This window comes from Micromonospora sp. CNZ309 (genome assembly GCF_002846525.1).
In genome coordinates this window covers 2,654,018-2,711,688 of the sequence record NZ_PJNG01000001.1, presented here as the reverse complement: position 1 = coordinate 2,711,688, position 57,671 = coordinate 2,654,018, and the positions used below count along the sequence as shown (strand labels likewise).

Sequence of the window (57,671 nt, the reverse complement as noted above, 5' to 3'; positions counted from 1 at the left end):
CGTTCACACACCACACCAAGCCCCAGCTCAGCCAAGGTCAACATCCCCGGCTGGAGTACTAAGCTCCTCACGTGTATTTCGTGGAGCGGTCGCGCGTGGATTCTCCGTTCAGCAAGTTGGTCTTCCACGTGCCGGAAACGACGGTGCTCGGCTGGTTCCAGCGCTCCTGGCACCACGAGGACCCGGAAGCGCTTCTCGACGCCGAGATCGGCGGCGGTGCCTACGGTTTCAACTCGATCTTCGAGGCGATCGAGGAGCACCGCCTGCCCTGCCCACAGACCCTCGTCGAGCTGCGCGAACTCCTGGACGAGCACCTATCGGTCGAATCTGACGACCTGATACGCCTCGACGAGCGGGGGCTGCGGGTGCGTACCAACGACGACGAGGTGGACCTGGCCTACTTCTTCCTTGAGGACGAGGCGATCGCCGCCCACCCCGACCGGCTCGCGTACCTCGTAAACGACACTTGGCCGCTGCCGTCCGGCGCCGCCGCGCCCGGCGCGACCTTCACCCCTGACGTGGCGCTCCGCCTCGTCGGCCCACCTGGGCCCGGTCCGGATTCCGTCTATGCGGTCCGCGTCACCTGGCAGCACACCGACCACAACGGCACGAACCTGGACCAGCGGGAAGCGACCGTTTTCCCCGGCGTCAACCTGCCCGGACTTGCCGACCACCTACGCGGCATCGCCGATCCCGTGTCCCGGGAACGCTTCGACGCCGACCTGCTGCGCTGCCTCGTCGGACCCGGCGACGATGGCATCGGCCCCGCCATGGACCGTTACGTCCGCCTCGAACCATACGACTTGTCGATCCCCGGAACATGGACCGCACCCAGCCACGAGCAGACCATGCAATGGAAGCTGCCGGAGCCGCCACCGAAGGCCCGCGTCGCGGTGGATGAGCACCTCGCCCAGGCCGCCCGCTACATCGACGACTTCTTCGGCCACGAGCAACTGTTCCTCTTCGACACGCAATGGGCCGCCGCCCACCCCGACCTGGCGCTGTCCCTGCTCCGCTATGCCACCCACTGGGACCCGTTTGCGCCGTGACGGGTTCCCCAACACTCAGTTACGTCACGGGCTCCTGGCCGCCCGAATAGGTTCACCCCGGAGGCGGGACTGAACTTGCCCCATCCGCTCCTCGGCATCACGGCGCTCCGTGGCAGATCCGCTTGACGCGACTAATCCATGAAGAGCGCGGCGAGCCTCGGCAGACACCGACGGACCTCGCCGTCGTCCTCGAAGTCCCAGCCCTGGCCGAGCTCCGGGTATCTGCCAGTGACCGCACTGGGCAGCTCCATGCTCCCTGATACGACCGCGTATGCGTCCCATACGACGCCATACATGGATTCGCATTCAAGATCGAACCCGCCGTCGACGGCAACGCGTTGGACCACCGGCAGGTCGGCGAGCGTATCCGGGTCTGCCACAGCGCGTTCGAACGTCTCACGCCCCTGTGTGAGCAGCCAGCCCCGGAAGTACTCGAAGCCGTCATCGGAGCAACCGCCGTTGATCAGATAGGCCGCCTGCCGCAGGTCCCACCCGTACGACTGCGCACGCAGATCCCACAGCGGCTGCGCCAGTTCCGCGATCTTGTCGGCCGGCAGGGCAGCCAGCAGCCGCAGTGTCTGCTTGGCGACGTCCTCGGCGTCCGAGGGGTCGGCCGCAGACTCCCGTGCCTTCGCCACCACGTTCCAGAACTCGTCAACACTCATGACGCGGGAGTATGGCAGCGGTCTCCGACTTCGCCGCCCACCATTCGCCGTCGTGCCCGTGCCTGACCGCCCGTCTAGCGCACGGAGCCCTGGAAGATGAGCTGATCGCGGCAAAGTAGTGCGTGTGCATTCGTCTCGCCGAGCCTGCCGCCGGTCAGGGAAGCCCTTACGCGATCGGCTCAGGCTGGGTGGTCGGGTGGCCGGTCCAAGGTTCTCCGCGGCGGGCGCGTTGTGCGCTACTTCCCGGCGGCAGGTCGAGAACGTCGATCAAGGTCGGATCTTCGTCCACGACGTGGTGGAGGTGGCCGATCCTGCCGGTGCTGCTGTCCGCGTCCGTGGCGCCGATAAGTTGCCAGAGCCCGTCGTCAACCTCGTTGCTCACCAGCAGAACAGGTTCGCGACGTTCGAAGACCTCGATGGTCTGGATGCACGTGGTGCCCACCAGCCAGTGCCGCATCCACCACGCGCGTCGATCATGCTGCATGACGTGGTCCGCAACCCACCACACGAACGGCAGATCCTCATGGGATCGAGCCTGATCTGCGGTCAAATCCGGGCCGCCCTGTGGTACCCGCTCGAACGGCTCGTCGATGAGTGAGAACGCATGACCGTCCTGGTGCTGGAACACGACGGCGTGGAACGTGCCGCCACCTGGATTGCCGGCACCGATCCCGATCGACAGTCGGGCGACGTGGGGCTGCGACCGCGTGGTCCAGCCGAACGCGTACGAGGCCAACTCGCCGCGAGGCCCGACGAACTCGCCGAATGCGCGGCGGTCCATTCCCGCGCCCTCGCCCTCGGCAGTCGGCACCTCGACGAACGAACCTTCCAGCACCTGGACATTCACGTGGCCAACCTAGCCGAACTGCTAACCGGCTGCAGATGCGACAAGATGTCCAACGCGCCCTGTGCCTGGAACAGACTGCGGCACCGTCAGCGGCATGAGCGTGCGTCTACCGCTGGAGGTGCGTACGAGGGCCACGATCGTCACGAGGCGGCGCCGTAGCCCGCATCATCCGTCGTTGGTGCCATGGTCTCTCATGTTCGTGGATCAGCGGCAGTTTCCCTTCCTGGCCGATCTTCGGGCACGGTGGGAGGCCATCCGGGATGAGTGCCTTGCTCTGCCGCGGGGGACCTATCAGCCGTGGGTGCAACGCGAGATGTACGGCCAGGGCTGGAGCGTGTACGGGCTTGTCGCCTTCGGGGAACGGGTTGAGGAGGCGCTCGAAGCGTGCCCGAACACTGCCTCTGCGTTGACGAAGGTTCCTCACCTGACGACGCTGGGTTTTCTCGGATGGCTCCTGGCACCCAGATCAAGCCACATCAGGGGTGGGTGACGACCGTATACCGCGCGCATCTCGGGCTGGTCGTGCCTGCGGACTGCGCACTGCGAGTGGGCGACGAGACCCGGCAGTGGCGCGAAGGCAAGACCTTCGTCTTCGACGACACCGTCACGCATGAGGCGTGGAACTACGGCTCCAGCGACCGCGTCGTGTTCTTGTTTGACTTCGCCCGTCCTGGCTACGAGGACATGCCGCAGGACGAACTGCCGGCCTCGGTGGCAGGCTTTGTACGACGCGGTGGATGAGCGAGACACCCCAGCGCATCTTCACGGCCCTGTCTTATCCCGCCGTTCCGAGAACCTGGCCGAACGCCGGGTGAGCACTGCAGCATCCGAGGGCATCACGCTCCGCGCAGCGCCGTACGCGGCATGACAGTGAGTTGTCATGGCGCCCTGTCAGCATTTTCCGAACCCGTTCAGAACCGTCACTGTCCAATCGGGCGCATCACTTAGCCTGGCAAAGAAGACCGCTTCGCACCGTGTCAAAGGGCTGTCGCTCGATGGCATGATGCAGCGGTGCTCCTCACACGACGTTCCCGCCATGACGGCGTCGCGGCGCTGCTGGCCGGGCGCACCGATGGTGAACTGGCAGCGTTGTTGCGGGCCGCGTCACTCAACGGCGTGGGCGTGGGCGGCAGCTCTTCGATCGCCGACGTCGACGGCGTGCCCGTGTTCGTCAAGCGGGTCCCGATTACCGACCGGGAGCTGGCTCATCCGCACAGCACGGCGAACCTGTTCGGCATGCCAGCCCGTTGGCAATACGGCATGTACCGCCTGGCTGGCCCGGGCTTCGGCGCGTGGCGCGAACTGGTCGCGAACCAGAGCGTCACTGAGGGCGTCCTCGCTGGCGAGGCGGAGTCGTTCCCGTTGCTGCACCACTGGCGGGTGCTGCCCGGCCGCCCGCCGGTCGCGGCCGAGCACCTCGACATCGACGCCGTCGTCGCCCAGTTCGGCGGTAACCAGGCCGTACGTGCGCGGTTTGAAGCGCTGGCGGGCGCCACCGCGAGCCTCGTGCTGTTCCTCGAACATCTTCCCGACGAGCTGCCTCGCTGGTTGAGCGACCCGGTCGGCAGAGCCGCGGCGGTCGAGCGGCAGCTGTTCGAGATGGTGGCGTTCCTGCGTAACCGCGAGATGCTGCACTTGGACGGACACTTCGGCAATATCCGGGCCGACGAAGAGCGGCTCTACCTCGTTGACTTCGGGCTCGCCACCTCACCGCGCTTCGACCTGTCGGACGCCGAGCGCCACTTCGCTGCCCGCAATGCCGGTCACGATGCCGACTATGCTTCCATGCGGCTGGTGAACTGGCTGGCCACCTCGGTATGCGGGGTGCCCGTGCCGGTCGGCGGCGGTCCCGTCGCACGCGACCAGTTTGTGCGCCGATGCGCGGCCGGCGATATCCCACCGGACCTGCCGCCGCCCGTAGGGGAGATCATCGCCAGACATGCCCCCGCCGCTGCCCGGATGAACGACTTCTGCTGGCGCTTGTTCGACGGCGACCTTCAGGCCGAGTATCCCGGCAACGAGAACACAGTCCAGATCATTGCGGATCGGGCAAGTTGAGCAAGGGAACTGCACTCACATCGGCACGACCGGACGCCGACCGACCAAGCATCGTGACGTTGCGTAGCGTGCGACTCGCGGCAGATCCGGATGGTGGCCAGCGAACTCGGTTGCCGCTCTGTCGATGCCTGTGACACGGTGCAGATCCCCGACCCCCGCTCCGAGCCCCGATGACGATCTACTTCTACGGTGCCGACGAGGTTCCGTACGGCTGCTTCTCCAACTTCTCCGGCCACGGCTTCGACCTCGACGGCCACTGGTGGACGACCTCCGAGCACTATTTCCAGGCCCAGAAGTTCCCCGGTACCCGCCACGCCGAACTCATCCGGCGGACGGCGACCCCGTTGCGGGCCGCCGAGCTGGGCCGCGACCGGTCCCGGCCGCTGCGCCGCGACTGGGAACGGGTCAAAGACGACGTGATGCGCCGGGCCGTGACGGCCAAGTTCACCGCCCACGCCGACATCCGCGCCATCCTGTTGGACACCGGCGACGAGGAGATCGTCGAGGACACCAGCACTGACCACTACTGGGGACGCGGCCGGAGTGGCACCGGCAAGAACATGCTCGGACGGATCTTGATGCGCACCCGCATCCAGCTACGCGCCGACCTCACCCAGAACGCCAACACCCAGGGCCGCCGACAGCGGCGATAGCACTGAGCGCAACCATCGCGAACGCTCTGTCCGCGGCAGATCCGGATAGCTGCGGCAGGTCGGCGAGTTCAAGGTCATAGCCCTCGGACCGGCATGCCCGTCTATGCGCGCTTCTCGCCGGTACGGTGTGCCGGTGGAGACCTTGGCACAGATGCGCTCCGGAGCCACGCTCGAGCGGTTGCTCTGCCACCCCAGGCTGCCGTTGATAGCCGGTTGGGACACCGAACGCCCGGCGATCCGGATCTGGGAGTATGCGGTCGGGCAGTTGCGTGAGATTGGCGGTGTCGGTGCGGATTCGGCCGTCTACGACGCCACTGGCTATGACCGGTTCAAGCGGACACCCTCTGTCGCCTGGCATCCGGGTGAGCCGCAGCTGGTTATAGCGGACGGCAACAGCACGGCCTGCTGGACTCCTTCGGGCATCGCCGCGATCGATGGCGTTCCGCCGACCGAGTACCAACGGGAAGTGGCGTTCAGTCCGGACGGTCATACGCTCTGGGTGTCGCCCGGCGGCGGCGAGGAGGGCTGGGAGTCCTCCATCACGCTCGACCTCGCCTCCGGCGCAACCGCAATCGGCCCGCGCTGGGACACCGGAGTCGCGGCGTATCCGGGCGGTGGCCTCTTGGCCACTCTACAAAGCGATCAGGGTGCCACGCTGGTGCTGTTCTCTCGAGACACCGAGCCGGTGCTGCGGCCAATGCGGCGGGCGTTGGTCCTCGACTGCGACGGCTACGAGACACCTATCTTCAGCCCGGACGGGCGGCATTTCGCGGTGCGGGGCAACGCCTACGACAACTCGCTGGAGGTGTTCGAGTTTCCTTCGCTGCGCCGCGTTCTCGGCCTGACACTCGGGGACCCAAGTCCGGGGTACCCGTACCCGCAGGAGTGGCTGGACAGAATGCGCGCTTGGTCGCGCCACAACGTCGCGTTCGGGCCATCTCCGGGTGTTCTCTGGATCGGTACGCCGGAGGGTGCCGTCATCGAGTTCGAGATCGACGGGAAACAGGTGACCGAGTATGAGGTGCTGCCCGGGTCGATGGTGACCGCCCTGACGGCTGCCGCCACAGGCGAACTGATCGTTGCCGGCCGCGACGGCACGCTTCTGGTGCTGTCGGGGGGACGGGCCGGCCCAGCCGAGGCGTCAACTGCCGCAGTAACCGAGTTCCTTGCCGGCACCTCTGAGGCTTCGGTCATCGACATGGACCAACTTGATCTCACCGACGGAAACCGGACCTGGCAGCCCGGCGATCTGGAATCGGTCACCGACGCGTCAGACAGCGACCCGTCATGGCTGAAGATCCAGGCTGCCATGAACAGGCTCACCTAACCTCGACACGGGGGCGTTGCGCCGAGTTGCGCATCGCGGTTTGGTCGGCAAAGACGTACGACATCACCGCCTCGGCGTGGGCTGTGGTCGGCCGCGCCGCGCACAAGCTTCTCAGCGAGACACCTGTACGAACATTGGGATGATCGGCTGCGCTGATCTCGGCAAAGCCGCGAGCGCTGGCTATGTCCCGGAGGCCATGTACGCGGCGAGGATGTAGTTGGGGTGGCGGTCGAGGTTCTTGCGGGCCCGGTCGTAGCGCATGGTGGTCCGCGGGTCGGCGTGGCGGGCGGCGATCTGTACGTCGCGGAGGCTGACGCCGGCGTCGAGCATGGTGGTCACGAATGTGTGGCGCAGCATGTGGGGGTGCATCCTCGGCATACGGACCCCCGCGGCAACGGCGAGGTGCTTGAGTCGGCGGGTGGCGGCGTGCCGGTCCATCCGCTGTCCGTGGGTGTTGCGCAGGATCGGCCCGTTGGTGCGCTCGTCGACGGCCCGCTCGATGGCCCTGGCGACCGCGGGTGGCAGCGGGACGAGGGCGACCTTGCCTCCTTTGCCGCGCACGCGCAGGACCCGGTGGCCGTGTTCCTCGCCCAGGTCGGCGATGTTCGACCCGCAGGCTTCGAAGATCCGCAAACCGAGCAGACCCAAGAGCGCGACCAGTGCGAAGTCGTTCAGGTTCGGGGACTTCCGGGCGGTGGTGATCAGGGCTTCGAACTGTAGGTGACCTAGCCCGAGGGTCGGCGACTCGGCCGGCACCGTGAGCCGACGGACGTAGTCGGCCGGCGAGTGTTCCAGGATGGCGTCGATGACGCAGACCCGATAGAACCCGACCACCACCGACAGTCGCCGCGAGACCGTCGAGGGCTGGTAGCGACGCACGTCTTGCAGCCAGCGCACGTACCGCTCGATGTCCACCCGCGCCGCAGCCAACGGATCAAGGCGGTGGTCGGTGCACCAGCGCAGGAAGATCCGCAGGTCGGACTCGGTATGGACGCGGGTTTGGCCACGGTAGCGACCCAGGAAGGCCGACACTGCGGCGCGCACAACGAGTTGATCGGCAGGTACGACACTGGAAGCCGAAACAGGAGAGATAGCCATACGTCACCGTGCGTCACCATCGGCGATGAACGCCAGTCCACCTGGAGGGGCAGATCCGTGTACGCCAGCTAGTCACGCGCGAACAGGCAGCTGGACCAAGCGCTCGATCTTCAGCGGCTCGGCATCGTTGAGGTACAAACCCTCACCGGACTCTGCTTCGTCTTCTCCATCTGGATGCCACTCCCCGAAGACCGGCACAACGTTCAGCGCTCCGGTAGGACGGGGAAGCCAGCCCTGTCGGCTCCGCCTGAAAACTGGCTCTGGCACACATTCTGTGATTGATCTTGTTGATGGCTCACGGGGTGGTCAGGACGCGTTTGCGGAGGAGGTCGAGGTTCGCGCGGCCATACATCTGTCGCTTGATCGTCTTGATGCGGTTGACCTGGCCCTCGACCGGGCCTGAGCTCCAGGGCTGGGTGAGACCGGCGACGACGGCGTCGCGGTCGCTGGCCAGGCCGGCGGCGAAGCCGCGGATTTCGGGGTATCCGGCGTGGCGGGCGCGGTCGATCCAGGCGTCGAGGTGCTGCCCGGTGCCCTGGTGGCGGACCAGCGCGGCGAACCCGCGGGCGAGGTCAGCGATTGTGTCGAGGTCCGGGCAGCGGCTGCGGGCGTCGGCGAGGTCGATGCGGTCGTCGTCGGTGAGCTTGTGGCCGGGTCGCATGATCCAAGCGGTGATGCGCCGGGCCGACGGCACCCGACCTGCGGTCGCAGGGGTGGGGCGGGTGCGGTTTGTGGCGAGCCAGTCGCGCAGCACGCGCAGGCTGCCTTGATAGCCGCGAGCCAGGATCTCGGCGTGTAGCAGGGCTGTCTGGTGGACGCCGCCGGTGAGGCGTTGCCGTAGGTAGGAGTGGAACGGGGCTAGGACGCTGGGTCGGGTGCTGGCGTTCGGGCCGATCAACGCCTCGGCGGTGGCGGCATGGGCGTACTTGCGGGCGGTTCTGACGTTCATGTCGAGTCGGCGGGCGGTCGCGCTGATCGTCAGTCCTTCGGCGCGCAGGGCGTGCACGGCCGCGTGGCGTTGGCGGGTGTTCGCCGCCCGCCGCCCCGCCTCGCCCGGCTCGTCGACCGGGGCGACCAGGGCAGATGTCGGTTCGGCGTGGGTGCGTAGGCATCGGCGGTGCCCGCGGATGACTTTCTCGACGGTGTCGCTGAGGTTCTTCAGCAGGTGCCACCGGTCGGCGACCTGGATCGCGTCAGGTGCTCCCTTGCGGGCGCCCTCGGCATAGCTGCCTCCTCGATCGCGGCAGATGATCTGAACGCCAGGATGCTGGCGCAGCCACGCGGCGAGGGTGTCGGCGGTGCGGTCGGGCAGAACGTCGATCGGGCGGCGGGTATGCATGTCGAGCAGCACGGTCGCGTAGCGGTGGCCACGACGGCGGGCGAAGTCGTCCACGCCCAGCACCGTCGGCGTCACTGGCGGCGGGTCAGGCATCCGGCGGGTCATTCGGATCAACGTGGAGCGGGACACCGACACGGCCAACCGATGCGCCAACCGGCTGCCCGGTCGACCACCCAACGCCACCGCGACGGCTTCCAGGTCGCCCGCCGCTGAGACGGTGTGACGGGCATGACGGCGAGTCAGACCGGGCACTTGCTCGACGAACGTCCGCCGCTGACAACTGCTGTCGACGCAGGCGAATCGGCGGACCGTCAACGCGACCAGCACCTCATGGCCACCCAACCTGACGTCGGCCAGCCGCCGCACATACCGACCGTGCACAGTGGTCGACCAGGTGCCGCAGGCGCCACACCGTGCCCGCACCGTCTGGGTCGCCGCGCTGATCCTGACCCCGACCGCCCGGATCACCACCGCTTCCAGCCGCAGGCCCGCCAGATGCGGCAGCAACGCCGGAATGATCTCCATCCCGGCACCCAACCCGACCTACCGATGAGCACGACTCACAAAATGTGTGCCAGAGCCAAAGTTCAGCCGGCGTTGACAAGCCCAAATCCTTCGGCGGATCGAAGCGAGCGGCCCACGTGACGACGACCTCGGTAGGCGGGATCAAGACCTCGCAAAGGTCACCCTCTTGCAGCTCAGCGGGCGGGGGGGCAAGCCGCCAGAGCTGGTCAAAGTCACGGTGCTCGGGTTCGCGGGCGAAGGCACGCGTCCCATCCCAGCAGAACGCCGACTCGGGATCCGGGCGGCGCCACGGCCAGCGCACGTAGACATAGAACCGGTCAGCCCCTACCACCTTGGCACGGTGCGGTTCGCAGGAAACCAGCAGATGATCGCCGGGCCGGAACTCAACGGCATCCACGTGCGGCTCCTCAACTCCCGGTGAATCCGCGAGATCGTATCCCGCGCCTGCAGCTCGTTGGCCCGCCAGCTAACACACTCACATCGGCACGTCTGGACCTCGGCGACCGGCGCCGACATCACCGTCGGTGACGAGCGCTTCGCGGCTACCTATTGACTGGTGGTACGACCGCAGCCCGGCCAGGCTTGGTCGAGGTGACCGGTGGGGTCGCTCTCATCGCGGCTGCCCACCGCAGGCTGGTGTGGCTCTCATCTGGCGTGCGCCCCGCCGGTCACCGCGGCGGAGAGAGGCTCAAGAGGGGACTGCCCAGCTCAAGGTAGCGCTGCCCTCCCGTCGACGACCCATCGTCGGATCGAGGGAGGACACGATGGCCCAGGTCATCATCGGCGTGGACCCGCACAAGCGTTCCGCCACCATCGAAATCATCAACGCCCGGGAGAAGACAGTAGGGCAGGGTCGGTTCGGCACCGACCGCGACGGCTACCAGGCCATGCTCGCCGCCGGACGCAAGCACAAGGACCGCCTTTGGGCGGTCGAAGGCTGCAACGGCATCGGGCGGCATGTCGCTCAACGCCTGGTCGCTGACGGCGAGACCGTCGTGGACGTTCCCGCGAAGCTGTCCGCCCGGGCCCGCGTGTTCGCCACCGGCCAGGGCCGCAAGACCGACCCGGTCGATGCCCACAGCGTCGCTGTGGTCGCCCTGCGCACCGAAGGTCTGCGGCAGGTCGTCACCGACGACACCACGGTCGCGTTACGGCTGCTGGTCGACCGCCGTGACCAGCTCGGCCGGGCCCGCACCGACGTGGTCTCCCGCCTGCATCACCTGCTGCTCGAATTGGTGCCCGGCGGCGCGAAGAAGGACCTGTCCGCCCAGCAGGCACGCGCCCTGCTGGGCACCGTGCGCCCACGTGACGTGGTCGGCAAGACCCGCCGCCGGCTGGCCTCCGAGCTGATCGGCGAACTCGTCGTCATCGACAAGAAGATCAAAACCGCGAAACAGGAACTCACCGACCTGGTCAACAACACCGGCAGCCGGCTGATGAATCTGACCGGCATCGGACCGTCCGGCGCGGCCCGCCTGCTCGGCGACATCGGCGACATCGCCCGGTTCGCCAGCCGCGCCCACTTCGCCTCGTGGAACGGCACCGCACCGATCGACGCCTCGTCCGGCGACCAGAACCGGCACCGGCTCTCGAGAGCCGGCAACCGGCGCATCAACCGGGCCCTGCACATCATGGCCATCGTCCAGCTGCGCCGTGACACCGAAGGGCGCCGCTACTACCGACGCAGACTGGCTGCGGGCAAGACCCCGATGGAGGCCCTACGGGCACTGAAGCGGCGTCTGTCCGACATCGTCTACCGGCAGATGGTGGCCGACGCGAAGCTGGTCAAGACGGGCCCGGGAGGACACGCGGGGGCGACTCTGCAATCCAGCGCGGCCGACCCAAACCCCAAGATCGACACTTCGGAAAAGTCACTTCCCGGACCCGCCACACCCCAGCCTAGAACAACCCTCGCCGCCGCCTCTTGACACAGAGGGGTGCCTACCTGATCCCCGTCGGCACCGGATGCCAGCATCGTCCGTGCCATCTCCGTCAGGAGTCGGATCCGCTCCGTCCTCTCCGCCCTATCGGTCACGAAGAGAGGGTATCGCCAAACCGTCTTGGTGCCTGGGCGTGACCGAGCCAGGTGCACGCACTGTTCTCGGCTACGAGCGGGCATTCAGGCGGTCGGCGCCGGTCACTCCTCCCATTAGGCGACGTGACTCGGCTCGTTAGGATCGAATCCCCGTGGGGCCAGTCATGGGTGTCCTGGTGGGCCAGGGTTCGGCCACTGCGGATGCAACGCAAGCAGAGCCCTCGTGCTGAGTCGAGTCTCGTCCTCATTCATGCTTGGCGGCGCTGCTGGCGTGGGCCGCGCTGACTCACATACGCGGGCCCAGGCCGAGATGGGTCGGTAAGTGCCCAAGGAGCGGTGGGTACGGATCGCAGCGGTGGAACCGCGATCGGGCGGGGGCGACCAGCGTGTGAGTCGGCGGAACCGCTGTCGAGTCCTGCGGGGAACCCACCGATCCGGTGCAGTAGACCGTCGGCGGCGTAGGCCGTCACCGTGCCGATACCGTCGTGGGACCGCTCGGCGATCCGGGTCCTCTGAACGATGTGCTGCGCGAGCCGGTACGCCTCACCAGGGTCTCCCGCGTCGAGCACCCAGGGTGAGAGGATCCGCGCCGCCTCGTAGCGACCCCCGATGTCGTCGAGCAGCTGCGGGCTGCGGCCGAGCAGGCGGTCGAGGTGGTGGTCGACGACGGCGAAGGCCAGCGGCCGGGTCTGGTGTCGCAGCGCCGCGCGCAACTGCGCGCGACCGTTGGGCCGGGCGAGCAGGTCGGCCGGGTCAGCGCCGGCCGCGAACTCGGCGGCGAGCAGCCTGCCCTGCCCGCCCGGCCGTCGTAGCAGTGCGAACGCGGCATCGGCGGCCCTGCGCCCGGCCGGGTCGCCGTCGAAGGCCACCACGATCGCGTCGCGGCATCCAGGCATCGAACGGAGGATGGCAGCCTGGGCCGCGCCGAAGGCCGTGCCGCACGGTGCGACCGCGACCGCCCCGGGAAAGCCGGAGCGAGAGTACGAGAGCCAGATGGCGATCGTGTCCGCCGGGCCCTCGACGAGTACAGGCCGCCAGCCGGCCCGGATGCGGTCCTGTTGCTCGGCCACGCCGAAGAGCAGCTTGTCCTTGCGGTAGAGGGGCGACTCATGGGTGTTGAGGTACTTGGGCAGCTGCGGGTCGGCGGTGAGGGATCGGTTGCTGGCACGGCCGATGAACGCCACGACGTGTCCGTCGGGATCGCGGATGGGAAAGATGATCCGGTCGCGGAACACATCGATCAGGCGGTCCGGGTTGTCGCGGGTGGGCTTGGAGAGCCCCGCGGCTACGAGGTCCTCGGGAGAGAAGTCCATTCCCTTCAGGTGATCGGTCAGGGCCGACCAGGTTTGTGGCGCGTAGCCAACCCGCCAGGGCCATTCCCTGTCGACCAGGGTGCCCAGGGCGCGGCTGGTCAGGTAGCGGCGCGGTTCCTCGGTGCCGGCGAGCTGGCTGCGGAACCAGGCCACCGCGGCTTCGTTGGCGGCAAGGAGTCGCCGGGGATCGTGCTCCCGGCCGGTGTTCGCCGCTCGGACTGGGTCAGGGGAGGCCATCACGATGTCGTCGCCTCCTCATGACGCGTCATCCCGTGGTGGTTCCGGTTGGCGTTGGTGGTGATCCGTGCCTCGGCGGCGGTTGCCGCCGCAGTGAGCTGTGCGGCCAGTGGCCCGGTGTACCAGGGCTGTAAGTCCAGCATGACGGCCCGGGTGCCGGTGGCCAGCAGTAGCGCGGTGCCCTTGGGCATGGCGCGAATTTGGGCGGCGTCGAGGATGCGCTGGCGCCGTACCGACGTCTGCCAGGAGGTACCGCCCCGACCGTCACGGGTGCGGGAGGCCACGGCGATGTCATGGTCACCGACGAGCCGGGACAGGTCCTCGGCGAACTTCGCGTCGTCTATTCCTGCGCCCACGAGTTTCGCTGTGGCCGCCGACCAGAGGGTGTCCATGCCCTTGTCGCCCCACACTCGGGCGCCCTGCCGGTAGGACTGCAGGATCGTCAGTGGGATCACCCCCCGGCTGCCCAGGTGCGAGTACAGGTCAGGAAGGTCGCGGATTTTGCAGATGTTTGCCGCCTCGTCCAGCACTGCGACCAGGGGCGGGTCAAGTCGACCGCCGCGCACCTCGGCGGTGCGCACCGCCTCCCGGAGTAGTTGGTCGGCCAGCCCGGCGACGAGCGGGGCGGCGTTACCGGCGCCGTCCTTGCTGAGCAGGTACATGGTGTCTGCGCTGCCGGGGAATGCCCGCACGTCGAGGACCGGCAACACCCGATGCTTTGGCGGGGTGACCCAGGCCATGATCTGTGGGTTGGCCAAGCAGGCGGCTGCGGTCCGTGCCGTCTCGTACAGGCCTTCGCGGGTCTCTGGCGCGCCGGCCTGCCGGCCCGCCAGGGCCCGCGCGGACGCGGCGTGCCCCTGGGTTTGGAGGATCTCGCCGGGTTCCCGGGCAGTGGAGTCCGACAGCCACCGTTGCACCGACGTGAGCGTGCCCCTGTCGAGCGCGGCCGCCAGGATCAGGGAGGTCAGCAGGTCCAAGGCGCCGAGGATCCAGAAGTCGTCGCCGCTGCGGCCATTGCGGATCTGTTGAACGAAGTGGTCGGCCAGTCGTTGGGCGTCCTCGATCCCGCCGACGGCTTCCAGCGGGTTCCACCACCAGCTCTGCTGTTCGTGGGTGATGGCCTGTGGGTCGAACACCCAGACCCTGCCGTGCTCGGCGCGGTGCGCGGCGGTGACTGCCCACAGATCCGCTTTGTTGCTGGTAGCGATGACCGGACCTGGCGCGTTGATCACCGCCGGGACCGCCAGCGCGGTGGTCTTGCCGGCCCGGGGCGCCATCAGCGCCACCAGGACGTCCTCCCAGGAGGCATACAGGGTCGCGCCGCTGCCACGTCGACGTCGGTGTCCGCCCAACATCAGCCCCGCCGAGGCCGGTTCGATCGCCTTCGCCGGCACGTGGGCGAGGTTGGGTCGCAGCCGACGCGCCCGCTGGGCGATCTCCGGCAACGTCATCGGGCGCACCTCCGACGGGGCGGCCAGCGACGGCAGCGGGTCGTCCGCCGGCGGCCGGCGGCCCTGCCACCACAGCCAACCTGCCGTTACCGCAGCCACCGTGACCGCCAGGATGACGGTGTAGATCACCGCTACCAGCGGCGGCGGCACGCCCGGGAACAAGGTGACCCAATCGGCAGCGAACAGCGCCTGCACGAATGGACCGCCGAAGCGTGGCCCGGCCGCGTTACCGGTAACCGTTGCGGCGATCCGCCCTGCGAGCCAAGACAGCCATACCAAGGCGATGGCCCCCCAGGCCAGGCCGAGCACCATGAACGGGGTCTGTATCCCACCGGCGTTGCCGCGCGGCTCGACGGGCTGGGTGCTCACGGCTGCGCCTGCCGGATCGCGGTGTCGGTGTCGTAGAGCTCCCACTCCTCACCGACCAGCGACAGCGCCACCGGAAGGCCGGGCCGCTCACCGGTTTTGACCAGGTACTTGCCGCGGCCAGGGTGCACGCTGCCGGCGAACCACGCTTCCGGCGCCGCCCACGACGACACCAGGTCCCGCTCCGGCCCGGACAGGCGAATGACCTCGTTGACCCGGGCCAGCTCCCGAGGCGGCAACCCGGCCAGGATCTTGACGGCGGACCGTTCGATGAAGCCCTGCGCCTTGGCGCGGTCCTCCTTGGTGGGCAGGGCATCGAGGTCTGCCAGCGAGTGAGTGACCATGACCGAGGCCATGCCACGCTGCCGGTTCAGGCGGGTCAGCGCGTCGGCGTGCTCGACCAGCCCGGATGCGCCGCGTAGGGCCCGCCACAGCTCGTCCATCACCCCGAGGTACTGCCGGCGCGGGGCGAGACCCTGCTCGGCGAGCACGGCGGCCGCATCCACCATCCCGAAGCCGTAGCCCCACACGCACAGCATCGCGGCTGCCACGAGTTGGTCGCCGGCGGCGGCGACACGGGAGATGTCGACGCTGACCGCCGGAGCGTCCAGGTCCAGGGGCCGGGTGGTAGGACCGTCGAACACGCCGCGGAGGCTGCCCTCGCATAGCAGCGCGAGGGTCGGCACGAGTGCGTCGACGCGGCGGCGGTATTCCCCGTCGTTGCGGGCCCGTGCCGCAGTGCGCAGCTCGTCACTGCCGGCCTCGATGAGGGCAAGCACGTCAGGCACGGTCGGATCGGCTTCGGACCGCTCGGCGAGCACGTCGATCGCCCGCCCGAGGACGACCTCCTCCGGGTTGTCGATCTGCCGGCCCCGCACCAGGGCGCACAGAGCCAGCAGCAGCGACATGCGGCGGCCGCGGATCTCCAGGCGCAACTGCCGGGCCTCCGCGGCGCCCATGCGCTTCATCGCCGTGCCCAAGGGACCGGAGTCGAGGGGGTTGAGTCGGTCGAGACCGCGGCCGATGCGAATGACCTGTCCGCCGAGGTGCTCGACCAGGCGGGTGTAGTCAGGTTTGGTGTCGCCGAGGATGAGCGCCTGCGTGCCGGTGGCGGTCATGCCGGTGATCAGCCGCTTGACGATGGTGCTCTTGCCGACGCCGGGCTGGCCGAGCACGAACATGCCGGGGTTGGTGATGAGGCCGGCGCGCAGCCATTCGAGGGGGTCGAGGCAGACGACCTCGCCCCACAGCATGTGTCGGCCGATCGGGGTGCCGAGGGTCGGTGCTCCAGAGCCGGCGACGAACGGGTACAGCCCAGCCAGCTGGACGGTGGTGCCCTGGTATTCCATTCCGGGGTCGATGTGGCTGGCGCGGCCGGTGCCCGGGGCGCGCACTCCCCATGCGGGGGCAAGACCGGCGGTGGTTGGTGCCATCGGGATTTCCTCCAGTGGGAGCGGCGGTCAGCGGGGCCAATGGCGGGACAGCTGCGGGGGACAGACACCGCACGGCAGCGTGGTGGCGAAACCCGCCGCCTGGCTCGCCCACATGCGGCGGAATCTGATCTTCGCGATGTCGGCGCGTGACTCGACGTCGGCGACGGCCTTGCCGAGGTCCTCGGGGTTGAGGACGGTGACGGTGCAGAACAGCGACATCAGCCCGACCCCGGCGCCCACCGCCTCCTCGCGGGCGGTCTGGTTGGCGCGTTCCCGGTCGGCGAGGTCGCGGGCGGACTCGTCCCGCTTCTGCGCCCGGTGGTAGGCCTGCCGGAACTGCGCGGCGTTGACCTCCGCCTCCACGACACGGGCCGCATCGCCAGCGGGCAGCGGCCGATAGATCAGGCTCACCCGCTTCGTGTACGGGCCGGGCGCCAGCAGCCGCGCGAGGACGTCGGCGTGTACCGACTGCCGCGGTGCCTCGTGCATCGACCAGGTCACCGATGTGCCGGAGTCGTGGACGTAGCGGTCGACGTGTTCCTCGGCGGCGACCGGGCCGGCGGAGTCCCAGTCCAACCACCGGGCCAGATCGCCGCCGCGCGCGCCCAGGCGAGCGACGTCACCGCGGATGACGGGATCGTAGGCGGTGCGCACGATCGCGGTGACCTGGTCGGCGGTGGCCCGACCGAGGACCGTCAGCCCGCAGCTGCCCAGCGAGTCCTGCAGCCCGGTCAGGGCGCGGCTGATCTCCGCCAGTGCCTCCTCGACGCCCTTCGGTTTCGTCGGAGACGCCGCCGGATTGAAGGTGATGCTGACACGGGTTCCGACGTCGGCAGCGGCAGCGGGGGACACCTCCACCAGGCGCTGCAGGACCCGCCTCGCGGCGGCGGGACCGTGGGGCACGATTCGGCCGGAGATGTAGTCGGACAACCGGGAGCCAGGGTCGGGTGCGGTGTCGACGGTTACCGCGATGTGCTGGACCGTGGGTAGGTAGCCGAGGTTGGCAAGCCAGCCTCCCCAGTTCGCGACCCACGATGCGGTGGCGTCCGGGTCGGCGAGCCAGGTGGAGGTGGCGGCGCAGCGCAACGTCACCGTCATGCTGCCCAGCCGTCGGTTGTAGACGACGCCGTAGTTGCCACCGGCCTCGTCGGTGACCGTAAGCACGGTGGTCGGAGCGAGGACACCGGGCAGCTGCAAGGCGCTCTCGCCGACGGCCATGACCCCGGACCGGTAGGAGGTGTAGCCGCGGGTGGTGCCGATCAGCCACCGGACGCGCCGGATGATGCCGGTGGCCAGCGGTACGCCGTCCCAGCGCAGTAGTAGCAGGGCGATGGTGGCGACGGCGGGAGCGGCCACCCACGCCAATGCGGTCATGCTGATCGATGCGGCGATCAGCAGCGAGGTGATCGCCGCGAACACGGTGAGGGTCTGAGCCGGGCCAAGGCCGAGCAGGCCCATGCCGCGGCTGCGCCGCCAGCCACCGTAGGTGCGGATCTGCTGGTCAGTGGTCATGGTGGTCACCTGTTGTCCTGGGTAGTGGAGGCGGCTGCGTCGGCGGCGGACTTGGCGGCGCTGCCAGCGGCTTGGGCGGCCGTGGCGACGCCCGTGACGACGAGAGCGGTAGGCCCTGTCGCGGCTGCGTCGACTCCTGAGGCTGCCGTCGCCCCACCTCCGGCGGCGCGCTCTGCGGCGGCAGTGCGACCCGCGGCACCCCCGACGGGAGTGTCGCTGGCGGCAGTTGACGCCCCAGCACGGGGCATTGCCGTCGGTGTGACGGGGACGGAGCCGGTCGGTCCGCCGCCGGACCTACCGCCCAGGCTCGTGTCGAGGTAGCGGGCGTGCTCGCCGGCGCTGGACCCGCCGACGCTGCGCAGCGACGACGCGGCGTGCAAACCCGCTGCAGCGCCGGCGGCGGCCATCCCGGCGCTACTCCCGCCGGAGGCGATCGCGCCGGTCGTCCAGGTGAAGAACTTCATCATCGTCGGGAGCGCGACCACGGAGAGCACCAGCACCGCGAGGCCCATGAGAAAGCTGCGCCCGTTGCCGTCGGTGAGGATGTAGCCCGTCGCATACACGGTCATGGCGACGGGCTTGAACGCGATCAGCGCGATTCCCCAGCCGGTGACCTTCGACAGCCACTGGCTGGTGCCCCGCATGATCGAGCCGGTGGCCGCCAGCTGCAGAGCGCCGGCGAGGATCACCACCGAGCCCTCGCGGAAGATCATCAGTACGGCCTGGACAGCGGAGAGGAAGAAGACCAGGCCGCCGATGAAGATCGTCACCAGGGGTGTCACGCCGGCAGTTGGTAGGAGCATGGAACCCAGTGCCGCGCTGAGCGCGTCGAGGGGTGGCCTGTTGGAGCCGTTGATGATCGCTTTGTTCAGGATCCACAGGGAGTACGAGTCCGAGGCCTTGAGTGCCAGGTGGGTTCCACCGATGCCGATGGCGCCCCACAGCGCGCTGGTCCACACCCCGCGAACGGCTTGCAGCATCGGCTCGCCCTTGCGGGTGATGACCATGGTGATGCCCTGCCAGATCAGGCCACCGACCATGACCAGGACCGTGATCGGCAGGAGGAAGCCCCGTAACTGCTGAGCGGGCCCACCAGCGGCGTTGCAGTCAGCTAGCCAGCCCGCCGCGTTCGGGTCGCCGGCGCACAGATCCGTGGAGGGCACCAAGATCCAGGACGCCATGACGGTGATGACCCATTTGATGGCGTCGTTCATCGAGCCCGCGAGCCCGCCGAGGAACATGTCGGTGACCGAGCCGCCGATCTTCTCGCTGACGCTGCTCTCTGCACCGAAGACGCCCGTGCAGCTCACAGGCATGAACGGATTGCACATGATCACCGTCCAGGGATGAAGGGATGGAAGCCGTCCGGGCTGCCCGCTCGCGACACCGCCGCGCTGAAGTCACCGCCGGCTGGGGCGAGCAGCGCCCAGTCCGTGCCGGTCCACTGCAGGTACACGGTCGTGGCGGCCAGCAGGGGGTTGCCCTGCGCGTCACGGGCCTCGGTGAGAAGCAGCACGGACGCCGCCTGTTGGCTGTAGTTGGTCAGCTGGTATCCGCGCAGTACCGCCTCCAGGCGCCCGACCGGCTGCCCGTACGGGACGTTGGCGTTGGCGCGTAGGTGGTCGTAGCCCTGCCCGACCTTCGACCGCATCGCCGGGGCGTCCGCGCCGACGACCTGCTTCTGCAGGGTCTGGTCGAACACGCCCGGTCCGAGCTGCGGGGCGCAGCGCACCGTGATGTGCACCGCGGCGAGAAGCGCACCAGCCTCGTCGTGGCTGAAGCGGCGTGCTGCACCGCCGCCGGTGTCGAGCGGACCGGCCTGACCGGACACGGGCAGGGAGATTCCGGCAACCGGCGTCCATCTGAGGTCGGCTGGCAATGCCACGGCGCGGGCAGTGGGGTCGGGGACAGGCGCGGCGGTGGTGACGCTCGCCTGCTGCGCAGCCGCGTTGGGTTCGTCGCGCAGGGCGGCGACGGCCGCGACGCCGAGCGCAGCCGCCGCCGCGGGCGCGAGGGTGACGGCGGCGATCCAGCGACGGGTGCGGTGCCGGGCCCGGTCGATGACGTCGTAGGTCATTACTGCAGGACCGCGCCGACAACCAGGGCGCCCATCGCGCCGAGGGTGAGCCCGCCGAGGACCCACGGGATGCCGGCCGCGCCGTCGGCGGCCAGCGAGGACCGGTTGCGCCGACCGACGGTCATCATGATCCCGGAAGCGAACAGGCCAGCGACCCCGCCGATCATGAGGACCCACTTCATCCAGCCCAAGAACATGTCGCCGAAGGCCTGCAGGCCCTCGGGTGCGACCGGGGCCGGATTGGGCACGTCGACCGGCTTAGGCGCGCCACTCGGAGAGGGCGCCGCGCCCAGGACGTCGACCGCCCCCTGGGTGTTGTCGGCCGCGAACGCGAGCAAGGTAGCGAGCACGGGTGTCTCCTTGGCCATCGTCGGGGTGTCGCACCGGGTGGTGCGTCTGCCGATGACCTTCGCCGTGTAGCGCTGACGGGACCGTTGCCGCTGGTGTAGCCGGCAGCGTTACCACCCCTCGTGACCTGCGATGGCAGCGGTAACGGCGCTACCCGGGCGGCATCGTCACGCCATGTTCTCCATGAAGATCACGCCGCCGAACGCTGGCGCGCTCGGCGCCGCGATGCTGGTGGCAGTCGTGGCTGGCTGCGCGACCCGCCCCGCCGCCCCCAGCCGACAGGACACTGGCGCTCAGCCGGCCGCCGCCGCGCCCTCGGTCGCGCCTCCTGTGGTGCCGCCACGTGACTCGAAGGCTGACTACACCGATCCGGCGCACGTATGCCAGGCCTTCGTCACCGCCCTGTACCGGGTCGACACCACGCGCGACGCCGGGCCTGGCGACGCCTTCGCCCGCGCGTCGGCCTACGCCACCGGGGCACTGGCGGGTCAGAGCGCTGCCGCTGACCGCGACGGCCGATGGGAGACGTGGGCTGCGCACCGCGTACGAGTCGACGTCCAGGTACGTCCACAGCCGGATATGCACCCGCAGCACGACAGCACCATCGAGGCGCACCGGGCCGTCCGGCTCACCGCGACACCGGTCGGCGACGGCGGGTGGCGCGGCTGGACCGAGCACAGTGTCGTGTCCTGCACCCTGCGCGCCGGAGACAGCGGCCAGCCCGGATGGCGGGTGGCGCACTACGACGTCCAGCCGGTGCGGCCATGAACGGCAGCACGGCGTGGAAGTGGGGCGCCGCCGCCCTGGCCGTCGCGTTCCTCGTGCCGCTCACGTTGGTCATGGTCGGCGGTGTGGCGGTGGTGGCGTCGCCCCCGTACCAGTGCACGGTCGTCCCGCCGTCACCCTCAGCTAACCCTCCCGGAAGCGCGGCAGACGCCTCCTGGAAACCGGCGCAGGTCGGCCACGCCGCCACCATCGTCCGGGTCGGCGCCGAGAAGGACGTGCCGTCGAAGGGGTGGACGGTTGCCGTCGCGACGGCGATGCAGGAGTCGACACTGCGGAACCTTGCCAACTCGATGGTGCCGGAATCCCTGGGCATTCCCCACGAGGGCGTGGGGCGCGACCACGACTCTGTGGGCCTGTTCCAGCAGCGGCCCGGGTGGGGCACTGTCGTGCAGCGCATGACTCCCGACTACGCCGCCGGGAAGTTCTACGACGCTCTGGTCAAGGTCAACGGTTGGGAGGCCATGTCCCTGGCTGAGGCCGCCCAGGCGGTGCAGGTCTCCAGGTACCCGGACGCGTACGCGAAGTGGCAGAGCGAGGCCCAGCGCTTGGTGCAGCTCGTCCGCGGCCAGCTGGGCATCAGCTGCAGTGGGGGCGCGACCGGCGAGTGGCGAGTGCCCCTGCCGGAGGGCAGCTACAGCGTCGGTGACGGATGGGGTGCCCCGCGGGGGAACCGCGCTCACCGCGGGATCGACCTGATCGCCCCCACCGGCACACCAGTCCTGGCGGCCGCCGCAGGCACCGTCACCTCCGCCGAATGCACCAGCGCCTACTGCGACCGCCCCGGCAACCCTGACCTGCCCGGCTGCGGGCTGACCGTCGAGATCCAGCACGCCGGCGGGATGGGCACCACCTACTGCCACTTGGTCTCCCTGAGTGTCGCCCCTGGGCAGGCCGTCGACGTCGGCCAGGAGATCGGCCGCGTCGGTTCCACCGGCCACTCCAGTGGTCCACACCTGCACTACCAGATCCATCGAAACGCGCCGCCGATCAACAACCAGACGGCCCAGGACCCGGCAGCCGTCATGGCTGACCTAGGCATCCGCTTCTGACCCCAACTTCCTGTGACTGGAGACCCGATGGACCAGATCAGAGCATGGACGATGCTGTTCCACCTGCAGTCCCGCATGCCCGGGATGTCCGTGGATTGGCTGGCCGCACCCATCAGCCAAGCACTGACCGGACGAATGCCCACGTCACCGGCCGCCGAACGCGCCGTCGTCGACGCCGCGTGGAAGCCCGGCTACCGGAGCGGCGCGGAAGCCGGCCACCGGCGAGCCGTGGAAGGTTTCCAGAACGCTGCCTTTGACGCCATGTCCCGACTCACCCGCACCGGAATCGACGACCCCGACGCCCGCAACCTCCTATGGGCGGTGGCAGAAGCCGCCACCGTCATCGGCCAGACCGGCCATCAGGACACCCCCGGCCGTGCCCGCGAGAGCGCCCACCTGGCCGCCCGCAACGACTACCCCGACCTGAGCCCAATCGCCGCAGGCGTCGTCGCAGGCTGGAATCACGGCCAACGGCAGGGCCAACAGGACGCCCCCCACTCCACCAGCCGAGCGATCTACGCCGCCGTGACGAAGAAGACCGGCGAGCACCAGATCAACAAGACGCAGATCGACGGACGACCCGCCGTGGACTGGTTCGTCGACGTCATCGGCGGAGTCCTCAAAGTCCCGCCCGAGGCACCCACACCTCGATCTTCCCCGGCTGCTTCCGAAGCGGCCGTCGCGTTCCGGCCACTGTCGGTCACCCACACCGCCGCCCCCACCGTGAGCCCGGTGGCTTCCATTCCTCAACCGGCATCGCCCCGGCGAAGCCGCTGACGAACTCCCATCCCGGGCCCATCGCCCAGCCACACCACGCCACTGAAGGGACCCCCGATGAGCATTCAGCCGAGACTCGACCGAGACGCCACCATCACTGCGTTGCAGGATCAGATCGACGACCTCACCGCGACCTGCGAGGCGCAACAGCGCCAGCTCGACGCCCAGCAGAGACTCATCAACCAGCTTGCCACCCGGATGGGCCTGCCTCTGGCCGGATCGGCGGGACGGTGACATGGCTACCCGACGAGGGACGTCGCCAAGCGACAAGCAGCGGGAAGAGTGGGCTGCCGAACGACGGGCCAAGCTCGCCGACCTCCACGAGCGCGTCGTCGCGGAGGTCGGCAAGATCACGGACAGCGATCAGTGGCGCCGATGGCTTCAGTTCGCCGCCAAATTCCACGGCTACTCCTTCAACAACGTCTTGCTGATCATGGCGCAGCGCCCAGATGCAACGTGGGTGGCCGGCTACAAGCGGTGGAAGACCGAATTCGGTCGGCACGTGCGCAAGGGCGAGAAGGGCATCGCCATCCTGGCCCCGGTCACGAAGCGCGTGACGGACGATCCACAGGAAAGCTCCGAGGACCGCAGCGAGCCCACGAAGCAGGGCCCTCAGCTGTCGGCAGGGGAGCAGGCCGCCCAGCCGGCGCGAGTCCTGTACGCGTTCAAGCCCGTGGCCGTCTTCGACATCAGCCAGACCGAAGGTCCGGACATCGATGTGCCCGGCGGACCTGCATTCGCTGACGTTATGCCCCAACTCCTCGAGGGCCAGGCGCCCGCAGGGTTGTACGACCAGTTGGTCATGCTCGCAGAGGAGCGGGGATACACCGTTGAGCGTGGTGACTGCCGAGGCGCGAACGGGTTCACCGACTACACCAACCGGTTGATCAAAGTCCGCGACGACGTGGACGACGCCCAGGCAGTCAAGACGATGATCCACGAGCTCGGACACGTGGACCTGCACACGCCGAGCGACTTCGGTTGGGACACCACTCGCGGCTGCCGAGGCGAGCGGGAGGTCGAGGCCGAGAGCGTCGCGTTCCTGGTCGCCGAACGCTACGGGCTGGACACATCGACGTACACCTTCGCCTACGTCGCGCTGTGGGCACAGCGCGCCGCCGAGCAGACCGGCCAGAGCCCAGAAAGCATCGTGCAGGCCGCCGGCCAGCGGATCGTCTCCGCCGCGTTTCGCATCACCGAAGCCGTCGACACCAACCGCACCCCCGACGGCGCCACCGTCGCACCGGCGCTGGCCGCCCAAGTTTCCAACGGTGTACGCCGCGCCTCGGCGGCGCGTGCCACCGCCGAAGCCTCCGCCAGCCGTGCGACCGCCAGTATCGAGCAGCCGCTCGTCGCAGCCGCGCGCGCGTTTCCGCCGCTTCCCCGAACGGTGCACGCCGGCGACCTAGCTCCAGCCCCGGCTGCTGCCAACGCCGTCACCGCCCGGAGAGGAGCGCGCCTACTATGAGCCCACCCCGCTACGGTGGACTTCTCTGTGCGCGTCGTGCTCAGGACCCACAACCCGATCCTTCGTCATGATGGCTACGTATGACGGCCGAGAGGGCTCCGCCGAGGCGGCCATAACTGGACCCACCACGGGCGGTCTCGCCGAGAGCCAAGTAACGGTGCGTAAGGGCCAAGACTGCGGTGTGCCGCACGACAGTGCGCGGATCTGCCAATGAGAGGGCGTCGCGTCGCTGTTGTACCGATGTGAGTTCGCCGAGAAGTGGCCGTTGGGCGCCGGCCTGGCCGCATAGGTCTTGCATGGCGACCGTACTTCTCGGCGATGTGCGGGCCTGCTGGCAGACGCTGATTGTCGGCGGGCTACAGGTTGTTGATTCGGGCCAGTAGGTCTTCCTCGGTCAGGTTTTCCAGGACCGCGTCCTGCTTGCGGGCCAGGACCGCCAGCAGCTTCTCCTTCTCCAGCGTCCTTGATCACGGCCTGCGTAGGACCCAGCCCGAGCGGGGGCTGCTGTCGCCCAGTCATCGGGAATGTCAGGCGACGTTCAGTCAATCGGCTGCCCCCTGTAGGGGGCGTTGTCCGTCTTGTGATCACCAGTTGTAGTTGCCTCTTTACATCTATGCATCTGCATCTCTAGTGTTCGGCGCACTGTCAGACATGATCACGGGGGTGGCTGGTGGCTGGTTGGCCCATGCCTGCGGACGTCTCGCGCGTTACATCGGGTTTTCGCCAACGGTGGACGGCGGTGGTGGTCGTCGCGGCTATCGCTGCCTCGGTGCTCGGGGTGCCCGCTACCTCCGCTGCCGGTGCCGAACCCGCGAAGGCCTTGTGCGTCGACGAGCAGCCTGACGCCGGTGCGGCCCGTCGGATGTTGGCGATCTGCGGCCGTCGAGTGGAGGATCTTTCGGCGCGTACGGAGTGGTCCCAAACGTTCCTGAACGTCGACGGATCGCGGACGTTGGAGCAGAGCATCGAGCCGACCCGGGTGCGTAAGGGTGGTTCCTGGGCGCCGGTGGACACCACGCTCAAGGCGTCCGCCGACGGGGTGGCGCCGCGGGCCACCGTGCTGCCCATGGCCTTCTCCGCAGGCGGCGACGCCCCGATCGCCCGGCTCCTTGACGGTGACCGCGAGGTCGCCATGACCTGGCCGGGTGGGTTGCCGAAGCCGGTGCTGGAGGGGTCCACGGCGGTGTACCGGAACGTCCTTCCGGACGTCGACCTACGGGTCACCGCACAGCCACTGGGCTTCTCCGAGGTGCTGGTCGTGCGGTCCCGCCAGGCGGCGGCGGATCCGAAGTTGGCGTCCCTGCGGTTCGGGCTGCGCACCAAGGGGGTCACCGTCGGTACGGCGGCCGGGGGAGGTCTCGCGGCTCGTGACGACAAGGGCGGCACCGTGTTCGCCGCGCCCGCGCCCCTGATGTGGGACTCGTCAGAGGCTCCGGACGTCGAGGTCGACGGGGCCAAGCCGGCGGAGAAGCGGGTGCGCGTGCTCGGCGCACCGCGTAAGCCGGACGCGGCGCAGCAGGAGCAGGAGCGGTCCGCGCCGGGTTCGCCAGGACGCAGCGCGGTGCCGGAGTCCGCTCGTCGTGCCGTGATGCCGGTGCGGGTGGATGGTGACACGGTGACGCTGGTGCCGGACAGGGCGATGCTGACCGACCCGCGTACGAAGTTGCCGATCTACATCGACCCCTCGTGGACCGGTGGCATCTCGAGCAACGCGTGGACGTCGGTGTGGAGCAAGCACAAGTCGAGTTCGTTCTGGCAGAACTCGACGGCGCTGTACAACGGCAAGACCTTCGGTTCGGCGGGTGCCGGTCGTACAGAGGACTGCAAGGGGTGTGCGGACCACATCATCCGGTCGATGTTCCGGATGAACACCTCGTCGGTACGCGGTAAGCACATCCTCGCCGCGCAGTTCCGGGTGGAGCAGCGGCACGCCTGGACGTGTAGCCCGAAGACCAACGCGAAGCTGTGGATGACGGGGGCGATCTCGTCGGGTACGACGTGGAACAACCAGCCGAGCTGGTACAGCAGCTACACGGCGCAGACCGTCGGCAACCGCAAGTACGGGGCAGCGCACGGTTGTCTCGGCACCGGCACCATCGAGTTCAACGTCAAGACCATGGTGGCGAAGGCGGCGGCGAGTAACTGGTCGACGTTGACGGTGGGTCTGCGGGCGATCGACGAGGGCACGCTGGGGCAGTGGAAGCGGTTCAACCACGCGTCGCCGAAGTTGGCGATCACCTACAACACCAACCCGAATGCCCCGTCGGACCGCAAGTCGGACGGCAAGGCCTGTGCCACCGGCACGTCGCGCCCGTACGTGCTGACCATGACACCGATCCTGGCCGCGAGGCACTCCGACCCGGACACCTCGCAGCAGTCGCTGACCTCCTGGTTCTACTGGTGGCCGGTCGGCGGTGCGCGTAACGAGACCGACAAGGTCTCGCAGGCGGCGGGTAACCCTTCGGCGGTGTCGAAGGCGATCCCGTCGGGCAAGCTCACCGACGGCGGCAGCTACGTCTGGCAGTCCCGGACGTGGGACGGCTCCCACTACGGTGCCTGGTCCGGCACGTGCGAGTTCACCGTAGACGCGACGCCCCCGCCGGCACCGACCGGCGTCAGCTCCACGAACTACACCAACGACGGTGTGCCGCGCGGTGGCGTCGGCCTGCCCGGCACGTTCACCGTCGCGCCGCCGTCGACCCGGCCGCACGAGGTGCGGGAGTACGCCTACAGCCTCGACTCCGGGGTGCTGACGGCGGCGAAGACCGTGCCGGCGCGTACCACCGACTACGGGGCGTCCATCAGCCTGGCGCCGCTGCACGACGGAGTCAACGTGCTCCACGTGTGGTCCAAGGACCACGCGGGTCGATTCTCCACCCCGGTGACGTACACGTTCAGCGTCAAGGCAGGATCCGGACCCGCTGCGGAGTGGACGTTCGAGGAGACCGGCACCAACGCCACCGACGTCTCCGGCCACGGCAACACCCTGGCCCTCGGCTCGGCTACCCGAGTTGCCGGCAGGTCCGGGGTGGGCTCCACGCTGTCGCTGTCGGGCACCACCGCGGCGACGAAGACCGGGACGATCAACACACCGCACCCTGACACGGGAGTCTCCACCCCGGTCCGGACGGACTCGAGTTTCACCGTCGCCGCGTGGGTCAAAATCAACTCCACGGCGGGCACGGGCGTGCAGACCGTGGTCAGCACGAGCGGTTCTCGGATGTCGGCGTACCACCTCGGTTATGCCGGCAGCAACCAACGCTGGCGGTTCACGATGGCGGCCGCCGACACCGATAACGCCGCAGGGTACAGCGTCCTGTCCGACTCCATGCCCACCGCCGGCAAGTGGACCCACCTGGCGGGCGTCTACGACGCGTCGACCAAGAAGATGACGCTCTACGTCAACGGGGTCGCACAGACCGCCACCGCCACCCTCGTGGGCGGCTTCAACGCCACCACCGAGGTGGCGATCGGCAAGCGCAAGTTCAACGGCAACTCCGACAGCTTCTTCACCGGCACGGTGGACGATGTGCGGTTCTACAACTTCATCGAGACGCCGGCCAACCTCGCGAAGCTGGCCGTGCCGCTACAGCCGAAGATCACCTTCCCCAACGGCACCGCCATCACCGCCGGCGGCCAGCTCACCGTCACGTTCGACGCCGGCGGCGACACGAATGTCACGAAGTTCAAGTACAGCGTCGACGGCACCGGCCTGGGCAGCACGGTGAACGCCACCGCCGCAGGTGGCACGGCCACTGTGACCGTTGACGTGGGCACCACCACCATTGGCGAGCGGCCGGTGTACGCGGTCGCGGTGGACGACGGCAACCGGGTCAGCGGCATGAACCAGGGGCAGTTCACCGTCGCCCCCGCCGCGAGCCTTTCCGGCACCGTGTGGGATGCGAACTTCATGCCGCAGGCCGGAGCGGTCGTCCAGCTTCAGCCCGGCGGCCACCAGAGCGCGTCAGGCGCCGACGGCAGCTACGCCCTGACCGGGTTCGCACCCGGCCTGTACACCATCACCGCGACGTTCGGCGGGCGGTGCGGCCAGGCGTTCAGCGGCCAAATCGAGATCGACGGCCAGGGCCTCACGTTTGACATCTTTATGTCCGCGCTGAGTGACGACCTGGGCCACACCTGCTCCGAGCAGACCGCCGCACTTGCCACGGCGGCCACCCCGTTGACGCTGACCGGCGACGACGCGGTCGCCACGGTCCAGCTACCGTTCGCCTTCCCGTTCTACGGCGGGGCGTACCGCAGCGCCTGGGTCGACACGAACGGGTTGCTCTCCTTCACCGACCCGGGCGGCTCCCACCCCTACACCGGCGGCGGGCAACTGCCCGCGCCGGCGGACCCGAACGCTCTGGTGGCGCCGTTCTGGGACGACCTGGTGGTCGACGCGTCAGCGAGCGTGCGTACCTCCAGCACCGGCACGGGCAGCGGGCAGCGGTTCGTCGTCGAGTGGCGCAACGTGCACCGCAAGGGCAACACGGCGGAGCGGTTGTCCTTCGGGGTGGTGTTGGCACCTGACGGCACGGTGACGACCAACTACGACCAGCTCGATACCCCGGCGGAGAAGGGCGGCAACGCGATCGTCGGCATCGAGGCGGCAGCCGGCGAGGACGGCCTGTCGTACTCCGTGAGCGAGCCCGTGCTGACCAGCGGGAAGGCGATCACCTTCATCCGTCCCGACGTCGCCGGCGAGTTGGAGACGCACAACCTCTCCGGCACGCTGACCGACGCCGGCGGCGCCCCGGTCGCTGGCGCCACGATCTCGCTCGACCCGAGCGGCCTGACCGCCACCACCGGCGCCGGTGGGACGTACGCCTTCACGGGCCTGGTCGTCGACAGCTACACCGTCTCGGTCAAGCTCGCCGGCCGCTGCGGCTCGGCCGTGCGCGCCCAGGTGGAGCTCTCGGCCGACATCGTGCGCAACCTGCAGCTCGGACCGGACTACGGGGACATGGGGTACGCGTGCACCACCGGCAGCGGCGGCTTCGTCGCGGCGGCCAACGTCCTCGCCCTGACCGGCGACGACGCGACGGCGTCGGTGACGCTGCCGTTCCCGGTGCAGTTCCACGGCGAGGCGTACACGACCGGTCGGGTGCACACCAACGGCCTGGTCAGCTTCGGCAGCGCCTCCGGTGAGCCGGACACCTGGGCGAACCCGACGATGCCGACGGCCACGGCACCCAACGCGGTGGTGGCACCGTTCTGGGACGACTTCGAGGTCGACGCGTCGGCCAGCGTGCGGACCCAGACCCTCGGTACCGCCCCGAACCGGTCGTACGTGGTCGAGTGGCGCAACGTCAACTTCCGCCCGCCGAGCACCGGGCGGCTGACCTTTGAGGTGATTTTCCACGAGGACGGGCGGATCGCGTACCACTACGGCGCGATGTCCACCCCGGTGCAGCAGGGCGCGGGCGCGACCATCGGCCTGGAGAACGGCTCGGGCACGGTGGCGGCGCTGTACTCCTTCCAGGAGGCGGTGCTCACCGGCAACAGCTCGATCACCTACAGCCCCGCGCCGGCCGGCACGGTCAGCGGTGTGCTCACCACCGCGGTGACCGGTCAGTCGGTCGCCGGTGCGACGGTGACCCTGAACCCGGGCAACCGCACCACCACTACTGGCACGGACGGCAGCTACCAGTTCACCGGCGTGAAGGTCGGTGAGTACAAGGTGACCGCGTCCACCGGGGACAACCGGTGCGCCGGCCAGTACGCCCGTGAGACCGTCAACCACCCCGGGGGACTTCGGACGTGGACCTGTCGGTCATGGTCGACGGGGATGAGTTCGGCTACAAGTGCACCAGCGGTGCGCAGACCTTCGTCCCCGGCGACGTGGTCGAGGGATGGCAGGGCGACGAGACGGTGTGGCCAAAGAACCCGCCGTTCCCGGTCAAGCTCTACGGCGAGTCGTACACCTCGGCCTGGATCAGCGCCAACGGCCTGATCAGCTTCAAGGACCCGGCCTACTTCGGCTGGATCGGGTCGATTCCCGGCACGCTCCCGTCACCTGCCGCCGAGGGTTCCCCGAACGCCGCCGTGTACGTGCACTGGGACGACTGGGTGGTCGACTCGCAGGCCCGGATCGCCACGAAGATCAGCGGTACCGCACCGAACCGGCAGTGGGTCGTGGAGTGGCGCAACGTGCACCTCTACGGCGATACCAGTACCCGGGCCACCTTTGAGGTGATCTTCAGCGAAGGCGGTGACATCACGCTCGCCTATGCCGACATCGACCCGGCCAAACCGGTCGAGCGGGGTGGCGAGGCCACTGTGGGCATCGAGAACGCCGACGGGTCCATCGGCTTCCAGTACCTGCACCGGGAGACCTGGCTGGCCAGCGGCCAAGGCGTCACCTTCAAGCCCAACCCGCCGGGGCAGGGCAGCGTGGCAGGCACGGTGACCTGCCAGGGCACCCCGGTGGCCGGGGCGACCGTCAAGGTGGCCGACCGGACGGCCACCACCGCCGCGGACGGCACGTACCAGGTGGCCGTCGTGCCGGCGGGCAGCTGGGCGGCTGTCGTCACCGTGGCCGGCGGAGCCTGCAAGGGCTCGGACGTCCGGCAGGTGGTGGTCGGCACCAACATTCAAGCGGCCGCCGACTACGCCCTGGGCGCGACCCCCGGCGGAGGCGGTTACACGCTGACCGAACAGGCTGTGCCCTACACGCCGGCCAGCGGCACCGTGCTCCCGATGAGCGGCGACGACGCCTTCACCCCGGTCACCCTGCCCTTCCCCGTGACGCACTACGGCCAGACGTACACCACCGGCTGGGTGGACATCAACGGCGTGCTGAGCTTCGTCGACCCCGGCGAACCGTCACCGGACGCGTGGCCGATCCCCTCACCGGACAGTCCTGAGGAGCCCAACGCCGCGCTCTACCCCTTCTGGCACGACTGGTTCGTCGACAGCAACGCCAGTGTCCGCACCGCGGTGCGGGGCAGCGCCCCCAACCGACAGTTCGTCGTCGAGTGGCGCAACGTGCACTCCTACGAGGACCCCCTCACCCGGATCACCTTCCAGGTCGTCATCGACGAGGCCGGCGGCTACAGCTTCACCTACATCGACAACGACGGCACCTTCCTGGAACGCGGCGGCGCCGCCACCATCGGCATCGAGAACGCCGAGGGCACCGCCGCCATCCAGTACACCTACCGCCAGCCGGCCCTCCGGCCGGGCCTGGGGCTGCGCTTCAACCCGCCTAGTTCCTGACCCACCCGGTACCACCCAGTCCTTGAACCCTCGCTGATCCGAAGCCCCGGAGGCCACTGGTGACGTCACCCATGCCATTGCGATCACCCTCGGTGTTGGAAATATGGCAAAGAGTCATATCTCGGCGACGCTCGTGGATTGCTGCGCCCCTGACTGCCACCGTGGTGGCCGCCCTGCTCCACGCACCCCCGGTGCAGGCGGCGTCGAAGGAGACCTACACCCCGTCGTCGGCTAAACCGGTGCCGACCGTGCCAGTGAAGCCGGTCAAACCGCAGACGGCAGTGCTGGCGAAGCGGCCGCCATCAACGGCCGGCAAACCGGCTGCGGCGTGGCCGCAGTCCGGAGTGGAAGTGGTCGAAGTGGCCGCTGCCGGCACCGGCGGGGTCAAAGCCGGCGACTTGCCCGTGACATTGGCTGCGGCGGAGCGGAAGGTACGTTCGGCCAGAGACCCACAGCGGGTGAGAGTCGAGGTCCTCGACCGGGTGGCGACCGAGCGGGCCCGAGTGCAGGGTCTGGTGCTGCGTCTCGGCCGTGCTGATGGTGTTGCCGTCGCCGGCCACACCAAACTCACTGTCGACTACCGATCGTTCGCCACGGCCTACGGTGCCGACTGGGCAAGCCGACTCCGGCTTGTGGCGCTGCCCGCCTGCGCCCTGAGCACCCCCGAAAAGAAGCAGTGCGTCGGGAGCCCACTGCCGTCACGTAACGATCTCGCCACCAGGTCCTTGTCAGCTGATGTGCCGGTGAACGGAGCGCAGACCCTGGTGGCTGCCACGGCGGGACCTTCCGGTCCCGCCGGGGACTATGCGGCCTCCCCGCTGAACCCATCGGCGACATGGGCCGCCGGCGGCAACACCGGTGCCTTCACGTGGTCGTACCCGATGCGGACACCCCCGGCGCTCGGTGGCCCAGCACCCCAGATTGGCCTGTCATACTCCTCGCAGTCGGTCGACGGCCAGCACGCCGCCTCCAACAATCAGCCGTCCTGGATAGGCGAGGGTTTCGAGCCGTCAATCGGCGGGTTCATCGAGCGCCGGTACCAGGGCTGCGCGCGAGACATGGATGGCTCAGCCAACAACGACAAGAAGACCGGCGACCTCTGCTGGGAGACGGACAACGCGGTACTGTCCCTCGTCGGCCACTCCGGTGAGCTGATCTACAACGCCGCTGAGGGTCGTTGGCACCTGCGGGGCGACGACGGTTCCCGCATCGAGCGCAAGATTGGTGCCAGCAACGGCGACAACAACGGCGAGCATTGGGTCGTCACCACCAGCGACGGCATCCAGTACTGGTTCGGCCGCAACCGGCTGCCCGGATGGGCATCCGGCAACTCCGAAACCAACTCGACGTTCACCGTCCCGGTCTTCGGCAACGACCCGGGTGAACCCTGTCAAGCGCCGGCCTTCATCGACTCTGACTGCATGCAGGCGTGGCGGTGGAACCTCGACTACGTTGTCGACACCTCCGGCAACTCGGCGTCGTACTGGTACCAACAGGAAACCAACAAGTACGGCCGTAATCTAGACGCCGAGGACGACGCCACTTACGACAGAGGTGGTTGGCTGGACCGGATTGACTACGGCACCCGGCAGGTCAACGGCGTCGACTCGGTCCTCAGCACCGCAGCGCCCCTGCGGGTGGACCTCGGCGTGGGTGACCGCTGCCTGAGCGACTGCGCGACACACGACGAGACGCACTGGCCGGACACCCCGTGGGACATGGCCTGTTCCGGCGGATCCTGCCCGGACAAGTTCTTCCCCACGTTCTGGTCGACCAAACGGCTCTCCACGGTCACCACCCAGATTCGCAGTGGCACCGGTTACAGCGATGTCGAGCGTTGGACGCTAACGCACACTTTCCCCGACCCCGGCGACGGCACCCGCGCCGGGTTGTGGCTGGACAAACTGTCCCATGCCGGCCTCGTCGCGGGGGCTGCCTCCGTCCCGGACGTGTTGTTCACCCCGGTGCAGTTGTCCAATCGGGTGGACACGATCGACTTCGCAGCCGCCATGAACTGGATGCGTATCACCAAGATCCGCAACGAGACCGGCGGCACCATCAGCGTCAACTACTCCGACCAGGACTGCACGGCCGGCCAGACCATGCCGACACCGCACACGAACACTCGGCGGTGTTACCCGGTCGTCTGGGAACCGGAGGGCTACACCAACCCGGTCACTGACTGGTTCCACAAGTACGTGGTGACCACTATCTATGAAAACGACAACACTGGCGGTGTTCCACCGAACGGCAGCCCACGCACGGTCTACTCGTACGACTACCTCGACGGAGCGGCCTGGCATTACAACGACGATGACGGCCTGATTGAGAAGAAGCACAAGACCTGGTCGGACTACCGGGGGTACGGCCGGGTCGGCCTCACCGTCGGTGACCCGGGGGAACAGACCTACACCGAGACCCGCTACTTCCGCGGAATGTACGGCGACAAGTTGACACCAAGCGGTGGCACCCGAACCACGACCGTCGACGGCATCAACGACGAGGACTGGTACGCCGGCCTGCTCCGCGAGACCAAGATCCTCAACGGCCCCGGCGGACCCGTCGTCCAGCGTGAGCTGGCAGCCCCGTGGCCGTCACCAGCCACCGCCACCCGCACCATCAACGGCGACACCGTCACCGCACGCTTCACCCGGGTGGGTACGGTGACCCGCCACACGACCCTTGACGCGGGCCGCGGCGAACGGGTCAACAAGACAGTCACGACGTACGACAACTTCGGCATGCCACTCACCATCGACGACCTCGGCCAAGACGGGGTCGCCGGCGACGAGCAGTGCACGAAAAACGACTTTATCCCGCGCAACTCCACCGACTGGATCATGGACCGCCTCCACCGGGTCGAGACCTATGCGGTCAAGTGCGCGGATACGGCCAACCCCACCACCCTCACCGAAGCCGACGTGATCGGTGAAACCCGGACCCGCTACGACAACCAGGCGTTCGAGGCCACGCCGACCAAGGGCCTCGCGACCCACACCGAGGAAATGGCGGCCTGGAACGCCGGGACGCCGACGTTCACGGTGGTCAAGCGGGACGCCCACGACGTCCACGGCCGCGTCACGTCCTCCTGGGACGCGATGGACAAGCAGACCACCGTCGCCTTCACTCCGGCCAACGACGGGGTCGTCACCTCGACGCTGACCAAGAATCCCCTGTTGCACGAGACCACGACGACGATGGCCGCGGCGTGGGGGCTGCCGACGTCGATCATCGACCCGAACGGCAAACGAACCGACCTGAGTTACGACCCGCTCGGCCGACTGTCGTCGGTATGGATGCCAGGCCGGGACAAGGCGACCGAGACGGCGAACAGCACCTTCACCTACCAGATCCGCGCCGACGCGCCATCGGTGATCGCATCCTCCCGGCTGAACGCCGCAGGCGCCTACGTAACCACCTATGAACTCTTCGACGGCCTGCTTCGCAGCCGCCAGACGCAGAAACCGTCGCCATCCGGCGGCCGGCTCATCACAGAGGCCTTCTACGACTCGACCGGCCGCTCGGTGCTGAACTTCGAGGCGTACCACGCGAGCGGTTCGCCCGGCGGCACGTTGCTGACCGCCACGGACAAGGCATCCGTCCCGAAGCAGACGCGCAGCATCTACGACGGCGCAGGCCGGACCACCGATCTGGTCTTCCAGCCCTACGGCACGGAGCGGTGGCGCACAACCACCTACTACTCCGGCGACCGTACCGACGTCACCCCTCCGGCGGGCGGCACGGCAACCTCCAAGGTCACCGACGTCCGAGACCGGACCGTCGAACTGCGTGAGTACCACACCGCCACCCCCACCCCGGGCACGGCCGGGAGTTGGGACGCGACGCGCTACACCTACGACCGCAGGGGCCACCTGACCACAGTGGCCGACGCGAAGGGCAACGATTGGATCTACCGTTACGACGTCCGCGGCCGGCAGGTCGAAACCGATGACCCCGACAAGGGCCTCACGGAATCCACCTACGACAACGCCGACCGGGTTACCACGGTCACCGACGCGCGTGGTAAGAAAATCGCCTACCTGTACGACCCGCTGGGACGGAAGCGGGCCACGTACGAGAACCAGGTCGGCGGCACTATGCGCGCCCAATGGATCTACGACACCATCGCAAAGGGCTATCTGTCGCAGTCCACGCGCAAAGTCGGGTCCGCATCCTACCAGGTGAGGATCCTCGACTACACCGATAGCTACCAACCCGGTAACACCCAGGTCGTGATCCCCTCCAGCGAAACTGGTATCGGCGGTACGTACAACTACAACAACACGTACAACCTCGACGACACGACCGCATCGACCAGCCTGCCGTCGACCAACACCGACCTCCCCGCCGAGACGCTGACCTACGGTTACAGCCCGCTGGGTCTGCCAACCACGCTCAGCACGTTGTACGGCAGCACGAATTCGTCATATGTCGCCGACACGGACTACAACGCTCTGGGCAACGTCGACCAAATCGAGCTGTATGCCGGCACTGGTGGGCGCGTCTTCCAGAAGTACACGCGCGAACTGGAGACAGGTCGGCTGACCGGCGTCCGCACCGATCGCGACTCCGTGGCACCGAACGTCGTCGCCGACACGCGGTACACCTTCGACGACTTCGGCAACATCACCAAAGCAGCCGATGTAGCGCCGGACCCGGTCGACGATACCCAGTGCTTCGACTACGACCATCTCCGCCGACTCACCGAGGCGTGGACCCCGGCCAACGGCGACTGCACGGCCGCGCCAACAACGGCGCTCGGAGGGCCCGCCCCTTACTGGCACTCCTGGCAGTTCGACCTGCTCGGCAATCGCACCAGCGAGGTGATACACACCAGTTCGGGCGCATCAACCACGACCTACCACTATCCCGCCTCGGGGAGTACGAGCGTCCGTCCGCACGCGGTCACCAACACCTCTGGTGCCCGAAGCGGCAGTTACACCTACGACGCGACGGGCAACATGACGACCCGCCCCACACCGTCAGCGGGCACCCAGACCCTCACCTGGGATCCCGAGGGCCATCTGGAAACCTCTACGGACGCCACCGGTGAGACCCGTTACGTCTACGACGCGGACGGCAATCGGCTCGTCCGCCGTGACCCCGCCGGTCGGACTCTCTACCTCCCTGGTCAGGAGATCCGCTATACCAACAGCACCGGCACGACGTCGTGTACCCGCTACTACTCCTTCGCGGGGTCGATCGTGGGGTCGCGCACGGCGAGCGGCCTCACCTGGCTTGGGGCGGACCACCAAGGCACGGCGCTGGTCGCCATCCAAGCCAACTCCCAACAGGCGACGGTACGTAGGCAGACCCCGTACGGCACACCCCGCGGAACCACGCCGGCCTGGCCGAACGACAAGGGGTTCGTCGGTGGCACGATCGACAACACGGGGTTGACGCACCTGGGAGCCAGAGAGTACGACCCGACCCTCGGAAAATTCATCTCTCTCGACCCAGTTATGGACCTGCTCGATCCGCAGCAGATAAACGGGTACGTCTACAGCAACAACAACCCGGTCACCTTCTCCGACCCCTCCGGGCTCAAGTTCGAGGAGGAAACTGTCGCCGAGTACAACGAGCGACAGCGGAAGAATCGGGCCAAGCAGGCCAAGGAAAAGAAAAAGAAAAAGGACAATTTCCTCAATTACCTGAACAATAAGCGCCACGAAGCTGCCCAGCTCGCTGCCCGCGATCGGATTCGCAAACAGGTAGAGGACATGGGTGGTGATCCCGAAGAGGTGAGGATTGAATACTCAATCCCGGACGCCTGCAAGACAAAGAGCCACAAGGGTCAATGTGGAGAACCAGGTAAGGCCGACATCGTCTATATTGACCGCAAGACCGACACGATCTACGTGTGGGAGGTCAAGATTGCTCATCGCGAAGACGAGGCGGAGCGCGACGTCAAGCACTACATCCGCAAGCTCAGGGCGGATGGGAAGTTCACGAACGTCGAACCGGGGTTCGCATTGACCTCTCTCGTGTTCGCGGCGGTACCCGGCAGTCAGGAGTCGGTGGTCGTCTACAACGGACCCACCGAGGGTCAGGTGCTCTACCGTGCCTTCCGGTGGCGCAAGCCCACCCCGCCGCCTCCGCCGAAGCCGGTAAGGGTCCCCGTGGAGGCGCCGAAGACGGTCGAGGCGCCGAAGCCGATCTTCAGCCCGTGGGTGGTCACGACCGTCGTTACCGTCGGAGTGGTCGGCTTGGCCGGTGTCTGCATCGTCGCGAGCGCCGGTGCGTGCGGAGTGGCGATCGGTGTCGGCGCCATCGGCGGTACGGTGGCCGCGTCAGGCTGATCTGCTCGTTGCCGTCCCGGCCGGCTGGAAGGAATTTTCCAATGTCGCTGCAAGCGTTGTTCAACAACTTCGTCAAAGGCGTGGCGGAGCAGTTGGCCGAGTACGGCTTCGATCAGGGAAAGGGCCGCGTCTTCCGTCGGTATTCACCGACGGGCGACGCGCTCGTCATCGAAATTCAAATGTCCGACCACGCCAGCAAGGCGGAGAAAGTCTTCTACATCAACGTGGGCCTGGTTCTGGCGCCGGCGTGGGAACACGCCCGGCAGCGCTACCGCCTGCCAGCGTCCGAGCAACCGCGGCCGCTGCACGCCATCTGGGAACACCGGATCGGATTCACCACCTTCTCTGGTGGAGACCAGTGGCGAATCGCCGACGAGGCCGGCGCCGCCGAGGTGTCCGCGCGGGTGCGCCGGCGCCTGGACGAGGCGGTGGCGGAACTGCTGCCGTTGCTGGACCGCGAGAAGTTCCTTGCGGTGGCTGACAGGCGGGAGTTTCTCGGGGCTGGTGGCTGGCGCGTACGGGCCTGGTTGCTGGCGGAGCAGGGTCCGTCACCGGAGCTTGAACACCTGCTGTTCACGGAGCGGCCAGCGCATACCCACAAGTCGCCGATGATCCAGGGGATCTGGAACTACGCGAACAGCAGGTCCAGGGCCGCCGACTCGGGGTGACGGTCCGCAACGGGTCCATCCTGACCTGTCCGTATAGCTGCTAGGCGGCTGGCGTGGCAAGGCTGGTAACAGGTGGACCAGGACGATCAGACCACGCGACAGGTAACGGCTACGGCAGGAAGGGCAGTATGAGTGGGCAACGGTCCGTAGGATCCCGGCTCATGTCTCAAACTTGGAGGGTCTCACGGCTCGGACGGTTCGGTGTAATTGCGTTGGCTCCTCTGTTTGGTGTATTGGTATGGCTGCTCTGGGGCAACGTACTGGTTAGCTTTCTAGCCGTTCTTGGTGCGCTTGTAGGTTGGTGGAAATTCGCCTGGCGTCCGGCCGTGGTCCTTGCCGGCGCGGAAGTGATTGTGCGAAACCCCAATGTTTCCCGGCGCATTGATATTCGTGATGTTGTGCATGTCGAGCCCGGGTATGGGGGCTTGACTATCACGACCTCGACGAACGAACGCGTGGTTGCGTGGGCAGTGCAGAAATCCAACTTCGCCAAGTGGACCGGTAGGCACACTCGGGCTGACGATGTCGCAACCTCCATCTTCCGCGCCAGTCGGAGCGGCACTGAGGCCAATTCATCGTGATCGGCCTGGTGGCGGTAGCTGCGGGAAAGGGCTGTCGACGGGGGAGGGCTACCTTTAAGAGGGTGGTTGGGTAGCTTTCGTCCATTGTGGGTTTGGGTCGGCATGTGAATGTGAGCCGTGGTCGTAACCGGTAGGGTCCGGCCGCGTTAGGCTGATCATGGGTGAGCGTGCGGCGTATCCGAATGACCTGACCGATGAGCAGTGGGCGGTGGTCGGTCCGTTCCTGCAGGCGTGGAAGGACCGGCACCCGTCCGTGTCGGGGCATCAGGGTCGCGACCAACGGTGACCCAGCCGATGCTGCTGACCCTGCTCACCGGACGCGAAACCGCCGCCGGCCCCACCGTCGAGCGGCTCCGCGCTCAGATCGCCTCCCTCGATGAGCAGCTCACCGTGGCCGAGACCGAGGTCGCCGAACTCGCCATCACCCGCAGGACGCTCCTGAGCCTGGGCGGCCCACTCGACGCGGCGGCGCCCGCTGACCCGACCGTCGCCAGCCCTGCCTACCAGCAGATCCTCGCCGTCTTCCACGCCGGGACCGCACCGATGTGCGCCAAGGACATCTGCCAGGCGCTGGGCACCGGCACCACCGCGAAGGACACCGAGAATCTCCGCGCCAAGCTCAAACGCCTCGCCGCCCGCCAGATCCTCGCCGAACCCGAGGCCGGACTGTTCACCCTGGCCTCGCCAACAACGTCCGCGTAACCCACCATCAGGGCCTCTAACCAGCCGCCAAGCCCACAGTGGACATAACCTCCCGAACCACCCTCTCAGGCACGCCAGGCTCGCACCGAGGGACCGTGTGATCACGCGCTCAATCAGGTGCTCGCTCGTGCCGCGATCGGCGCGTCACGAAGCGTCACGCCGAGCTGGCCGAGTGTTGTCCGGACGTGTCGATGAGCGTGCGAGTGCGCTCAGTAGAGGACGCCGGTCGGCCCAGGGACAATGTTCGGATGACGAGCTCTACCCGCCGGTGGTCGGACCACAGCGCATCACAGAGCTTTGTGCCGCCATCGAAACCATCGCAAGGCTGCTGGAGCGCGGCGAGCCGGCCGACTCAGCGATCTCCGGGTTCAACGCCGAAACCGGCCATGACTACGACGCCGTTCAGTTCCTTACCTACTGGACGTCTCGTAACGTCGAGGACTTCGCGCTCGAAGCCGCCCGACCGGCAAGGCCAAAGGTCGCCAACATCAGCCGGGACGAGCTGATCGAGATTGTCCGGCGGATACAGGCAGCCGACGACGACATCGACTACTACGTTCTGCTGCTGGTCACCAACGTCCTGCACCCAAGAGTCACCGATTTGATCTTCTGGCCACCACCGGAGCTGGTCGACGCGTCAACCGCGGCCATCGTCGACGCGGCATTGAACTACAGACCCATCGGCCTGTGGCGGCGCCTCTCGACGCACGCTCATGCCGCGCTGCGCTCGTAGATAACGAGCGGAATGGTTATGTCGGGCGCGGATTTCAGGTGCCCGTTGGCGTGGTGTATGCGCAGCCGGGGCGAGTCTCTGCCGGTGGTTCTGTGGCTGTGAGTTCCCCCCGCTTTGATGGAGCGGTGGTTACCTGCTGCCGGCTGGCGCAGGGGTGGCGATAGGTGGCTCGGTTGGTTCCGTCTGGCGGCTGTGCCAGGCGGTCTCGTACTCGTTCGGGCTGAGGTAGCCCAGTTCCTTCTGGATGCGGCGGGTGTTGTACCAGCCGTCGATGTAGGCGAAGATCGCGTTCTCGGCCTCGTCGCGGGTCCGCCATGAAGTGCGGTAGACGAGCTCGATCTTCAACGTCGACCAGAAGTTCTCCATCAGCGCGTTGTCGAACGAGTCGCCGACCGACCCCATCGAGGGCAGGATCCCGTTGTCCTGCAAGCGTTCCGCGAAGCGGAAAGACGTGTAGTTCGATCCCCTGTCCGAGTGGTGAATCAACTGGCCGTCGCGGACGTCGCGGGACCAGATGCCGTATTCGAGGGCGGCGAGGATCAGGTCGGTGTCGCAGCGGTCGGAGGTCTTCCATCCCACGATCCGGCGGGAGAACGCGTCGCGGACCGCGGCGAGCCAGAACACGCCCTCTCCGCAGGGAATGCGGGTGGCGTCGGCAACCCAGAGCCGGTTCGGCCCGTCGGCGGTGAACCGCCGGTTGACCAGATCCGGCGCCGGCGTGTGCCGGGGATCCTGCTTCGTGGAGCCGCCACGCCAGCCTCGACGCAGGAACGCACCCTGCCAGCCGTGGGCGGCCATCAGCCGCTCGATGCGCTTGCGGCCCACGCGAATGCCGTCGCGACGTAGCTGCCGGTGGACCCGGTCCGCGCCGTAGGTGCGCCCCGATGTCTCCCAGATCTCGTGGATGTTCGAGATCAGCCCCAGGTCGACTACGTCCCGGTCACAGGGCTGCTCGAACTGCTTGACCCACGCGTAGTAGGTCGAAGCACCGATGTTGAGGACCCGTAGCAGGAGCGCGACCGCGAACTGGTCACGGTGTTCGTGGACGAACCTCATGACCGTCGCCGGGTCGGGTCGAGCTCCGCCGCGAAATACGCGCTCGCCGCTTTCAGGATCTCGTTCGCCCGACGCAACTCAGCGATTTCCCTACGCAGCCGGCGGTTCTCCTCGGCCATCTCGCTGGTCGGCCGGTCGTGACGCTCACCCGCGTCAGCCTCGGCCTGCCGGATCCAGTTCCGCAACGCCTCGTGATGCACGCCCAACTGCTCGGCCAGGCGCCGGATCACCGGCTTCGGGTCCGACTCGCGATACAAGCGCACAGCGCGCTGACGTAGCTCGTCGGGGTACTTCTTCGGTGCTGCCACGGACGACTTCCTCCCCACGGCCATCAGACCATGATCAAGAAGCTCCATGAAAGCGGGGGTGGCTCAGGCCGCTTCCGGCGAGATGATCTGGGGTGAAGTCACGTTCTTAGAGCGTGTCTCAGGTGGCAGTCGGCTGACCTTGGTGGTAGATCTCTTCTACTGTGGACGACCGGTTGATCTCAGAGCGGGTGCCTGACGAGTTGTGGAGCCTGGCCGCCCCGCTGATCCCGCCACCGCCTCGACGCCCGCAGGGCGGCGGCACCCCACCGATCGAGGCACGGGCGGTGTTCGCCGCGATCGTGTACGTGTTGACCACTGGCTGTGCCTGGCGGCACCTGCCACCCGGGTTCGGAGTCTCCAAGGCCACCGCGCACCGCCGGTTCGTCGCCTGGACCCGGGCCGGGCTGTGGCGCAGGCTGCACGTCGCCGCCCTGGACCAACTCGGCACGAAGGGGTTGATCGACTGGTCCCGGGCCACCGCCGACGCGGCGTCGGTGCGGGCGAAAAGGGGGGCGACCTGACCGGACCGAGCCCGGTCGACCGAGGCAAGCCCGGCAGCAAGATCCACGCCCTGTCCGACCGCAACGGGCTGCCTCTGTCCGTCGGCGTGTCCGCCGCGAACACCCACGACAGCCGCTGCCTGGAATCCCTCATCCAGGCCATCCCCGCCGTCCGCTCCCGACGCGGACCCCGCCGCCGGCGCCCCGACAAGCTGCACGCCGACAAGGGCTACGACTACCCCCACCTACGCCGCATGCTCCGTGCCCGCGGCATCCGACCCCGCATCGCCCGCCGCGGCATCGAATCCTCACACCGGCTCGGGCGGCATCGATGGGTGATCGAGAGAACCTTCGCCTGGTTCACCGGCTACCGCCGGCTGACCATCCGCTACGAACGCTCAGCCAGCCTCTACTGCGCGTTCGTCACCCTCGCCGCCGCTCTCACCTGCCACAAGCGCTACCTCAAACTCACCACCTGAGACACGCTCTTACTCCAAGTTTGGGTTTGTAGGGTTCGCAGTGCGGCATCAAGGACCGCCCGGGGCGCGCCTGCCCGGCACAGTTCTGCGGGCAGGCGCTACCCTGCCGGGTGACGCCTGGCCGGGCGGACCCCAATGGTGCAAGGGGTCGTAAAGGTCACTGTGGTCGAGTCAACGAACACGCCCGACCCCACACAGGGGCAGGCGACACGGGCAGCAGGCGTCGCCACAACCCGCCAAGCAGGTTGCGGTCAACAGGCGGACACAGGGCAAGCGCCAAGCCGAGCCACAAGGGGTCACAACAAACCACGGCAGCAGCACAGGGGCAGACTGAGGTTCCCCCCGGGATGTGGACACCGGGTTATGCCGCGATCTGGTGCAGCGTAGTCGGTGTGAGGGTCTGTTCGTAGTCGGCGGGGCTGAGGTAGTCGAGTGCGGAGTGGCGGCGTCGGTGGTTGTAGAAGGCGATCCACCGGAACACGTCGCGGCGGGCGTCGGCTTCGCTGGTCCAGGTGCGGCGGTCGACGTCGAGTTCACGTTTGAGGGTGGCGAAGAACGCCTCGGCCAGGGCGTTGTCGTACGACGAGCCGATCCGCCCCATCGAGCGGCGGATGCCGTGCCGTTGGCAGACGTCGGCGAAATCGCCGCTGCCGTATTGGGCGCCCCTGTCGGAGTGGAAGACCACGCCGTCGACCCGGCCGCCGCGGGCGGCGACCGCCGCGTCGAGGGCGTCGATGACCAGTTCCGCGCGCATGTGGGTGTTGATCGACCAGCCGATCAGCCGTCGGGTGGCGATGTCGATGACCGTGGCCAGATAGAGCCAGCCGGCGCCGACGCGTAGGTAGGTGATGTCGCCGCACCATCGCTGGTCCGGTGCGGTGGCGGTGAAGTCCCGGCCGATCAGGTCCGGCACTGGTGGGGCGGCCGGGTCGGGGATGGTGGTGCGTTTGCGGCGGCGCAGGTGCCGGCCCACCACGTCGCGTTGGCGCATGATCCGCTCGACCCGCTTGCGGTTGACGCGCACGCCCTGGTGGTGCAGCTCGACGGTCACCCGCGGGGAGCCGTAGGTGCCGCCGGAGCCGGCGTGGATGGCCCTGATCTGCTCGGCGAGGGCGTCCTCACCGGCGGCGCGAGCCTGCCGAGCGGGCTCGCTGGCGCTCCAGCGATAGAACCCCGAGCGGGACACCGCCAGGACCCGACACAGCCGCTTGACGCCGAACACGGCACGGTGGGCGGAGATGAACCGGAAGCGGCCGGTCACCGATCCATCTCCTTCGCGAAATAGGCGGCTGCCTTACGCAGGATCTCCTTCTCCTGCCGCAACTCCGCGACCTCACGCCGCAGCCGAGCGATCTCGGCGTCCTTGTCAGCCACCGACAGCGCCTCGCCCGAGGCCCCCGAACCCGTCTGGATTTGGCGTTCAGCGGCGCGGACCCAGTTGCGCAGCGTCTCGTGACTCATCCCCAGCTCACGGGCCACCTGATTGATCGGCCGCCGCGACGAGCGAACCAAATCAACCGCGTCACGCCGGAACTCTTCCGTGTACTTCGATGGACGCCCCAACGGGGACACCCCTTCCTCTGGACCAACATCCAGTCTCAGGGTGTCCACATCTCAGGGGGAAGCCCATTCGCTCCGCCGAGGTGTGCGCGTCCGGCCGCAGCCAGCAGGTGATGTCCACCGCCAAGACCAGGCGGCCGTCGGTAGCGCGAGGCAGCGGGAGCGCCGCCAAGCTCGTGCGCAGCCGCTCGACATCGACCCGGCCCCGGGCCAGCGCCGCGTACAGCGACCCATGACCACGGTGATGCTCGCCCACGAGTGACAGCTCCACCAGCGAATGCACCGGCCCGTCGCCGCACAACACCGCGTCGGCCAACTCGAACATCGCGTCCGTCCGCGCGGTCAGACAGGCATGGAACTCCCGCCGGAACGCCGCCAGTTCCCCGAACGCAGGAGCAGAACCAGCATCATGCACACTGATCACCAAGACAGCCCCTGGTATTGATCCTCTTCCCTCGACAAGAAGATGATCGACCAGGGGCTGTCGGCATGATCAGCCGGGGCACCCACGGACCCGCCACAGGTTAAAGATCAAGTTAGCGGGCGCGGCTGATCACGGGCGACCTCCTCGCCACCCGAGCCCCGGACGGCGGCGCCGCGTGCCGCGGCCGCCGGGGGACTTCGGCCGGTCGCGATGTACGCCCGGCGATCGGCCGTCTCGTGACACGCTGCCGTGGGGACGACCCGGACGGGAGCGGAAGTAATGACCATCGGTACCGCGGTGAACGGCAGCTGATGGGCCGAGCGGTGATCATGCTGGCCGCGGTGGCGGCGGCCGTGCTGGTGGACGTGCTCAGCGGCGTATCCGTCAACCGGATCGCCCATGGTCGCTACAAATGGCTGCTGGCGCCGCTGCGCCAGGCCTGCCGCCGCCCGATGACCGCCGTTCTGCTACTCGCTGGCATCTACGCCGCGCTGCCGGCAGGGCCGGGCCGGTGGCTGCACGAGGGCCGGCACGCCATCCTGTTGCTGCTGATCGGCAGCGTCGCCTTGCTGGTGGTCAGGGCGCTGCACGTCGCCGAGATCGTGGCGTTCAGCCGGCTGCCGACCGGGGTGGTGGCCGACCGTCGGATCCGCCGCACCCGCACCCAGATCCGGCCGGTGCGACGGTTGACCTCGACGGCGGTCACGATCGTCGCGATCGGTCTGATCATGACCACCTTCGAGCCGATACGCCTGTTCGGCATCTCGGTGCTCACCTCGGCCGGTGTGATCGGCGCCGTGATCGGCCTGTCCGCCCGGACCGCGCTGGGCAACGCCTTCGCCGGCATCCAGGTCGCCTTCGCGGACGGCCTCTACATCGGTGACGTGCTCGTCATCGACGGCGAGTGGGGTCGCGTCGAGGAGGTGAAACTGACTAACGTGGTGATCCGGCTCTGGGACGACCGCCGGCTCATCCTGCCCACGACCTACTTCACCGAGCGCCCGTTCCAGAACTGGACGCGACACGAGACCCGGGTGGTCGGCAAGGTCCAGATCCACGTCGACCACACCGCCAACCTGGACGACCTGCGCGTCGAGGCGCAGCGCCTGATCGAGGCGTCGCCGCTGTGGGACCGGCACCAGTGGGTGCTTCAGATGGTCGATGCCAACCCGCAGACCGTCGTCATCCAGATCCAGGCGTCCGCCGCCGACGGGCCGAGCGCCTGGGACCTCCGCTGCGACCTGCGCGAGGCGATGGTTCGCTACCTGCGGGAGAAGCACCCGCAGTGGCTGCCCCGCACCCGCAGCGAGTACAAGCCCTGATTCCGCGCCCGGGATGCGGCATTCGCGTTGCCGACCAGCAGCCGGGCCGTTAGACCACCATGGGGCTGACACGCAACGAAGGTGGGGAACCCGATGCTGGTTGACCTGCTCGCCCAGGACGCCGCCCCGGGAGACCTCATGGCGGCGCGGGTGCAGATGGCCCTGTCCCTGGGCTGGCACATCGTGATCGCCTCGTTCGGCGTCGGCATGCCGGCGGTCACCGTCTTCGCCGAGTGGCGCGGTCTGCGCACCGGGGACCCGACCTTCACCCGGCTGGCGCGCCGCTGGGCCAAGGCGATGGGCGTGCTGTTCGCGGTCGGCGCGGTGTCGGGGGCCATCCTGTCGTTCGAGATGGGGCTGCTCTGGCCCGGCCTGATGGGCCGCTTCGGCGACGTGATCGGCCTGCCGTTCGCGATGGAGGGCATCGCGTTCTTCGTCGAGGCCATCTTCGTCGGGATCTACCTGTACGCCTGGGACCGGGTGCCACCCCGGGTGCACCTGCTCTCCGGACTGCCGGTCTGTGTCGCGGACGTGGCGTCCGCGTTCTTCGTGGTGTCGGCGAACGCCTGGATGAACCAGCCCCGCGGCTTCGACCTGGTCTCCGGCGAGGTCACCGACGTCAGGCCGTGGCAGGCGATGTTCAACCCGGCGACGCCGCCGCAGACCCTGCACATGATCGTCGCGGCGTTCATGGTGACCGGCTTCGGCATCGCCAGCGTCTACGCGGTGGCCCTGCTGCGCGGCCGCCGGGACCGCTACCACCGGCTCGGCTTCGCCATCCCGTTCACCGTCGCTGCGGTGCTCTCCCCGGTGTAGGTCGTGGTCGGCGACTGGGCGGCGCGCTTCGTCGCGGAGTACCAGCCCACCAAGCTCGCCGCGATGGAGGGCTGGCCCGCACCCAGGCCGGCGCGCCGCTCTCGTTCGGCGGCGTCTACGTCGACGGGGAACTGCGGTACGCGGTCGAGGTGCCCAACGCCCTGTCGCTGCTGGCCAGGTGGGATCCGGACGCCGTGGTCATGGGCCTGGACCAGGTGCCCGACGATCAGGAGCCACCGGTGACGGTGGTCAAGTGGGCGTTCCAGCTGATGGTGGCCATCGGCTTCGGGCTGGTGGCGCTTTCCGCCTGGTGGGCGCTTGCGTGCTGGCGGCGTCGGGGTCCGCCGCGCTCGCCGTGGTTCCTGCGGGCCGCCGCCCTGTCCGGGGTCGCCGCCGCCGCCGTCGCGGTCGAGGCCGGCTGGGTCGTCACCGAGGTCGGGCGGCAACCCTGGATCGTGTACGGCGTGCTGCGCACCGCCGAGGCGGTAAATCCGGCGCCGGGCCTGGCCACCGGCCTGGCCCTGGTCGCCGCCGTCTACGCGGTGCTCACCGTCGCCACCGTCGCGGTTCTGTGGCGGATGGCCTGCCACCGCGACGAGCCGGTCGCTCCGCAGGAGGGCGTACCCGAACCGGTGGACAGCGGCCGATGACCGTCGTCGACGTCCTGCTCGGGGTGCTGCTGGCCGGTCTGACGCTCTACACCCTGCTCGCCGACGCGGACGTCGGCGCCGGGATCTGGGACCTCCTCGCCGGCGGGGCGCGCCGCGGCGCAGCCCGCCGGGAACTGATTGCGCACTCGATCGGCCCGGTGTGGGGGGCAACCACGTCTGGCTGATCCTGGTGATCACTTGTTCTGGACCACCTTTCCGCCTGCGTTCGCCGCGTTCGCCTCCACCCTTTACATCCCGCTGACCCTGGCCGCGCTGGGCATCATCGGTCGTGGCGCGGCCTTCGCCTTCCGCAAGGCCAGTCACACCCTCACCGAGCAACGCCTCTACGGCGCCACCTTCGCGCTCTCCTCGGTGGCCACCCCGTTCTTCCTCGGCTCGATCGTCGGCGCAGTCGCCTCCGGTCGCGTCCCACCCGGCATCGCCGAGGGTGACATCTGGCGCAGCTGGCTCAATCCCACCTCCATCTACGGCGGACTGCTCGCGATCGGCGTGTGCGCGTACCTCGCCGCGGTCTACCTCATCCACGACGCGCGCCGACCTGGTGGCCCAGTTCCGCCGCCGCGCCCTGGTCACCGGCATAGTGGTGGGCGTCGGCGCGGCGGCCGGGCTGGCCGTCGTCGCCGCCGACGCGCCGGACCTCTTCGCCGATCTTCGGGGCCGGGCGCTCGCCCTGGTGCTGCTCTCGTTCGCCGCGGGGCTCGGGTCGCTGGTGCTGATCGCCACCGGCCGCTACCGGGCGGTGCGGGTGACCGCGGCCCTCGCGGTCGCGGCCGTCCTCTGGGCCTGGGGCGCCGCCCAGTACCCAGACCTGCTGCCGCCCGACCTGACCGTCACCGAGGCGGCCGGTGATCCCACCGTGCTCGCCACGGTGCTCGCCGTCCTCGCGGTCGGAGCGCTGCTGCTGGCGCCCTCCCTGCTCTGGCTGTTCGGCATCTTCCAGCGCTCCAAGCCGGCCGCCGGCAACCCACCGCCCCGGTAACGCTCACCCGGGCGGGCAGCCTGTGGGCGGCGCTGGCGGCGGTGGCGCTGGGAGCCCTGCACCTGCTCGCGCCGGCCATCCGCCGGAGACTGCCGGTGCCCACCCACGCGGCGACGTCCCTCGGTGGAGGCATCGCCGCCGCGTACGTGTTCCTCTACCTGCTGCCGCGCCTCGCGGAGGGCAACCAGGCGGTGGCCCACGTCCTGGAGGAGGAGATCAGGCCCACCCCGGCCCGCGGATTCGTGCTGTTCCTCGTCGCGCTGGTCGGCTTCTTCACGTTCTACGCCCTGGAACGTGTCACCCACCACTCGCAGCAGCGCCGGCAAGAGCCCACCCGGCTGGTCTTCGGGTTCTAGCTCGGCTTCTTCGCCCTGTACAGCGGCCTGATCACGTACACCCTGGCGACCAAGCTGGACGTGGGGCTCGGGCCGGCGGTACTTTTCGCCGTCGCCATGGGGCTGCACGTGCTGGCCACCGACGGCGTCCTGGCCGAGCACTTCCCGGTCAGCCTCACCACCGGGTGGCGCCTCGTCCTGGTCGCCGGCGCCGCCGGCGGCTGGGTGACCGCGGTCGCCGTCCAGCCCACCGGCGTGCTGATGAACGTGCTCACCGCCTTCCTGGGTGGCGGGATCCTGCTCAACGTTATCGTCGACGAACTGGCCCCCGAAAGGCACTCCAGCTTCACCTGGTTCACCATCGGCCTGGCCGCCTACTCCGGCTTGCTCGCCTTCGCGACCTTCACCACCGACGTCGGCGCTGCCTGAGGACGATCACCGGCCGCCTCCAGACGGCCAGTCGGTGATGGCGGCCGGTTGTCAGCGACTGACCGTCACGTCGACCGGTCCGGCGCTCACGGTGCCGTCGTTCAGTGGGGTGCAGCGGATGCCGCCCGTGCGGCGCAGCGCCTTCTACGCATTGGGGGCCGATGGCGACGTCCTTCAGGCACAGGGGTTGGCCGGGCGGTTGTCCCGCAGGCTGACCGGCCTGCGCCGGCGTCGTCGTCAAGCCCTCCCAGCACGGCCGCGGTGTGGATGATCTGCTGCAACAACTCGCCGGGGTGGAGCCCCTCGGGACACACCGCGACGGCTCGCCGAGCTGCTCGTCGGGTGTCACGTGCCAGCCGGTACGGCGGCGGGCCGGACCGAGAGGTCGAGCTCGCCGCCGACGACGTTGACCTCGATGGTGTCGCCCGGATTCGCCCTGTCATCGAGCAGCAGGGTCGACAGCCGGTCTTCCAACTCGCGCTGGATGCTGCGCCGCAGTGGCCGCGCCCCGTACTCGGGCTGGTAGCCCCGATTGGCCAGCCACTGCACGGCGTCCGGGCTGACCTCAAGGTCGATGTCCTGTGCGTGCAACCGGCGGCGGGTGCGGTCAAGCAGCAGGCCGGTGATCTCGAGGAGTTGCTCCCGGTCCAGGCCGGTGAAGATGATGATCTCGTCGACCCGGTTGAGGAACTCCGGCCGGAACCGCTGCCCCAGCAGCCCCATCAGTTCCTCGCGCAGGTCGCTGACCGGACGCCCTGCCGTCTGCGCGGCCAGAATGCGGTCCGCGCCAATGTTGCTCGTCATGATCAGGATGGTGTTGCTGAAGTCGACAGTGCGACCCTGCGAGTCGGTGAGGCGACCGTCGTCGAGCACCTGCAGCAGCGTGTTGAACACGTCCGCGTGCGCCTTCTCTACCTCGTCGAAGAGCAGCACCGAGTACGGCCGGCGCCGGACCGCCTCGGTGAGTTGGCCAGCCTCCTCGTACCCGACGTAGCCCGGGGGTGCCCCGACCAGCCGGCTGACCGTGTGCCGTTCCTGGAACTCGCTCATGTCGAAACGGATCATGCTGGACTCGTCGCCGAAGAGCGCCGCGGCGAGGGCACGGGCCAGCTCGGTCTTGCCGACGCCGGTGGGGCCGAGGAAGAGGAACGACCCGTCGGGTCTCTGGGGGTCACTCAGCCCGGAACGCGATCGGCGTACGGCGGCCGCCACGGCCCGTACGGCCTCGTGCTGGCCGACCACGCGCTCGTGCAGCTGCTCCTCGATGCGCCTCAGCCTCTGCTTCTCCACCTCCGTGAGCTGGGTGACGGGAACACCGGTACGGCGGCTGACCACCTCGGCGATGTCGCTCATATGCACCTCGGGCACCGGGCGCGTGCCCTCCTGCGCCGCCGCCAGGTCCCGCTCGGCCGCACTGATCTCGGCTTTCAGCGCACCCGCGCGGTGGTAGTCCTCGTTCGCCACCGCGCTGTCCTTCTCCCGGCGCAACTGGGACAGCCGCTTCTCGATCTCCTTCTTGTCCGGAGCCGGGGTGCGGGACCGCAGCCGGACCCGCGCCCCCGCCTGGTCGAGCAGGTCGACCGCCTTGTCCGGCAGGAACCGGTCGGTGATGTAGCGGTGGGACAGCTCGGCCGCGGCGTCGAGGGCTTCGTCCGTGTAGCGCACCTGATGGTGCGCCTCGTACCGGTCGCGTACGCCCTTAAGGATCGCGACAGTGTCCTCCACGCTCGGCTCCGACACCAGGATCGGCTGGAACCGGCGCTCCAGCGCCGCGTCCTTCTCGACGTAGCGACGGTACTCGTTCAGCGTCGTCGCGCCGACCACGTGCAGTTCGCCGCGGGCTAGGGCGGGCTTGAGCATGTTGCTGGCATCCATCGCCCCCTCGCCGCCGCCACCTGCGCCGACAACGGTGTGCAGTTCGTCGATGAAGACGATCAGCCCGTCCTCGGCGGCCGTCACCTCCTGGATCACGTTCTTCAGTCGCTCTTCGAACTCACCGCGGTACTTGGCGCCCGCCACCATCCCGGCCAGGTCGAGTGCAACCACACGCCGGTTGGCCAGGGTTTCGGGCACGTCGTCGTTGACGATGCGCTGGGCGATGCCCTCGACGATCGCCGTCTTGCCGACGCCCGGCTCGCCGGTAAGCACCGGATTGTTCTTCGTACGCCGGGACAGCACCTCGATCGTGTCTTCGATCTCGTCGTCGCGCCCGACGACCGGGTCGAGCCGCCCGGCCCGGGCGTCCTCGGTGAGGTCTCGTCCGTACTGGTCCAGGGTGGGAGTGGTGCTGACGCCGCGCCCGTCGGCGCCGCCCGCCGGGCGCGCCGGGTCGGTGACGGCCCCGCCGAGCGCGCGCAACGCCTGGCCCGCGGTCGTCTCCGGGTTCGCGGCGATGCCGAGCAGGATGTGTTCGGGGCCGATGTATGTCGCGCCGGACCGTCGCGACTCGCGGTGCGCGTCGAGCAGGGCCCGCTTCGCCGCTGGCGCGAGCGGAGGTGTGTCCTCGCGTGGCCTGCCTCTGGGGACGGCCGCCTCTATCTGGCGGGCCAGGTCGTCGGGGTCGGCGCCGCTCGCGTCGAGGATCCGGCGGGTGGGGTCGGACTGGGCTGCGGCCCACAGCAGGTGCTCGACATTGAGGTACGGGCTGCCCCACGCCGCAGCCTGCTCGGCTGCCCGTTGCAGCAGTTGCCGCGATTCGGTGGAGAGCAGCCGGGACAGGTCGACGCGCTCCACCGGACGTCCCGCGAACGGGTCTCCGCCGAAGAACCGACTGATCAAGTCGTCCAAGGAGCCGTCAGGGATGCGGAACGCGTCGAGCGACATCTCATACCCTTTCTGCCGGTGGGGTGGGTCCTCGGCACAGGCCCACCTGAACGCTACGCACCTTTCGCCCACAGAGTTGGCCTTTGTGGGTTTGTGGGGAGGCCAGGGTTTGTACTCGCTGCGGGTGCAGGGTAGCCACTGAGGGTGGTTGTCGCGGAGGTCGCACCGGAGCGTCCCAGGCGCTGGGCCCCGTCGGCGTCTGCGGCCTGCCCACCATCGGATCGGCGCCTTGACCGGCAGGCCGGGAGGCGCGGGACCCCGGTACCCGCGGACCCTGCGGTCTGCCCTCACGAGCGCTGCGTTGTTACCGGTGGACTTGACCCAGGCGTCCGGCAGGCGTCCGAGTTTGGCCATCGGCGGGGGACCGAATTGCGCTCAGTGTTCCGACAGCACCACGCTCTCCGCCGTCTTGCGCCCCAGACATCTCCGCCGAGTTCGGGCGGCGAAGACGTGATCGAAAGGCGGCCGTGTACTTGCGGTCGCGGATGAGGAACGCTTTCCGCAGCACACCGGCCACCCCGCCCCACCCTCGATGCGGCCCGATCCGGTGATGGCTCCGGGTTTCCGCTGGCCGGCCCGGTTGATCCGGAACGCTGAACGGGTGGAGCAGCGATCGGGACGTGCGCTGGGACGCCTGCTGTCCGTCAGGCGTGCGCTGTGGTCGTTGGCCGCCGGTGTCGTCGCCGGCACGGCCACCGCGCTCGTCGGGGCGCCGGAGCTGACGCCGCTGGTGGTCTGGACGATCGCGGCGGGCACGATCCTCGTTTGGGTGTGGCGGGCCTGCTGGTCGGCGAGCCCGAAGCGTACCGAGCAGCTTGCCGAGGCGGAGCAGCACTCCCGTTCCACCGACTCGGCGATCCTGATCGCGTCCGTTGCTAGTCTCGCCGCCGTGGCCGGGGCGCTCGTGCGCGCCTCGAACCAGCATGACGCAGTGGCAGTCACGCTGGTGATCCTCAGCGTCATCGCGGTGGTCCTGGCGTGGGCGCTGGTGAACACGGTCTTCGCGTTGAAGTACGCCCGGCTGTGCTACCGCGACGACGGCGGTGGCATCGACTTCAAGCGGGAAGATCCACCGGCGTACGCCGACTTCGCGTACATCGCCTTCACGGTCGGCATGTCCTATGCCCCGGGCGAGAACGAACCGACGAGTAACCACATGCGCCGGATCGCGCTCGGGCACGCACTGCTCTCGTACACCTTCGGAACCGGCATCCTGGCCGTCGCCGTCAACCTGGTCACCAACCTTGGTCAGTCATGACCCACGAGCGTTAGAAGCAGGACTGTCTCGCTAACGGCACCTCTCTGCATCAAGGCGTCGGCAACAGAGGACTCCGTGTCACGGATCATGGTGCGGTAGACGACGTCCGCGAGGCGGCGTTTCAGGCAGCGCGTCGCTTTGTGGGTTTGCCAGCGCCCGTCGATGAGTAGGCGTTCGGCTCGTTGGCTGGTGGGCAGGGTGGTCCTGGCATCATCGCGGTGATGAGCGACTGGGAGCAGTTCCTGCACGAGGTGTCGCAGTAGGTCCTGAGAGGGCGGTCCGCAGTAACTTGAGCTGATCTATGCGTTGCGTCCGGTTGGTGGCCTTCCGGCAGGCTCGCTACGCATAGCGCTAGATCGATCTGTGGGGTGTGAGTCTTGGTCGTGACTGTCGGGTGGCTGCGGCGTTAGCCCGGTCATGGGTGATCGAAATCCGTACCCCAGCGATGTCAGCGACGAGCAGTGGGAGCTGATCGGGCCGTTTCTGCAGGCGTGGAAGTCCAAGCGCGTCGCGGTCTCGGTGTCGGGCCAGCCAGGCGACTACGACCTGCGGGAAATCGTGAACGCGATCTTCTACCAGAACCGGACGGGTTGTCAGTGGGCGTACCTGCCGCATGACCTGCCGCCGAAGTCGGCCACCTACTACTGCTTCGCGCTGTGGCGTGACGACGGCACCGACCAGGTGATCCACGATCTGCTGCGCTGCCAGGCCCGGGAGAAAGCCGGCCGTCGGGAGGATCCGACCGCGGTCGTGTTGGACACCCAGTCGGTCAGGGCGGCGAATCACATCCCGGCCTCCACGACCGGCAAGGACGCGGCCAAGAAGGTGTCGGGGCGTAAGCGGGGCCTGGCTGTGGACGCGTTGGGGCTGGTCATCGCGGTCGTGGTGACCGCGGCGTCGGTCACCGACAACGCTATCGGCATCCGGCTGCTCGACAAGGTCGTCGAACACACCCCGACGGTGAGCCGCGCCTGGGTCGACGCCGGGTTCAAACAGGACCTCGCCCTGCACGGCGCCGTCCTGGGCATCGACGTGGAGGTCGTCAAGCGCTCCGACACCCGACCCGGGTTCGTGCCGATCCGCAAGCGGTGGATCGTCGAGCAGGTCAACGGCACCCTGATGCTGCACCGCCGTCTCGTGCGCGAGTACGAGAGCCGACCAGAATCGGCGGTGTCACGAACGCTGTGGGCGTCGACGGCGAACATCGTGCGGCGGCTGACCGGAACCAGCACACCCTCCTGGCGGCATCGGTGAATCTTCCCACCGTCCTCGACCTGATCACCGACCGCGAAACCACCGCACGCCGGCACGCCGACCAGCTCCGCGAGCAGATCACCGAGCTGACCGGCGAACTCGCCCGCCTCGACAGCGAACTGGCCGACCTGGCAACCACCCGCACCACCCTGCGCACCCTCGCCGCCGCCGAGTTCACCGCCGACGATCCGACGATCGCCAGCGGGCCCTACCAGCAGATCCTGCATGTCCTCGGCACTGCGCCCGCCGGCATGCGCGCCAAAGGCATCTGCCTCGCACTCGGCGTCGAGCCCTCACCGAAGAACGTCGAAGGTACCCGCGCAAAGCTGAAACGCATGGTCAACCGCCACGTCCTCACCGAAGACGAACCCGGAGTATTCACCCTCGCCAAGAAACGGACCTAACACTCCGAACCGCCCTCTAACACTCCGAACCGCCCTCTGAGATCAACCGGTCGTCCACAGTAGAAGAGATCTACCACCAAGGTCAGCCGACTGCCACCTGAGACACGCTCTAAGTGCCCTTCAGGTTCGCCCGGAAGCACGTCAAGACCCACGGAAAGCTCCTCCCGTAGGGAGCTGCACATGTGCCCTTCCCCTCGTAGCGTGGAGGCCAGAGCTTGAGGGATAGAGGTTCATGGCTGAGACGAGACGCCAGTTCGATCCGGAGTTCCGGGCGGGCGCGGTGCGCATCGTGCGCGAGACGGGCAAGTCAATCGCTCAGGTCGCCCGCGACCTGGGGATCAACAGCGGGACCCTGGCGAACTGGGTGAAGAGGGACCGCGAGACTCGCGGTGAGGCCGCTGCTGGGCAGCTGGCAGAGGACGAGCGGGCGGAGCTGGCACGGTTGCGGCGGGAGAACGCGGAGCTGGCGATGGAGCGTGATGTCCTCAAGCGATCCGTGGTCCTGTGGGTCAAGGAAGCGACGGGCCGGTGAGCGTGGCCGCCTTCATCGCTTCCCAGAGGACCGAGCACGACGTGCCGCACGCGCTAGCCTGCCGGGCCCTGGGGGTGTCCGAGTCATGGTTCTACAAGTGGCGTGACCGGCCGCCAACGCGCCGCGATGACCGGCGTGCTCGATTGTCGGCCGCGGTCCAGAAGGTGTTCGACGACTCGGGTGGCACCTACGGCAGCCCGCGCATCGGCATCGAGCTGCGCGAGTCCGGCTGGCAGGTCTCCGACAACACGATCGCGCAGCTCATGGCCGAGCTGGGCTTGGCCGCCCGGGTCAAGCGCCGCCGGCGGGGCCTGACCCGCCAAGGTAAGCGTCCGGCCGCACCGGACCTCATCAAGCGGGTGTTCACCGCGCCGGCGCCGGATGTCGCCTGGTGCGGCGACATGACCGAGATCCGCACCGACGAGGGCAAGCTCTACCTGGCCACCGTCATCGACCTGTACTCCCGTCGCATCCTCGGCTACGCGATGGGCGCCCATCACGACGCCGGGCTGGTCGTCGCCGCGCTGAACATGGCCGCCGTCACCCGCGGCGGCTGCGTGGACGGGGTGATCTTCCACAGCGACAGGGGCAGCGAGTACACCTCGGCCGACTTCGACCGGGCCTGTGCCCGGTGGAAGGTACGCCAGTCGATGGGCCGGGTCGGGTCGTGCTTCGACAACGCCGTCGCCGAGGCCACCTTCTCCACCATCAAGGTCGAGTACGTCCACCGCCGTCACTTCCGTACCCGTACCGAGGCACGCCTGAAGATCGCCACCTGGATCACCGACTTCTACAACCGGCGCCGCCGGCACTCCGTCTGCGACTGGCGATCCCCCATCGACTACGAACGATCAGAGACCCGCGCCCTGGAGGCCCAGGCCGCATAACGGAGCCCTCCACGATTCCAGGGGATTGACACATGAGAGGCTGACGACATGGGCCAGCCGGTCACCATCGAGTTCTGCGGCGGTCCACTCGACGGCCAGCAGCGACGTCTGCCCGACCTGCCGCTCGTCCTGCCCGTGCCAGTACCACCGCAGTGGACCGACGATCCCGTGACCAACCCCAACGGCCACCCCCTCAAAGAACACATCCTGTACACCATCAGATGCGACGACACCGGCACACCAGTCACAGTCATCGAGGACGGCGATGTCTTCCAATACGACTTCCGGGGCTACACTTGAGGGCCTCGAAACTCAACAAGCCCACCAAGACAGCGACCGCGGACGGGCCGTCGTCCGGCATGAACCCAGCCACGGCAACGTGCACAACCGCACCGCGCCGCGCAGAGCACGTTGCGGCCGGTCCGGTTTCCGCAGGGCCGCCTCGTCCGGACCGGTCACCGTGAAGTAGCGGATCAACTCGGCCCACGTGACCTCCAGGACCCCCGAAGCCGTGCGAGCTCATCCTCAGAGAACACATCCCAAGTCGCCATTGGGTGACCGCGATGCCCGGCGATCAGCAGCATCGACAGCGGCAGGTCGCCCTGCTCGCACGCCAGGTGCAGCTTCGTGGTCCACCCGCCGCGGGAGCGCCCGAGGGCGTGGTCGGCCGGTTCCGTCACCACCCCGCCCGCCGGCTCGACCTGCTGCTGCGGGCGCCGGCGTGCGCCGGCGGCTGCTGGTGAGCCCGAGCGATGGTGGAGTCGACGCTGACATCCCAGGTGATCAACCCAGCCGCGTCGGCACGGGCCTGCAATCCGGTCACGATCTGCTGCCAGACCCCGGCCCGCTGCCACCGTCGAAACAGCGCGTACACCGCTTGCCAGGAGCCGTAACACGCCGGCACATCCCGCCACGGCGCACCGACCCGAACCCGCCAGCGGATACCGTCGATGAGTTGCCGCTTGCTCCACTGCGACGGTCGACCTGGCCGCTTACCCGCAGGCAGCAGCGGCGCCAGCA

At 68.4% G+C, this 57,671-nt stretch carries 43 protein-coding genes and 5 pseudogenes (1 of these 48 cut by a window edge); 31 read left to right on the top strand and 17 right to left on the bottom strand.

The window, feature by feature from the left end:
* The first annotated feature begins 71 nt into the window (after positions 1-71).
* A complete protein-coding gene (locus CLT72_RS10685) occupies positions 72-1,049 on the top strand; it encodes a hypothetical protein (protein WP_101411271.1) in 978 nt (325 codons plus the stop codon).
* Positions 1,050-1,180: 131 nt separating this feature from the next.
* Here the strand turns inward: CLT72_RS10685 and CLT72_RS10680 are convergent, their stop codons facing one another.
* Together CLT72_RS10680 and CLT72_RS10675 are read right to left on the bottom strand one after the other, a co-directional pair.
* The gene (locus tag CLT72_RS10680; RefSeq protein ID WP_101411267.1) at positions 1,181-1,714 is read right to left on the bottom strand and encodes a DUF4240 domain-containing protein; all 534 of its coding nucleotides are present in this window, start codon (positions 1,712-1,714) and stop codon (positions 1,181-1,183) included.
* Positions 1,715-1,880: 166 nt separating this feature from the next.
* On the bottom strand, positions 1,881-2,561 hold the full coding sequence (locus tag CLT72_RS10675) for a hypothetical protein (protein ID WP_101411264.1): 681 nt from the start codon (positions 2,559-2,561) through the stop codon (positions 1,881-1,883).
* A gap of 94 nt (positions 2,562-2,655) precedes the next feature.
* Between CLT72_RS10675 and CLT72_RS10670 the strand changes: the two are divergent.
* From CLT72_RS10670 to CLT72_RS10655, 4 genes and pseudogenes are all read left to right on the top strand, one after another.
* Positions 2,656-3,302: pseudogene (locus tag CLT72_RS10670) on the top strand (aspartyl/asparaginyl beta-hydroxylase domain-containing protein).
* A 270-nt stretch (positions 3,303-3,572) separates the two neighbouring features.
* The gene (locus CLT72_RS10665) at positions 3,573-4,619 is read left to right on the top strand and encodes a serine/threonine protein phosphatase (protein WP_486484226.1); all 1,047 of its coding nucleotides are present in this window, start codon (positions 3,573-3,575) and stop codon (positions 4,617-4,619) included.
* A 170-nt stretch (positions 4,620-4,789) separates the two neighbouring features.
* The gene (gene ybiA, locus CLT72_RS10660; RefSeq protein WP_101411259.1) at positions 4,790-5,272 is read left to right on the top strand and encodes a riboflavin biosynthesis intermediates N-glycosidase; all 483 of its coding nucleotides are present in this window, start codon (positions 4,790-4,792) and stop codon (positions 5,270-5,272) included.
* Between the two features lie 133 nt (positions 5,273-5,405).
* A complete protein-coding gene (locus tag CLT72_RS10655) occupies positions 5,406-6,599 on the top strand; it encodes an alpha/beta hydrolase (RefSeq protein ID WP_199184545.1) in 1,194 nt (397 codons plus the stop codon).
* A 180-nt stretch (positions 6,600-6,779) separates the two neighbouring features.
* Here the strand turns inward: CLT72_RS10655 and CLT72_RS10650 are convergent, their stop codons facing one another.
* On the bottom strand, positions 6,780-7,697 hold the full coding sequence (locus CLT72_RS10650; RefSeq protein ID WP_101411255.1) for a tyrosine-type recombinase/integrase: 918 nt from the start codon (positions 7,695-7,697) through the stop codon (positions 6,780-6,782).
* A 295-nt stretch (positions 7,698-7,992) separates the two neighbouring features.
* Positions 7,993-9,561: an ISL3 family transposase gene (locus CLT72_RS10645; protein WP_101411251.1), complete on the bottom strand. Its 1,569-nt coding sequence runs from the start codon at positions 9,559-9,561 to the stop codon at positions 7,993-7,995.
* A gap of 764 nt (positions 9,562-10,325) precedes the next feature.
* Here CLT72_RS10645 and CLT72_RS10640 point away from each other — a divergent pair.
* A complete protein-coding gene (locus CLT72_RS10640; protein ID WP_101411247.1) occupies positions 10,326-11,489 on the top strand; it encodes an IS110 family RNA-guided transposase in 1,164 nt (387 codons plus the stop codon).
* 355 nt (positions 11,490-11,844) lie between these two features.
* On the opposite strand, the gene CLT72_RS10635 is transcribed toward CLT72_RS10640, so the two are convergent.
* From CLT72_RS10635 to CLT72_RS10605, 7 genes are all read right to left on the bottom strand, one after another.
* On the bottom strand, positions 11,845-13,062 hold the full coding sequence (locus CLT72_RS10635) for a toprim domain-containing protein (protein ID WP_158242014.1): 1,218 nt from the start codon (positions 13,060-13,062) through the stop codon (positions 11,845-11,847).
* A gap of 83 nt (positions 13,063-13,145) precedes the next feature.
* Positions 13,146-14,966, bottom strand: coding sequence for a type IV secretory system conjugative DNA transfer family protein (locus CLT72_RS10630; RefSeq protein WP_486484225.1), 1,821 nt, complete (start codon positions 14,964-14,966; stop codon positions 13,146-13,148).
* Positions 14,963-16,396, bottom strand: a complete 1,434-nt coding sequence (locus tag CLT72_RS10625) for a hypothetical protein (RefSeq protein ID WP_101411239.1) — start codon at positions 16,394-16,396, stop codon at positions 14,963-14,965. The genes CLT72_RS10630 and CLT72_RS10625 overlap by 4 nt, the downstream gene beginning before the upstream one ends.
* A 27-nt stretch (positions 16,397-16,423) precedes the next feature.
* The gene (locus CLT72_RS10620; protein ID WP_089003375.1) at positions 16,424-17,908 is read right to left on the bottom strand and encodes an SCO6880 family protein; all 1,485 of its coding nucleotides are present in this window, start codon (positions 17,906-17,908) and stop codon (positions 16,424-16,426) included.
* Between the two features lie 5 nt (positions 17,909-17,913).
* Complete coding sequence (locus CLT72_RS10615; RefSeq protein WP_144082231.1) at positions 17,914-19,224, bottom strand: hypothetical protein; 1,311 nt, start codon at positions 19,222-19,224, stop codon at positions 17,914-17,916.
* A gap of 17 nt (positions 19,225-19,241) precedes the next feature.
* Complete coding sequence (locus CLT72_RS10610; RefSeq protein WP_088999599.1) at positions 19,242-19,985, bottom strand: DUF8175 domain-containg protein; 744 nt, start codon at positions 19,983-19,985, stop codon at positions 19,242-19,244.
* A complete protein-coding gene (locus CLT72_RS10605) occupies positions 19,985-20,353 on the bottom strand; it encodes a hypothetical protein (RefSeq protein WP_486484224.1) in 369 nt (122 codons plus the stop codon). The genes CLT72_RS10610 and CLT72_RS10605 overlap by 1 nt, the downstream gene beginning before the upstream one ends.
* A gap of 154 nt (positions 20,354-20,507) precedes the next feature.
* On the opposite strand from CLT72_RS10605, the gene CLT72_RS31885 reads away from it, so the two are divergent.
* The 11 genes and pseudogenes from CLT72_RS31885 to CLT72_RS10545 all read left to right on the top strand — a co-directional run bounded on the left by CLT72_RS31885 (position 20,508) and on the right by CLT72_RS10545 (position 40,614).
* Entirely contained in the window at positions 20,508-21,101 is a 594-nt protein-coding gene (locus CLT72_RS31885) for a hypothetical protein (RefSeq protein ID WP_158242013.1), read from the top strand.
* Positions 21,098-22,168, top strand: a complete 1,071-nt coding sequence (locus CLT72_RS10600; RefSeq protein ID WP_157747092.1) for a M23 family metallopeptidase — start codon at positions 21,098-21,100, stop codon at positions 22,166-22,168. Before CLT72_RS31885 ends, CLT72_RS10600 begins: the two co-directional genes overlap by 4 nt.
* A 27-nt stretch (positions 22,169-22,195) precedes the next feature.
* Positions 22,196-22,945 (top strand): hypothetical protein, encoded by a 750-nt coding sequence (locus CLT72_RS10595; protein WP_088999601.1) that lies wholly within the window; start codon positions 22,196-22,198, stop codon positions 22,943-22,945.
* A gap of 57 nt (positions 22,946-23,002) precedes the next feature.
* A complete protein-coding gene (locus tag CLT72_RS31880) occupies positions 23,003-23,179 on the top strand; it encodes a hypothetical protein (protein WP_157747093.1) in 177 nt (58 codons plus the stop codon).
* Between the two features lies 1 nt (position 23,180).
* Positions 23,181-24,413 carry an ArdC family protein gene (locus CLT72_RS10590; protein WP_088999602.1) on the top strand — a complete coding sequence of 411 codons (1,233 nt, stop codon included), beginning with the start codon at positions 23,181-23,183 and terminating at the stop codon, positions 24,411-24,413.
* 739 nt (positions 24,414-25,152) lie between these two features.
* Positions 25,153-30,366, top strand: coding sequence for a carboxypeptidase regulatory-like domain-containing protein (locus CLT72_RS10570; RefSeq protein WP_486484223.1), 5,214 nt, complete (start codon positions 25,153-25,155; stop codon positions 30,364-30,366).
* Between the two features lie 1,426 nt (positions 30,367-31,792).
* Entirely contained in the window at positions 31,793-37,930 is a 6,138-nt protein-coding gene (locus CLT72_RS10565; RefSeq protein ID WP_231926002.1) for an RHS repeat-associated core domain-containing protein, read from the top strand.
* A gap of 41 nt (positions 37,931-37,971) precedes the next feature.
* Positions 37,972-38,598 carry a DUF4304 domain-containing protein gene (locus tag CLT72_RS10560; RefSeq protein WP_088999607.1) on the top strand — a complete coding sequence of 209 codons (627 nt, stop codon included), beginning with the start codon at positions 37,972-37,974 and terminating at the stop codon, positions 38,596-38,598.
* A 738-nt stretch (positions 38,599-39,336) separates the two neighbouring features.
* Positions 39,337-39,453: pseudogene (locus CLT72_RS32685) on the top strand (IS5 family transposase); the annotation flags it as partial.
* Between the two features lie 8 nt (positions 39,454-39,461).
* The gene (locus CLT72_RS10550; RefSeq protein WP_101411231.1) at positions 39,462-39,881 is read left to right on the top strand and encodes a BRO-N domain-containing protein; all 420 of its coding nucleotides are present in this window, start codon (positions 39,462-39,464) and stop codon (positions 39,879-39,881) included.
* Positions 39,882-40,149: 268 nt separating this feature from the next.
* A complete protein-coding gene (locus CLT72_RS10545; RefSeq protein WP_101411228.1) occupies positions 40,150-40,614 on the top strand; it encodes a hypothetical protein in 465 nt (154 codons plus the stop codon).
* A 129-nt stretch (positions 40,615-40,743) separates the two neighbouring features.
* On the opposite strand, the gene CLT72_RS10540 is transcribed toward CLT72_RS10545, so the two are convergent.
* A complete protein-coding gene (locus CLT72_RS10540; protein WP_101411224.1) occupies positions 40,744-41,670 on the bottom strand; it encodes an IS3 family transposase in 927 nt (308 codons plus the stop codon).
* Complete coding sequence (locus tag CLT72_RS10535; RefSeq protein WP_158242012.1) at positions 41,667-41,978, bottom strand: transposase; 312 nt, start codon at positions 41,976-41,978, stop codon at positions 41,667-41,669. Before CLT72_RS10535 ends, CLT72_RS10540 begins: the two co-directional genes overlap by 4 nt.
* A 173-nt stretch (positions 41,979-42,151) precedes the next feature.
* Between CLT72_RS10535 and CLT72_RS10530 the strand changes: the two genes are divergently transcribed.
* Positions 42,152-42,957, top strand: a protein-coding gene (locus CLT72_RS10530; RefSeq protein WP_486484214.1) for an IS5 family transposase whose coding sequence is annotated in 2 segments (ribosomal slippage) — positions 42,152-42,487 and positions 42,490-42,957 — 804 coding nt in all. Because the reading frame shifts where the segments join, the coding sequence is not laid out codon by codon here.
* A 361-nt stretch (positions 42,958-43,318) separates the two neighbouring features.
* On the opposite strand, the gene CLT72_RS10525 is transcribed toward CLT72_RS10530, so the two are convergent.
* Both CLT72_RS10525 and CLT72_RS10515 read right to left on the bottom strand, forming a co-directional pair.
* Positions 43,319-44,520 (bottom strand): IS3 family transposase gene (locus CLT72_RS10525; RefSeq protein ID WP_375547185.1). Its coding sequence is split into 2 segments (ribosomal slippage): positions 43,319-44,233 and positions 44,236-44,520, totalling 1,200 coding nucleotides; the frame shifts between segments, so codons are not numbered across the junction.
* 64 nt (positions 44,521-44,584) lie between these two features.
* Positions 44,585-44,941: pseudogene (locus CLT72_RS10515) on the bottom strand (transposase); the annotation flags it as partial.
* Positions 44,942-45,252: 311 nt separating this feature from the next.
* Here CLT72_RS10515 and CLT72_RS10510 point away from each other — a divergent pair.
* The 7 genes and pseudogenes from CLT72_RS10510 to CLT72_RS32665 all read left to right on the top strand — a co-directional run bounded on the left by CLT72_RS10510 (position 45,253) and on the right by CLT72_RS32665 (position 49,493).
* The gene (locus CLT72_RS10510) at positions 45,253-46,263 is read left to right on the top strand and encodes a mechanosensitive ion channel family protein (protein ID WP_474608582.1); all 1,011 of its coding nucleotides are present in this window, start codon (positions 45,253-45,255) and stop codon (positions 46,261-46,263) included.
* A gap of 93 nt (positions 46,264-46,356) precedes the next feature.
* Positions 46,357-47,079: a cytochrome ubiquinol oxidase subunit I gene (locus tag CLT72_RS32680; RefSeq protein ID WP_486484222.1), complete on the top strand. Its 723-nt coding sequence runs from the start codon at positions 46,357-46,359 to the stop codon at positions 47,077-47,079.
* 14 nt (positions 47,080-47,093) lie between these two features.
* Entirely contained in the window at positions 47,094-47,729 is a 636-nt protein-coding gene (locus CLT72_RS32245) for a cytochrome ubiquinol oxidase subunit I (protein ID WP_486484370.1), read from the top strand.
* Entirely contained in the window at positions 47,726-47,914 is a 189-nt protein-coding gene (locus tag CLT72_RS32240; RefSeq protein WP_199184542.1) for a hypothetical protein, read from the top strand. The genes CLT72_RS32245 and CLT72_RS32240 overlap by 4 nt, the downstream gene beginning before the upstream one ends.
* Positions 47,868-48,729, top strand: a pseudogene (locus tag CLT72_RS32675) (cytochrome d ubiquinol oxidase subunit II). The gene CLT72_RS32240 and the pseudogene CLT72_RS32675 overlap by 47 nt, the downstream one beginning before the upstream one ends.
* A gap of 41 nt (positions 48,730-48,770) precedes the next feature.
* Complete coding sequence (locus CLT72_RS32670; RefSeq protein WP_486484221.1) at positions 48,771-49,085, top strand: hypothetical protein; 315 nt, start codon at positions 48,771-48,773, stop codon at positions 49,083-49,085.
* A 96-nt stretch (positions 49,086-49,181) separates the two neighbouring features.
* Complete coding sequence (locus CLT72_RS32665) at positions 49,182-49,493, top strand: hypothetical protein (RefSeq protein WP_486484220.1); 312 nt, start codon at positions 49,182-49,184, stop codon at positions 49,491-49,493.
* A gap of 345 nt (positions 49,494-49,838) precedes the next feature.
* Here CLT72_RS32665 and CLT72_RS10490 read toward each other — a convergent pair whose 3' ends face one another.
* Complete coding sequence (locus CLT72_RS10490) at positions 49,839-52,316, bottom strand: ATP-dependent Clp protease ATP-binding subunit (RefSeq protein ID WP_101411214.1); 2,478 nt, start codon at positions 52,314-52,316, stop codon at positions 49,839-49,841.
* 601 nt (positions 52,317-52,917) lie between these two features.
* Between CLT72_RS10490 and CLT72_RS10485 the strand changes: the two genes are divergently transcribed.
* From CLT72_RS10485 to CLT72_RS10460, 6 genes are all read left to right on the top strand, one after another.
* On the top strand, positions 52,918-53,574 hold the full coding sequence (locus tag CLT72_RS10485; protein WP_486484219.1) for a DUF1345 domain-containing protein: 657 nt from the start codon (positions 52,918-52,920) through the stop codon (positions 53,572-53,574).
* A 417-nt stretch (positions 53,575-53,991) separates the two neighbouring features.
* On the top strand, positions 53,992-54,828 hold the full coding sequence (locus CLT72_RS10480) for an IS5 family transposase (RefSeq protein WP_101411206.1): 837 nt from the start codon (positions 53,992-53,994) through the stop codon (positions 54,826-54,828).
* Positions 54,825-55,232: a hypothetical protein gene (locus CLT72_RS10475; protein WP_101411203.1), complete on the top strand. Its 408-nt coding sequence runs from the start codon at positions 54,825-54,827 to the stop codon at positions 55,230-55,232. Before CLT72_RS10480 ends, CLT72_RS10475 begins: the two co-directional genes overlap by 4 nt.
* Before the next feature lie 232 nt (positions 55,233-55,464).
* Complete coding sequence (locus tag CLT72_RS10470) at positions 55,465-55,764, top strand: transposase (protein ID WP_088981155.1); 300 nt, start codon at positions 55,465-55,467, stop codon at positions 55,762-55,764.
* Positions 55,761-56,651 (top strand): IS3 family transposase, encoded by an 891-nt coding sequence (locus tag CLT72_RS10465; protein WP_101409310.1) that lies wholly within the window; start codon positions 55,761-55,763, stop codon positions 56,649-56,651. The genes CLT72_RS10470 and CLT72_RS10465 overlap by 4 nt, the downstream gene beginning before the upstream one ends.
* Before the next feature lie 48 nt (positions 56,652-56,699).
* The gene (locus tag CLT72_RS10460) at positions 56,700-56,951 is read left to right on the top strand and encodes a hypothetical protein (RefSeq protein WP_101411200.1); all 252 of its coding nucleotides are present in this window, start codon (positions 56,700-56,702) and stop codon (positions 56,949-56,951) included.
* A 257-nt stretch (positions 56,952-57,208) separates the two neighbouring features.
* Here the strand turns inward: CLT72_RS10460 and CLT72_RS10455 are convergent.
* Positions 57,209-57,671: pseudogene (locus tag CLT72_RS10455) on the bottom strand (IS5 family transposase); its annotated part runs 55 nt beyond the window's last position; the annotation flags it as partial.

Excerpts from the sequence above, each read along its gene's own strand:
- CLT72_RS10680 (WP_101411267.1), bottom strand. The coding sequence starts at position 1,714 with ATGAGTGTTGACGAGTTCTGGAACGTGGTGGCGAAGGCACGGGAGTCT.
- ybiA (WP_101411259.1), top strand. The coding sequence starts at position 4,790 with ATGACGATCTACTTCTACGGTGCCGACGAGGTTCCGTACGGCTGCTTC.
- CLT72_RS10650 (WP_101411255.1), bottom strand. The coding sequence starts at position 7,697 with ATGGCTATCTCTCCTGTTTCGGCTTCCAGTGTCGTACCTGCCGATCAA.
- CLT72_RS10645 (WP_101411251.1), bottom strand. The coding sequence starts at position 9,561 with ATGGAGATCATTCCGGCGTTGCTGCCGCATCTGGCGGGCCTGCGGCTG.
- CLT72_RS10640 (WP_101411247.1), top strand. The coding sequence starts at position 10,326 with ATGGCCCAGGTCATCATCGGCGTGGACCCGCACAAGCGTTCCGCCACC.
- CLT72_RS10625 (WP_101411239.1), bottom strand. The coding sequence starts at position 16,396 with ATGGCACCAACCACCGCCGGTCTTGCCCCCGCATGGGGAGTGCGCGCC.
- CLT72_RS10620 (WP_089003375.1), bottom strand. The coding sequence starts at position 17,908 with ATGACCACTGACCAGCAGATCCGCACCTACGGTGGCTGGCGGCGCAGC.
- CLT72_RS10615 (WP_144082231.1), bottom strand. The coding sequence starts at position 19,224 with ATGCCTGTGAGCTGCACGGGCGTCTTCGGTGCAGAGAGCAGCGTCAGC.
- CLT72_RS10610 (WP_088999599.1), bottom strand. The coding sequence starts at position 19,985 with ATGACCTACGACGTCATCGACCGGGCCCGGCACCGCACCCGTCGCTGG.
- CLT72_RS10605 (WP_486484224.1), bottom strand. The coding sequence starts at position 20,353 with ATGGCCAAGGAGACACCCGTGCTCGCTACCTTGCTCGCGTTCGCGGCC.
- CLT72_RS31885 (WP_158242013.1), top strand. The coding sequence starts at position 20,508 with ATGTTCTCCATGAAGATCACGCCGCCGAACGCTGGCGCGCTCGGCGCC.
- CLT72_RS10600 (WP_157747092.1), top strand. The coding sequence starts at position 21,098 with ATGAACGGCAGCACGGCGTGGAAGTGGGGCGCCGCCGCCCTGGCCGTC.
- CLT72_RS10595 (WP_088999601.1), top strand. The coding sequence starts at position 22,196 with ATGGACCAGATCAGAGCATGGACGATGCTGTTCCACCTGCAGTCCCGC.
- CLT72_RS31880 (WP_157747093.1), top strand. The coding sequence starts at position 23,003 with ATGAGCATTCAGCCGAGACTCGACCGAGACGCCACCATCACTGCGTTG.
- CLT72_RS10590 (WP_088999602.1), top strand. The coding sequence starts at position 23,181 with ATGGCTACCCGACGAGGGACGTCGCCAAGCGACAAGCAGCGGGAAGAG.
- CLT72_RS10560 (WP_088999607.1), top strand. The coding sequence starts at position 37,972 with ATGTCGCTGCAAGCGTTGTTCAACAACTTCGTCAAAGGCGTGGCGGAG.
- CLT72_RS10540 (WP_101411224.1), bottom strand. The coding sequence starts at position 41,670 with ATGAGGTTCGTCCACGAACACCGTGACCAGTTCGCGGTCGCGCTCCTG.
- CLT72_RS10510 (WP_474608582.1), top strand. The coding sequence starts at position 45,253 with ATGGGCCGAGCGGTGATCATGCTGGCCGCGGTGGCGGCGGCCGTGCTG.
- CLT72_RS32680 (WP_486484222.1), top strand. The coding sequence starts at position 46,357 with ATGCTGGTTGACCTGCTCGCCCAGGACGCCGCCCCGGGAGACCTCATG.
- CLT72_RS32240 (WP_199184542.1), top strand. The coding sequence starts at position 47,726 with ATGACCGTCGTCGACGTCCTGCTCGGGGTGCTGCTGGCCGGTCTGACG.
- CLT72_RS32665 (WP_486484220.1), top strand. The coding sequence starts at position 49,182 with ATGGGGCTGCACGTGCTGGCCACCGACGGCGTCCTGGCCGAGCACTTC.
- CLT72_RS10490 (WP_101411214.1), bottom strand. The coding sequence starts at position 52,316 with ATGTCGCTCGACGCGTTCCGCATCCCTGACGGCTCCTTGGACGACTTG.
- CLT72_RS10480 (WP_101411206.1), top strand. The coding sequence starts at position 53,992 with ATGGGTGATCGAAATCCGTACCCCAGCGATGTCAGCGACGAGCAGTGG.
- CLT72_RS10470 (WP_088981155.1), top strand. The coding sequence starts at position 55,465 with ATGGCTGAGACGAGACGCCAGTTCGATCCGGAGTTCCGGGCGGGCGCG.
- CLT72_RS10460 (WP_101411200.1), top strand. The coding sequence starts at position 56,700 with ATGGGCCAGCCGGTCACCATCGAGTTCTGCGGCGGTCCACTCGACGGC.